The organism is Streptomyces sp. NEAU-YJ-81, assembly GCF_017592595.1.
Taxonomy (GTDB): Bacteria; Actinomycetota; Actinomycetes; order Streptomycetales; family Streptomycetaceae; genus Streptomyces; species Streptomyces hygroscopicus_B.
In genome coordinates, this window is record NZ_JAGFNO010000001.1 from 567,253 (window position 1) to 623,608 (window position 56,356).

Consider the following 56,356-nt stretch of genomic DNA (forward strand, 5'->3'; position numbering starts at 1 on the left):
GCGCCAGGGCCCTCCAGTGCCAGAAGGCCATCTCGATCGCCTCGGGCCAGAAGCGGGTACGTTCGAGCCGACGCAGATCGGCCGCGCAGGAACCCGAGAGACGGTCGATCGGCGGATACCGCCGACGACCCAGGACACGGACTGGGAGTTCGCCCCGCAGGGCTGAGGGGCGCCTACGCGGCATGGCCCTTTCGGTTGCTGGTCATGGCGGTCAACGTACCGCCCACGAAGGGCGTTCGGCCAAGTGGTTTTCGGGCAGTACGCTCCCGGGCCGGGAGGGAACTCCGCCGGGCGATACCTCGTTACGAGCGACGGGCGACACGTCGTCAGTTACGAGCGAACGAAACCCGCCCGCCGACGTTGAGTCGAGTGCGCTCCGCGTCCCGTATGAGTCCGTTGAGTTGCCGAGTTCGCAGACCTGCCGTCACACCCACCGTCACGGAGGCCCGGAACCATGACCCGGAACCACCCGCACCCCTCCCGGCGCACCGTCCTCGGCGGCGGCGCCCTCGCCGCGTTCGCCTTGACCGCCGGCACCGCCCCGACCGCCCAGGCGGCATCGACCGGCCAGACCACCCCGGCCACTCCGACTCACCCGACTGCCTTGACCGGCCCGGCCACCGCGTGGCCGACCGAGTTCCCGCTGCCCGACGGCTTCCTCCCCGAGGGCATCACCATCGGCGCACGGCCGTACGCCTACATGGGCTCGCGCGCCAACGGCGCCGTCCGCCGCACCGACCTGCGCACCGGCGAGGGCGGGACGATCTACGCGGGAGCCGTCGGCACGGCGGCCATCGGCCTGAAGGTGGACCACGACGGGCTGCTCTACATCGCGGGTGGCGCCGGTGGAACCGCCCGCGTGGTCGACGCCCGCACCGGCCGCCTCCTCACCACCCACCAACTGACCGACACCACCGGTCACTTCATCAACGACGTCATCCTGCTCGGCGACCGCGCCTGGTTCACCGACTCACGTGACAGCGTCCTCTACGGGGTGCCGCGTGGCCGCCAAGGCGAGGTCCGCCCCCTGCCGCTGAGCGGCGACTGGGTGCAGACCCCCGATGTGAACAACGCCAACGGCATCGTCGCCACCCCCGACGGCCGTGGGCTGATCGTCGTCAGCAGCCAGCCCGGCAGGCTCTACCACGTGGACCTCGGCACCGGCCATGCCACCGAGGTCACCCTGCACGGCGCGCACGACGTCTCCGACGGAGACGGTCTCGTCCGCATCGGCCGCACGCTGTACGTCGTCCAGAACCGGCAGAACCGCATCAGCGTGTTCGCCCTCGACCGCGCCGCCCGCTCCGCCACCCTGCGCCGCACGATCACCGACCCCCGCTTCGACGTCCCCACCACCGCCGCCCGCTGGCACGACCGCCTGTACCTCGTCAACGCCCGCTTCACCAGCCCCCAGATCCCGGAGACCACCTTCAACGGCGTCGCGGTGCCCCTCTGACGTGCGGCAGCGCGGAGGCGTGGAGCCCTAGCGCACGATCTCCTCCGACACCGCCCACAGCCGGTTCGCGCAGCAGCATCCATGAGCGCTGCCAGTTGCTGCGGGTCCAGGTGCCGAGCCAACGACGTGTCGCCGATGGTGCCCGGCATGAGTGCGTTGGCGGCGATGCCGTCGTCGGCCCATCGCTCGGAGGCACCTACGGCGAACAGGATGTTGGCGGTCTTCGCCTGGTGAGGTGAGCGCGAGCCGGACGGCGCACAGAAGGGCGGGACCCAGCGAGTGGGGACCCGCCCTTCTTCGCCATCGTGGCAGGCGGCTTACTCGGGGTCTTTGATGTCGTCGTCGGGCAGGAGCTCCTGCGTGGCCGACGGGTCAATGCTGCTGGTGGGGTTGGTGCATCCGGGGACGCTGTCTTCGGGGGCGCAGTTGTCCGGGGTGTTGTCGATGACCTTGGTGTTGGTGAGCGTCACCTGACCGCCCGACTGGTTGTCGATGCCGCCGCCGGCGGTGATCGCCGTGTTACGTGTGACCAGGCTGTCGACCAATGTGGCGGTGGCGGCGGCGGTGAAGTTCGAGAGGCCCGCGCCTCTCACGGCGATGTTGTCCCTGAGAGTGGTCGACTTCAGGTTCAGGGTGGAGGCGTTCACGTTGCGGATGCCGCCACCGTTGATGGCGGTGTTGCCCCTGACCGATACGGACTCCAGGGACGCGGTGCCCAAAATGTTTTCCAAACCGCCACCATTGTCGGTGACCGCCCGGTTCTTGAGCAGGGACCCGCGCTTCATCGTCATTGTGCCGTTACCGTCGTTGACGACTCCGCCGCCGAAGCTGGCTGCGCGGTTGCGCTCGACTGTGGTGCGTTCGAGGTTGAGCTGTCCACCGTTGTTGGAGAGGCCACCACCGGTGACTGCGAAATTGTCCTTGATGGCCGTGTCGTTCAGGTTCAGCGTGCCCTGCTCGTTCGCGATGCCGCCGCCAAAGTTGCCGCTGACGCCGCCGCTGACCGTGAGCGACTTCAGGGTGAGCGTGCCACCGGACACCACATGGAAGATACGGAAGCTTTCCGTGGCCTCCGGATCGCGCCGGATGGTGCTGTTGTTGCCGGAGATGGTCACCTCCCCGATAATCTCCGGAAGCCCATCGTCCGGGTTGTCGGGTGCGGTCAGCGTGTAGGTGCAGCGGGGCGCGAGGGTGATGCGACCGCCGTTGGCGTTGGCCTGGTTGATCGCGTCCACCAGGCCGGGGATGTCGTTGCACCCCACTTGAATGTCTTCGGCGGCACTGGCCGACCCGGTCGGCAGGACCGCGAGGGAGAGTCCCGCACCGACCGCGACGGTCACGGCGCCGGACCGCAATACGTACTTCATCGTTACGCCTTCCTCAGGGCTGGAGTGAAGCGGCGCATCACCGGCACGCAGCGGCCATGCTGGGTCAGCCGGGATGGCGAGATGACGTGTCATTTGTAACTGCTCGTGTTCGTGCCCTCACGTGGTGTACCGCCAAACGGTTCCCACCCTTACGGACTGGCGTCCCATACCGCCGGCGGCATCACTTCCGGGCGTGCTTGGCGTGCCTCCGGCACGGCCCACCACGTCCACCGGAGACGGAAGCCCTCGTGAATTGAAGCCGCGGCATCCGGCGCCCTGACGGGGCCGAGATTTCTGTGGTGTCCGCGACGCCGGGGAAACACTCGCCGGTTGCGCGTGTAGTGACGTCCGGTGCCTGAGGCTGAGGCCATGACAGAGCCGGTTCATGCACCAGGCGGACCAGAAGCGTCGACGCCGTTCGGCGCCGGACGCGATCCTGCCCGGGCGTTCAGCGACGGCGTCATCGCCATCGCCATCAAGCTGCTCGTCCTGGAGATCCGTCCGCCCCACGACACCAGCGACCTGTTGCACGGCCTCGCCGCGCTCTGGCCGTCCTACCTGGCCTACGTCGTCACCTTCATGCTGATCGGACAGGTGTGGACCAACCACCACATCATGTTCGACCACATCCGCAGCGCCGACCGGGTGGTGCTGTTCCTCAACACGTGCTGCTGATGGACATCGCGTTCCTGCCGTTCGCCCCCTCCGTACTGGCCGAGGCGCTCCGCGACGGACAACGGCTAGCGCACCGCCGTCGTCCTCCACAGCACCGCCTTCTGGCTCATGGACCTCCTGTTCAACGTCATCTGGTGGTACGCCCGTAATGACCATCGCCTGATCGCCACCACCCTCGACTCGGCCGGCGTCGCAGCCATCAGCCGCCGCTTCCGACTAGCCCTCGCCTGGCTCGCCACCGGAACCCTGCTCGGCCTCCTGCTTCCCCCACTCGGCATGGCCGTGATCGCCGTCTTCATCCCCTACTACTGGCCCCCATCGCAGGCAAGCTCGCCAAGGCGCAGCGCCGACGCGGCCACGGGAATCGGACGTAACGGCCGAGGTCCTCTCGTTCACGAGCACAAAAGAGGAGCGCGGCTCGCCCCACACCGCCCCGATGGACGGAGGCTTGAGGCGCACCGACTCTCCGCCGCCGATCGGGGAGATGCCCGTGCCATCGGGCCCCGGACGCGCCCCGGTGGACAAAACCAGGACAACGAAGGCTGAGCGGCATGACGAAGGGCTCCGCTGGTGACCAGCGGAGCCCTTCGTTCGCCCTGGCGGGCGGAGGCGGAGCATACGAGATTCGAACTCGTGAGGGGTTGCCCTCAACACGCTTTCCAACTGTTCGTCCGGGGGATCGGGGGCTACGGGAACGTCCTGACCCGCGGCAGAGCATCCAACCCAGCCGACTCCGGACAGTGCTGAACGGAAGTGAATGCAACCAGAACTGCAACCTCGGAGAAGGGGGCTATCTCGGTCCAGAGTCGACATCGCACTGCGGTCGACGACCCTCCAGAGCGCCCAAAATCGCCTGACCGAAGGTGCTACGGACGGACGTAGTGAGTTGCCTGGCCGCTCCGCATGGAGGTCGATCGGGTGCGCGGAGCCGATACGTCTCGCCAATCTTCTGCTCACATGGTGCGGTAAGTGATCGTGTCGCTACAGTCTTCGCAGGTTCGGTAGCACTTGGCAGTGGGGCGGTTGAGTGAGTCGGCGATACTTCATAGCGCTGGGGAGCGGTCGGTACCGTCATCTTCCCGAGGACGAACAACTGCGGTCCGTGCCCACCGACGTTCGCGCGATGACAGAGCTCTTTGCTGCCTTCGGGTACGAGTCGGTGCTGTCCGGGCTCGGGGAGTACGACGGGGCTGAGCAGATCCGCCAGAAGCTGTCGCACTGGTCGGAGGACACTGCCCTGACCAGTGATGACGTGGTGGTTGTGTACTTTGCGGGCCACGGTTCGGTGGAGGAGCGCGATCGGCACTATCTGCTTTGCTGGGATTCGCGCGATGAGGACCTCGCGACTACGGCGCTGGCCACCGAGGACTTGGTGCGCATCCTCTGCAGGGGCAACCTGCGGCATCTTCTGCTGATTCTCGACACGTGCGCTGGCAGCGCGGGCGGCGCGGAGGCGTCTGCGGTCGCGCTGCGAACGATCGCGTACCGCAACGCGCACGCCGATTCGACGGGGCTGTGGTTCCTCGCCTCTGCCCGCCGCAAGGACATTGCCGAGGATGGTGCGTTCGTGGCCGCCCTGGGCGAAGCGGTGGAGACGACGACGGGGCGTACCGGCCAGCGGCAGCAGTACCTTGACCTCACCGAATTGGTGAAGGCGGTCAACGAGCGCTTCGAGGGTGACGGACGCGGTCAGCGAGCCGAGTTGGCCAGTGGTCTCGTCACAGGGCTGGCACCCTTCCTGCCGAACATCGGATACGAGGAAGAACTGCCGCCCCTCGGTACCGACCTCGAAGTGCAGCGCCGGGTGGCCGCGCGGGACCTCACCGAGCATTTCGGACCACGCTCGCGCGGTGTGGAGTTCGAGTCGGAGCAGCTACGCAATCTCATCTTCGACCGCCTCACGCCCCGACCTGTCAACGGCCGCGCCCGCTGGCCCGCTCCAGTGAAGCGCTGGACCAATATCGCTGACGCGGGTGACGTGGTCGCGCTGGCAAAAGAGCTGGCCCCATCGTTCGGACACCGTATCCGTGATCTTCGGGTCCACAACGGTGCCGAGGCGCATGACGTACGCCCGTACCTTACGGCTCGTGAGACTGGCCAGGCCATTGCCGAGGCGCTGCGCTCAGGCGCCGCGGACCTCGGCTGAGACGGGCAATGTCGAAGGGCCCCACCGCGAGCGGTGGGGCCCTTCGACATCGTGCCCGGTGAGGCACTGGCGGAGGATACGAGATTCGAACTCGTGAGGGGTTGCCCCCAACACGCTTTCCAACTGTCCGCGTGGCTGTCCGGGGGCGTTCGTGGGGGTTCGCGGGGCAGGTCAGACGGGGTGCGTGTACGGCGGTGAACGGTGGCGGCCGTCGGTGTACTGGACAAAAACCAGGACAACGAACGGTGCCGAACGGAACGGACCGGTGATCACACACTGCGGTGAAACGCCGTGTGGCGACGTCACAGGAGTGCTAAAAACTGGTGGCGCAAGAGACACCTCGGCCCTATAGTCGAAGGTTCTTTCTCGTGAATGGGGATCAAATCGTGCATGCCAGTGACTCTATTTTCCTTCAGAAGGTGGCTGAGCGCATCAATGCGCGCATAAAGGAAGCGAAAGCGCAAGGCGCCGAATTTTCTGTCGAGCTCAGAAATGAAGCCCTCGAAGAAGCTTTTTATGAAACCGCAGATGAAGCGAGAGTGTTACGTCTTGATTTGATTGAGGCGTTTGATTCGGGCGCTCGCGAAAGGAGTATGGAGCGCTATAATCGTGCCAGGCGTATTGAGCGCACCATTAGTGCTCGCTGGCGTCCAGGCTTCAGGGAATTAGAAAACATGTTGGCGGTCACGGATGAATTGTTGCACGAGGTGGGGGAGGTGGTTTTCGACTGGTACTATGCTGATGAATCCCTCATGGCAGAAAGGTTGCTCGACACCGATGCCGTGGGTGGAAAGGGACTCAAGTGTTTCCTCTTCCTCGCCATGCTTTCTCGGGTGTGCGCTATCGCGGCGGAAATCCTCCTATTGGCCAGGCATGGTTACTCAGATGGCATGAGATCGCGGATGCGCAGCTTGCATGAGACCTCGGTAATTATGGGCGCACTGGAGGAGGCGGAGCCTCCCATGGCGACGGAGGTCGCAGAAAGATATAGCGCTTGGTCGATAGTGGAAGACAAGAAAGACCTGGCTGGTGACAGCGTCGATGACGTCGACTTGCAAGCCATGGAGGAAAGTGCCAGACGTCGCTGGGGTGCAGATTTCTTCAAACCGTATGGATGGGCACTTCCGCTCTTCCCGGGCAGGCGAGGCGGGGTTACGTTTGCCGAAATCGACTCCCTAGTTGGCATGAGTGAATTACGTTCTTGGTATCGTCACGCGAACCACTCTGTCCATGCTGGTCCTAGCTCTGTTATGAGGCGTCTTGATTTTGATAAAATGCCCGACCCTTTTATCTCGGGGGCTGAAGATGTGCCGGCTGGTGAACTGGCCGCTGTGATGCATAACACGACCATCATGGTGACAAGATGCGGCGTTGCCGCACTTCGCATTCTTTCCGTAGTCACGGAAAGCTATGATGCGGCTTTCCTGATGCATGCACTGCAGATAGCGGCTAAATCGGCTCAACGCGAGTTCGATAAGTTGCGCGAGCTCTCGAATGGCGAGTGAATAGATAGACGTTTCTCATTTGGCTCGGAAGAGTCAGATTTCCGCGCTGACCCACGCGTGGGATCCTTGGCAGCGAGCGACGGGTGCGTCATGAGAGGAGCCAAAGTGTCGGAGGCCAGTCCGCGCGGAACCTACCTGATCATTGCGGAGACGCTGCGAAACGAGATTCAGGCGGGGCAGGCTGGCGGCATCTTGCCGTCAGAGGCCGACCTGATGGACTCGCACAGCGTCTCCCGGAACACGATCCGCCGCGCGCTCAAGGTTCTCGAAGCTGACGGGGTTGTCGAGTCCGCCCCCGGGATCGGGTGGCGCGTGATCCGGGGAGGTGACCGGCGGTCGCTCGCGGAGCGCATGACAGACGTGATCCAAGAGGACTCACTCTCAGTAGGGGACACGTACCCGTCTGAAGCGAAGCTGTGTGAGCGGTTCGGAGCGTCCCGGACTGCTGTTCGCCGTGTTCTTGCCCAGATGGAGGGAAACGGCTTGCTCGCCACCGTGCACGGCAAGGGGCGGACCGTGCGCGCCCTCCCGGCTTCCACCGCCCGCCCGTAGTCTTGGCCGCCATGGGACTGACTGAGTGGGCGTACACGCTCTCTGAATCGCTGCTTTCCGAGCCGCTTCCGCGACGGTGGTCGCACTCACTCGGGGTCGCCAAGCGCGCTCGCTCCCTGAGCCCGATCCTGGCGGGTGACGCGCAACTGTTGGAAGCGGCGGCGGTGCTGCATGACATCGGCTACTCGCCGGCCATCGCTGCCACAGGTTTCCACCCGTTGGACGGCGCGCGGTTCCTCAGGGATCAGGAAGGTGCGGACGAACGGGTTGTTCGTCTCGTTGCGCATCACTCCTGTGCCTTGCTGGAAGCGGAGGAACGCGGACTTCGTCAGGAACTTGAGAGTGAGTTCGAGCTAGAGCGTCCCGACCTGGTCGACGCCCTTGTTTACTGCGACATGACGACGACACCGGACGGGACGCAGACAACGCCGACTGAGCGGCTGGATGAGATCGTGCAGCGATACGGTCCAGACACGATCGTCGGGCGGTTCATCCAGCGTGCGGCCCCCGAGATCCATGCAGCGTCGAAGCGCGTGGGCGACCGGATGGCGGACGTGTCCGTTGGCGGTCAGCCGATGTAGGGCTCTCGCCGCGTGCCATCGAGGCCGTGCCGGATCCGCAGCATCATCGAAGGGTGGATGTCCAGCCCGTCAAGGTCCGTTGGATCAATCCAGCGGACCTCTTTCGATTCACTGCTTGTGCGCAGGGAACCGCCGACCATATGGGCCCGGAAGCAGATGGAGAACTGTTGCCGGACCTCGCCGTCGTCGTACGCCAACACGTGCTCGGGGTCGGTGTAGAGCCCGACGATGTTGTCCACCTCAACGTCGATACCGGTCTCTTCCCGCACCTCGCGAACGGCCGTGTCCGCGATGCGCTCGCCGATGTCGTGGCCACCACCGGGCAGGGCCCAAAGGTCGTTGTCGGTCTTGTGGATGAGCAACAGTCGCCCCGCGTCGTCCCGGACGACCGCCGTGACCGAGGGGACCACGGAGTTGGCTTTAGGGGCGTTCGGGTCGCGGAAGTGGTCAATCCGGGGCATCAGCGCGCGCCTTCCCAATCGGTAGGTGACGAGATCGGACGGGCCGACTGCCACACCTTTTCAACGCTCTCAGCGTAGGCGTCGAAGAGCTCCCCGCCGGGGACGCGTCGCAGGTGGAGCACGGGAGCCATGTAGGCGCCGACCCCGTAGAGGTGGCCGTTCGCCAGCATCTCGTCATCGGCCCGGTAGATCGAGTTGTAGAGCGTGGTGTCGTGCAAGCGGAACTCGACACCAGGTAGACCGAAGAGCGGGCCGTAGTTGATGAGGGCGTTTCGAATCTTGCCCGCCATCGCGGTACCGATCCCTTCGTCCTCGCCCCTCACGGCCACGGCTGGTGAATCGGGTTCTCCCAGCATGAAGCGGATGGGCACTCCGGCAGCCGCCTTCTCCTTCACGATGCGGTGAAACGTCGCGTCCTCGGTGAGCCAGAACCCCGAGTACACCAGTAGGTCAAACTGTCGGGTCGCCTTGGAGTACAGGTTCGTCCAAAGGGTCTGCATCACGACGGACCGGTGTGGATATAGCCTGACCAGCTCCGCGTTGCCGGTGGCGGTCACTTCGGCCGACGTCTGTTCGTCCGGCCAGAGGTACGAGACTTCGCACTTCAGAAGTGAGGCGGTTGCGTACTGAAAGCGGCGATACGGCTTGCGCTCCGGGTCGTTGATCCAGCGTTCGACCGTCTTGGCCGCGACGCCCAGACGTTCGGCGACCTCATCCAGGGTCAGGCCCAGGTCGACTATCGCGCCGCGCAGTCGCTCGTTCGCCACGGCCAACCTCCCCTCGCTCGGTACGACTTGGTACGACTTCACGCTAGCTAAGAACGACCTGAGTCGTACAGGTGCGAAGTCGAGCGTCGCCGTAGCCGGCGCCACTCTGTAGGTACATCGAGCGCGAGGGGTGCGCGAACTCCAACAGCCGAAGGGCTTGACGGGGCGAACTCCCCTCTGCAAGATGAGGAACACGTAATACATGTGCCTCTTGTTCGGATCGCTTCGGCGATGCGATCGAGCGCACGACAAGGGGCCCGGGACAGAGCGGGCCGAGGGACCCGGATCCCTGGTCAACCGGAGGGCTTAGACCGAAAGGTCACGTCTCCATACGCCTGAAACGGGAGCCCGTGTTCCCGAAGGAGATAGCGCACCACCTCTGATCAACGCCCCGCCGATTGCGGGGCGTTGGCTCTCATCCCCGGCATGGCGGCACTCCCGGACAGGACGGCCCGCCGCGCCTGGTCTCCCATCCCGACGCAGTCAGGAGTTCTTCCATGACCGAGCGCATCATCCCCGTGGACGCCTTCGGCCCGATCGCCTTGGATCTGACGATGAACGCCGGCAGCATCCGCGTCGCCGTCGACTCCACGCTGAAGCAGGCGCGGGTGGTGCTGAAGACCGAGGCCACCTCGGGGCCGTCGGCCGACGCGATCCGCGACACCGCCGCCAGTCTCAACGGGCAGAACCTCCGGGTCCGGGTCCCGGACGTGGCCGGCGGCATGAGCGGCAGCACCACCATTCGCATGGGCGGCAGCACCATGACGTTCTCCGGCGGCAACGGCGTACAGATCGTGGGCGGCAACGTCCACATCACCGGCCACGGCGGCGGCAAGGTCTTCATCAACGGCCGCGAGGTCACCGCCACCGGCCCGGCCGGCGACGCGGTCACGCCGATCACCGCCGAAATCCACCTGCCCGCCGGGTCCGTGGCGCTGATCAGCACGCACACCGCCGACACCGCTGTCACGGGCACGCTGGCGCGGCTGGAGTACGACGGCACCTCTGGCAGCCTGACCGCTGAGGACATCGGCGACTTGGACGCCACGATCACCAGCGGCAGCGTCATCGTCGGCGAGGTGACTGGTCCGCTGGACGCGAACCTCACCTCCGGCAACCTCGACATCGGCGCCTACAGCGGTAGCAACGCGAGGCTGAACCTCACCTCCGGCAACGTCCGGATGGCTGCGACCCCGCAGGCCACCGGCCGTCTCACGGTGAACGCCACGTCCGGCTGCGCGCGCATCACCGGCGCGGCTCACCTGAACGTCCGCCGCCGGGTGACCAGCGGCTACGTCCAGGTCAGCTAGCACCCACCCCGCACCCCTCACTATCTGCCTCCGTTCGCGGGGCGGTCGCACCCCGGACAAGGACAGCCGACCGCCCCGCGCCTTTCCCGACGCTTTCGTAAGAGGAGATCTGTCATGCGCATGCGCACTTTTGTCGCCGGCCAGGAAGCCCACACCGATTCGGAGTTCGCGGAACTGGCGCTCGGCATCGACGTCGACCTGTTCCGTGGCCCGCTGGAGTTCGAGACGGACAGCGAGCGTGCGGCCCGTGAGGACGCGGCCCGTGACGTGCTCGCCGACCTGGTTGCGATGGGCGAGGCCGGTGACGAGATCGCCGGTTGGGACGCGCTCTACGCCGACGCGCTGACCCGTACGGTGCCGTTCCTGCGCGCCGTTCGCGTCCATCGGGCGGGGACGGGGGAAGCGGCATGAGTCACGTCCCGCAGAACCTGACCGCCGCACGCGTTGAGGTGAAGGCGGAGATCTCCCGGACCGACAACAAGACGGGGTTGCTGCTGGCGTTCGTCGGTGCGGTCCTCGCCGGCGCCTGGACGGTGGGCCGCGACCTGCCGATGAACGTCCCCGCCTCCATTGCGGGCGGTCTCGGGGTTGCGCTGCTGGTCGCGGCGGCGGGCCTGCTGCTGCGGTCGGTGCGTCCGAACCTGCGCGGGCGGCACGGCTTCCCGCTGTGGGCCACCCTCACCGCAGATGAGATCACCGCCACGGTCAGCGGTCAGAACCTCGCGGCGGACGTAGCGGGGCTGTCCCGGCTGGCGGTCGCGAAGTTCACCTGTCTGCGTCGCGCGGTCGACCTGACGTTCGCCGGTGGCGCACTGCTCGTCCTGGCGGTCGTGTTCGCCCTGGGAGGTGCGGCATGAACGAGAGCCGCAAGCCCCTGACCAGGATTCAGATCGGTGTGCTGACGGCTGCGTTCGTGCCCATGCTCGCCACGGGCGTGGTCGGCGGTATCGGCACCTACAGCAACATCGGGCATGCCTACGGCACGGGGACCGCGCTCGGTGCGCTCGGTGCCGGTGAGGGCGCCACGGCCGTTCTTGCGCTGGTGCTGCTGGGGCTGACCATGCTGGGTCAGTCCTCGCCGCGCGTTGTGCGGGCGGGACTGTGGGTGCTGCCGGCCGCTGCCGCCGTCATGGGTGCGATGGCCCCGCCGGATCCTGGCCGGACCGTCGTCTATGCCCTGACCCCGATGGGCATGTCCGTCTCGGCAGAGGGTATGGCGTTCCTCGCCCGCCGGATCGTCGTCCACACCGACGGTCGCGACGCGGAGCACGAGCGGCACACCGCCGACATCGTCCAGGCCCTCGCCTACCACCGGGCGCGCGCCGCCCACCACCCGGTTGACCGGGTGCGGAAGCGGTCCGATCGGGCATCGTGGCGACTGGCCCGCAAGGTCGGAGTCGGGGACGCTGCGCTCGGATCGAGGCTGCTGGACGTACAGCGTGACCGGATCACCGACGGCGCGGACGCGGCCCTCGCCTCGATGTTCGGCACCGCACCCCCGATCCCTGCCGCAGTCACGAATGCGGAGGAATCGACTGGAAGCAGTCGAGAACGGTCTACCCCTGACCTGCGCGGATCGAGCACGCCCACGGTCGTCCTGACGCGGCTCGCGGTGCCCAACCCGGCGCCGGTCGATCTCGGCAAGTCGGGCGTCGGCATGAAGCCGATGCCCGCCGCCGTCCCGACGGTGAAGCCCGTCCCGATCGCCCCGAAGCCCACCCGCTCAGTCCCGGCCGCGTCGACCGCGCCGCGTCGGGCGACGGGCCGTGTCCCGGGCGCCGCCAAGTCGACCCGAACCCGCCGCACCCCCGAACAGCTCATGGCGGAAGCACGCAAGGCGACGGCCGGCCTGACGGACGCTGAGGTGACCGGGGAGGGCATCCGCCGGGCCCTGCGCACCTCGCCCGCCAACGCCCGCATGCTGCGTGACGCACTGCTCGCCGAACGCGCCAACGGGGCGGTGACGCCGTGAGCACCCTCACCGCACTCTTACCGGCCGTGCCCGCTCTCGGGTGGGCGGCCCACGCCCGGTGGCTGCACAGCCGGTTGACCACCGCTCGCCGTGACCCGCTCACCGGGCTGTGGACGCGGGACGCGTTCACCCGGCGGGCCCGCCGCCTGCTGCGCGACCCCCGTGCCGTGGTCGTGCTGGCGGATGTCGACCACTTCAAGCAGATCAACGACACCCACGGCCACGCGGCCGGTGACGTGCTGCTCGCCACGGTCGCTGCCCGCCTCGGCCACGGCACCACCCCCGGCGGGGTTGTCGGACGGCTCGGTGGGGACGAATTCGCCGCCGTCGTCATCGACCGAGACGGCATGGCCGCCGACCGGTTGCACACCCTCGCCCGCGTCCTGGCCCGGCCGGTCGATACTGCATCCGAAGTGCACACCACGGTGTCGCTGGGGTGGGTACGGGCCGCCGACCACCCGGGCGAGGACCTGTCCGCGCTGCTGCGCCGTGCTGATGAGGCCATGTACGCGGCCAAGCGGTCCGGCCGGTCGGGTCCTCGCAGGGCCCGTCTCGGGCGCCTGCTCGGGTCGGTGGCCGGTCGTCGTCCCGGACGGCGCGGCGCGGCGTGAGCACGCTGCCGGTCTTCCGGTGGCACCTCGCCCCGGACGGCTACGCCACCCGCCGCCAACTTCGGGCCCGCGACCTGCGCCCCGGCGGTCAGGACGTCGCTGCCCAGCTCGAACGCCCCCGGCGGCGGGGCCGCCCGCCGCTGGTCGCCTACCTGTACCGCGTCGACCTCGCCAAACCGGTCCGGCCGATGACACCGGGCCGGTGGCGAGCCCACGCCGCGATGATGCGCGCCCGCCGCACCTGCCCCGCGTGCCGTCGGGATGCCGGATACGTCATCCCTCCCACGCTCGGAGTGTGCGTGACCTGTGCCTATCCCGAGGAACAGCGCGCTGCCTGAACCACCCCCGAATCCCGGGTCCGGCCGCCCGACCTTCCACAGCAAGCCGGCCGGACCCTTCGACTCCCGCGAAGGAGCAGATACATCGTGACGGAAACCACCGCCTTCCCACCCCCGGACGAGCCCGAGGGCACCGACGAACGGACGGCCGAAGTGCTGCCGTTCCCGCTCAAGAAGAAGACCGACCCGGCACCCGCGCCCGGTGAGGACGAGGTCAAGCCGGGGGAGTGGGAAGCCGAACTTCCCGACAGCGACGACCCCGAGGCCGACGACGTGACCGAGGGCGCCCCGGTCGACCCGCCCCGCGAGGTCTACCCGCCCTCGGTCGCGGAGTGGATGGAGGCCAAGGACAAGGCGCGCATGCCGGTACTGCCGGACTGGGTGAAGCTGCCCGACCAGCGCAAAGCCGTCCGCAAGTGGGCCGTACGCCACTACTCCGCCGTGGTCGGCTACCACGCGGTGCGGCTGCCGCTCGTCTACACCCCGAAGATCGTGGTCTACTCGCCGCGCGGCGCGTGGCGGTGGTCGGCCGCCATCGGCCGGTGGGTGTTCGACGCGGAAGGCAAGTCCCTGCGCCATGCCGCTGTGGCGTCCGAGGACGCGGCCGAGTACCTGAAGCTGTCCCGGCAGCGCAACGACCGCGTGAGGCTGCGGGGCATCGTCGCGACGATCGCCGGGTTCATCGGCCTCGCCGCCGCGCTCACTCTGTACGTCATGGCCCCGTCGTGGCTGCTCCTGCTGTCCGTCGCCGCTCTGACGACGACGCTGGGTGTGGTCGGGGCGCCGGCGGACCGGCCGCTCATCGACATGGCCAAGGTGACCTTCCGCAAGCGGCGGCTGTCCTCGGACATCGTCATCCGCGCCCACGACGCGGCCGGGCTGACCACCAAAGACCAGACCATCGCTTTCCCGCGGCCGATCGGCCGGGACGGTGACGGCTGGCGGGTGGTGGTGGACCTGCCGTACGGCAAGACGTTCGAGGACGCCGTCAAAGCCCACGCGCGGCTTGCCTCCGGTATGGACATCGCGCCGACTCAGCTTTTCCTGGACAAGGACGAGACGAGCGGGCGGCGGGTGTCGATGTGGATCGCCGACCGTGACCCGCTCGCCGTCCCGTCTGGCAAGTCGCCGCTGTTGGGGGCGACGCGGGTGGACTTCTGGAAGCCGTTCCCGTGGGGTGTGGATGAGCGGGGCAACCCGGTCATGGCCACGATGCTGTGGCTGTCGCTGCTGGTCGGGGCTGTGCCCCGGCAGGGCAAGACGTTCTCTGCCCGCACGATCGCGCTCGCCGCCGCGTTGGACCCGTACGTCAGGCTGTACGTGTTCGACGGGAAGGCGTCGCCGGACTGGCGTAAGTTCGCGCTGGTCGCGCACCGGATCGGGTTCGGCATCGTTCCGAAGAACGGGTTCGACCCGGTCCTTCACCTGCTGACTTCGCTGCGTGAGCTGAAGTCGGACGTAGAGGACCGGTACCACCGGCTGTCGGAACTGCCGCTGCACATCTGCCCGGAGGGCAAGCTGACCCCGGAGATCAGCCGGGATCCGAAGCTGAACATGCCGCTGACGCTGTTCGTGGTGGATGAGGTGCAGGAGTACTTGCAGCACCCCGAGCATGGCAAGGAGATCCTGTCTCTCCTGGTCTACCTCGCCCGGGTCGCCCCGGCGGTTGGTGTCTCGGTGATGACCTCGACGCAGAAGCCGGACGACAAGGCGTGCCCCTCGGAGCTGCGTGACCAGCATCAGGCCCGGTTCGCGCTGCGGGTGGGTGCCTACCAGGTCTCGGACACCATCCTTGGCGCCGGGTCCTACAGCGAGGGTCTGGACGCGTCCAAGCTGCTGAAGTCCCACAAGGGCGTCGGCCTGCTCAAGGGCATGTCGGACGACTCCGGCATCGTGCGCACCTACCTCGCCGACGGCCGCGACGCCGAACGCATCCTGACCCGCGCCGCCGCGCTGCGCGAGGCCGAGGGCACCCTGTCCGGCGACGCGGCCGGCGAGGCCCCGGCCCCGGAGACGTCGGCCACGATCCTGGATGACGTCGCGGCGGTGCTCGGGAAGGGTGAGGCCAAGGTGTGGTCCGAGACGATCGTGGATCGCCTCGCCGACCTGCGCCCCGAGGTCTACAGCGCGTGGGAGGAGCTGGAGCCCAAGCCCAAGGCCGAAGCGCTCTCCAACGCGCTCAAGCCGTTCGGCATCGGCACGGTTCAGATCAGCCGCCGCGTCGACGGCGACCAGCTCAACAAGCGCGGCATCAAGCGCGACGACATCGCCGCCGCGATTACGGAGCGCAACAAGAAGAGGGATGCCGGATAGGTCTCACGGACTGCTACCGGTAGCGGCAGGGGTCGCTACCGGTAGCAACCTTGCTAGCGACCCAAACCGCCCCTGATCAGGCTGCTAGCACCTAGCGGCCCACCTGCGGAAACCCACCAAACCCGCCCTGAGAGGCCCCTCATGAGCCTTACTGTCCTCGCTACCGCCTTCCTACTCACCGTCACGCTCAGTTATAGCGTCAAGTGCTGGCTCAGTCCGTTCGGCGACTGCCGCAAGTGCGCCGGCATGGGCCACGGCTTCAAGACCGACCGCAAGGGACGCCTCAAGCGCGGCAAGGACTGCCGCCGCTGCCACGCCACCGGCAAGCGCATACGCGTCGGCCGCTGGATCTACAACCGCGCCGCACGCACCTACCGCGCCGACACCCGCTGACCGTTCGGAGGCTCCATGGTCCTCACCATCCCGCTCGTTCTGCTGCTCGCCGCCGTCGTCGCGCTGCTGCTGCGCTCCAAGGCCATCGGCTTCGGCGCGGCCGTCGCCGTCGCGCTCTTCGGCTTCTACCTCGCCGACACCGGCGCCAGCGACAACGTCAACCAGCTCGTCACGACCATCACCGGCGCCCTCGCCGACATCGGCCGCTAGAAGGGAGACCAGGACGTGAACGCACCCACCACGTACCACCACCCGTTCGTGCACCACCCGGCGGCCGTGGAAGTCCACCACCCCGCCCCGATCTCGCCCGCGCACACGGCGCCGGTCGTGCCCGTGCAGCCGGGCAGCATCCCGGCTGTGGCGAGCGTCGTCCTCCCGGACGGCCGGGTCGTCACCGGCTACGCCATCGAGCCTGCCAAGCCGGAACCGGTCGCGGCCAAGCCGGTTGTCTCCCGCGCGGCGGTCAACATCGCCCTCGGCGGCATCGGGTTCGGCGCCATCTGTGGCGGGCTGTTTCTGCTGACCGCGTTCATCACTGCCCTGACCGCGCTGATCACCCAACTCATCGTCCTCGCCGCCGTCATCTTCGGCGGATGGGTGGCTGTGCAGCTCTTCAGCGCGAGCGGCCGTAGCGGCGGGACCACGGTCAACATCCGCAAGGCCGTCATTAAGCGCAACCACTTCCACAGCTAGCTGCGCCCGAGGGCGGCGGCACTCCCGGACAAGGACAGCCCGCCGCCCTCGGTCTCCCTATCCCGACGAAGCAGAACAGGAGACCTCAAGCATGACACCTGACTGCAAGACCCCACTGCGCACCGCGCTGGAACTGGCTACGGCGGGTATGCCGGTGTTGCCTCTCCGTATGGGCAAGGTGCCGTTCGGGAACTGCCGGGCATGCGCGGCCGGCGCATGTGGCGGGCGGCCGAACATGAAGGAAGCGGGCCCCTGCCGGTGCCCTGCCGTGTGTCACGGCTGGGCTGCCGCCACCACTGACACCCGCATCCTCGCTTCTCCAGCATGGGCCCCCGCGTGGCGGCAGGCTGTAACTGTCGCCTACCACCCCGGCGGGGCCGGTCTGACCGTGGTGGACCTCGACAACGCGGCGGCCGTCGAGTGGGCGCGTGAGACCCTGCCAGCCACGCGGACCGTGCCGACGACGCGTGGTGAGCATTGGATCTACCGGGGCGCCATGACCTCCCGCAACGCCGTGCGTCCCGGCATTGACCTCAAGTCGTCCATGTCCTACGCCCGCTACCTCGGGCCCGGCACCGGCCACATGGTCAACCTGCCGGACGCCGTGCGCGCGCTTGCGGCGAGAAAGCCTTCCCCGGCCCGACCGGCGCCGCACGCCATCACCGCGCCGGCAGGGTCGGGAGTCAGGGAGTGCCCGCACCGCACGTCTGTCTACCTGGATCGTGGCATCGCGATGGCCGAACAGCGCATCACTGAGGCGCGCAGTGCGGTGCACGCGACCGTGTACCGGACGTTCCTCGCGGTGCTGTCCAGGCACGGCCGGTGCGGCTGCCTCACCGACACCCACGTCAACCGCCTGTTCACCGCCGCGCAGACCAAGGGCGAGACCGTCCGGCACTGCATGGACGCGTGGACCAACGCCCGCACCACGTTGGGACTGTGACCATGGCCGACGACGACAAGAACCCCGCACGCGAGATCATCACCGACTACGCCCAAGCCCACTTCCGGTACTTCCGCACCGCCGACGGCACCGTGTACGCGCAGAGGAACGGCCACCCCGTGGCCCGCCCGATCCGCTCCCAAGGCACCACCGGCAGCCACCGGCAGGAACTCATGGTTGGTCTCTTCCGTGACGGAGTGGGCGTGTTCAACGGCACCGCTATGAAAGAGGCGCTCGACCTGATCGAAGCGTTGGCGCTGACCGAGGACGTCCAGCCCGTGCACATCCGTGTCGCCCCCGGATTCGACGGGGCGACGTGGCTGGACCTGGGCCGCAGCGACGGGCAGTCCGTACGCATTCACCCCACCGGCTGGGACATTCGCACCCCTGACCCGCGTGAGGTGTGCTGGCGGCGTACTCAGCTCACGGGGGAGCTGCCCTTGCCGGCGAAGGACACCGACGGCAAGGGCATCGATCTGCTGATGCGGCTTTGCAACTTCGCCAACGCGGAGACCGAGTGCCTGGCCATCGCGTGGCTCATCGGCTGCCTGGGTCCGGCCGTGCCCGTCCCGGCCCCGTTCCTCACCGGACCGCAGGGCGCGGGCAAGTCCACCGGTGGGCGGATGCTCGTGCGGATCATCGAGGGCATGAGCGGGGACCTGCGACGGGCGCCGAAGGATGAGGAAAACCTGATCACGGCGGTGGCAGCCGGTTGGGTCACCGCCCTGGACAACCTCTCCCACATGACCCCGGAGCTATCCGACGCGATGTGCTGCATCGTCACCGGGGCCGAGAACGTCAAACGCGCCCTGTTCACCGACGGGGACGTCTTCCGCATCGGCTACCGCCGCCCCCTGCTCCTGACCGGCATCGACGTGGGCGTCATCCGGCCCGACCTTGCAGAACGACTGTTGCCCCTGCGGCTGGAACGCCCCCGCGTCCGGCGCACCGAGGCGGAACTGTGGTCCGACTTCGCAGAGGTTTTGCCCGTCATCCTCGGCTCTCTCCTCGACCTCACCGTGCAGGTGCGCGCGGCTGAGGTGGACATCCCGACCGACCTGCGCATGGCCGACTTCGCGCACTTGTGCGCGCAACTCGACGCGGCCACCGGTCTGGGAGCGCTCGCCGCCTACCGGGCAAGCCTGGACGACCTCAACGACGACGTCATCGAGGGCGACTTGCTGGCACAGACCGTGCTCAAGCATGCCGCCGGCATCGACCCGGGCACCGAGCAACGGATGACGTCCGCCGAATGGCTGCACAGCCTCACGGGCCTCTACGCAGGCGAGGACTTCCGTCCCCTTCCCAAAGGGTGGCCGACCACCGGCAAGGTGCTCTCAGACCGCCTTAAGCGCCTTCAACCCACCCTCGCGGCCCGGGGCGTCCTCATCGACTGGGGACGTACCAAGACATCCCGCTACATCGAGATCGCGCGGCCGTTCGCCGCACCGCCCCCGCCCGAGCAGGAAGCCGCTTTCTGACGCGCGGCACCACGACCGCCCGCACAAGCAAGAGGAGCACCCGGCGCCACGTGCTCCTCTTGCTGTTCGGCGGCGGCGCCGCCCTGCATGGTCGCGCCGCGAAGCGGCTCCTTCTTCACTCTCTGAGCCGCGCATCACAACAGACAGCACCCCTCTTTGTCCTAAGTAGAGAGATGCTGCGTCACCTGCGTCACCCACACCCCGTAGACGGTGCGTGACCTGGTGAAACAGCGGTGACGCAGACGGCCGATTCCTGCGTCACCCCGTGTCACCTGCGTCACCGGGTGACGCAGGTCTTCGTCACCCGGTGACGCACCCCCAGGGTTCTGCGTCACCCGGAAACAGCAGGTCAGAGGTGCGAATGACGCAGATGACGCAGGTGACGCAGAAATCCGCACCTCGGACAGACAGACGCGGCCACCGAGCACCCCCGGCATCTGCCCACGAACTGAGTCGTAGAGGAGCGAGTCTTGGACGAACACGGCACCGTCACGCCCCCCGCTGACGACGACACGACGCTGGTTCTCCTTACCGTCGAAGAAGCTGCCCGCCGACTCCGCATCGGCCGGACCACCTGCTTCGCCCTCATCCGCAGCGGAGAGCTGGAGTCCATCGACATCGGCCGTCTCCGTCGCGTCCCCGCAGACGCGCCGGCCGCGTACCTCGCCCGCCGACGCGCGACCCGACGCGCGGCTTGACCACGCCCGGGGCGGCGGCACTCCCGGACAGGACAGCCCGCCGCCCCGGTCTCCATCCCGACAGCAAGAAACAGGAGCCTGCCTGTGGCAGAGAAAAAGAAGAAGGGCACCCGCCGCGCCAACGGCGAATCCGCGATCTACTTCGGGAAGGACGGCCGTTGGCATGCCCGTGTGCCGATGGGCTACAAGGACAACGGGGAGCCTTACCGTCGACATCTGACGCGTAAGACGCGCGATGACCTTGTTGAAGAAGTCAAGAAGCTGGAGAAGCAGCGCGACGCGGGTTCGGCACAACGGCCGGGCAAGGCGTGGACGGTTGAGAAGTGGCTTCAGCACTGGGTTGAGAACATCGCCAAGCCGACCGTCAGCGAGAACACGTACGACGGGTACGAGGTCGCCGTTCGCGTGCACCTCGTGCCCGGTGTCGGCAGGCACCGCCTTGACCGTTTGCAGCCCGAGCACCTCGAAAGCCTGTACCGCCGTATGCAGGCGAACGGGGAGCGCAAAGCCGGTACGGCTCACCAGGCCCACCGCACCGCGCGCACCGCACTGGGGGAGGCCGTACGGCGCGGCTACGCGGCGAAGAACGCCGCCGCGCTGGCCAAGCCGCCCCGGATGGAAGAGGACGAAACAGAGGTTGAGCCCTACTCCGTGGAAGAGGTCCAGTGCCTGCTGCTCGAAGCAAACAAGCGCCGGAACAGCGCCCGCTGGATGTTGGCGCTGGCGCTCGGACTGAGGCAGGGCGAGACGCTCGGACTGCGCTGGTCTGACGTCGACCTGGGCAACGAGTACCTCAAGCTGCGCCGGAACCGTCTGCGCCCCAGGTACGAGCACGGGTGCCCGGACGCCTCGCCGTGCGGGCGGAAGGCTGGGTACTGCCCGGGCAAGGTGCAGGTCCGGCGTGAGACCAAGAACACCAAGTCACGTGCGGGCCGGCGTGCCGTGCCTCTGCCGGGCCCGCTGGTCGCCATGCTCCGTGCGCATGCCGAGACGCAAGAGCGCGAGCGCAAAGCGGCCGGTGATCTGTGGGCTGAGTCGGACTACGTCTTCACCAAGCCACTGGGTGGCCCGCTGAGCCCGAACACGGACTACCACGACTGGAAGCGGCTGCTGGAAGACGCGGGGGTTCGGAACGCCCGGCTGCACGACGCCCGGCACACGGCCGCCACGGTGCTCATGCTGCTCGGTGTCCCGGACCGGGTCATCGATCAGATCATGGGGTGGGAGCCAGGCACCTCCGCGAGCATGCGAGCGCGGTACCTGCATGTGCCGGACGCCATGCTCAAGGACGTCGCCCGGAAGATCGCCGAAGCCATCTGGGGACCCCCGGAAACACCCGCTGTGGACAAAAACCAGGACAACGAGGTCTGAGGACAATGTCGAAGGGCCCCACCTTGCGGTGGAGCCCTTCGACGTAGTGCCCGGTGAGAGCACTGGCGGAGGATACGAGATTCGAACTCGTGAGGGGTTGCCCCCAACACGCTTTCCAAGCGTGCGCCCTAGGCCTCTAGGCGAATCCTCCGCGGAACACTCTACCCCACTTGGAGGGGTGCGCTGACACGGTCGGCGGTGCGTACGGCGTGCTCTGTGGGGCACGCCACTTTATCGGTCGGGGGAGGGGGAATGTCCGGCGGAATCGAGATAAACCGGACGGGTTCTGTGGCTGATGGCCGATGGGAGTGGCCTCGGGCTTACGTCCGGTGGTCGTCGCCGGATGTGGGCTCGGAGACGGGTGGATGGTTCGTCGCGGGCGTTCTCGGGGAAAAGTGCGGGTCGTCGGACCGAACCCACCCCGCCGTCCATTCGGGGATATGTCGGGGGATCGGGCCGGTGCGGGTCGGGAAATCCGATGCAGAAGCGGGTGTTCAGGATGTCTGTAAAGCGTGGGCTCTGGTGTATTCACTAGCGTCGTAAGACGCGCCTCTGGTGCATTTACTAGCTTCGGGGATCGGCGCTGTCCTTTTGTTCACCTGCTTGTTAGTGTCCCGTCATGAATGGGCTGTACGCGCTCAAACCGTGGTTCGCCCGCCGATTAACCCTGCTCCGGCGATGGTTGATCCGGAGCGGCGTCTCTCCGAATGCGGTCACCATTGCGGGAATACTCTGTGCAGGCGCTGCTGGGGCATCCTTTGCTGTGCTGCCCGCTCCCTGGGCCGTAGTTCCCGTTGTGGTATTTCTGACGGCTCGGTTGGCCTGCGCGAATCTCGACGGCTCCATTGCCAGGGAAACCGGGAAACAGACCCGCCTGGGTTCGCTGCTGAATGAAATTGGTGATCGAGCGGCGGATCTCCTGGTGATTCTGGGATTTCTGCCGCACACATCGCCTTCGCTCGTGCTCGGTGCGCTGCTGGCCAGTTCGGCGCCGTCATGGATCTCCATCGCCGGGGCCGCGGCCGGGGTGCGGAGAATCAACGGCGGTCCGATGGGGAAGACCGAGCGCTGTCTCGTTATCGCGGTCGCCGCGGCGTCCGGGTGGTATGCGCCCGCCGCGGTGGTGATCGTGGTCGGTTCCGTAGTGACCGCCGGTGTGCGGCTGTTTCAGGTCGTGGCGCTCTGCAACCGCCGTGACGGCGAAGGTGGTCATGACGGCGAAGGCGGTCGTGTCGGCGAGAGCGGTCGGGTCGGCGAGGATCGTGATCACGATCCTCTGAGCGGTCGGCTGTGACCCCCTTCGCGGGTCCGCTTCCGCCGGAGATGGTGCGGGCCGTGCCGCTCCTCGCCGGGACGCTCACGGTGAGCGGCCTCGCCCTTCTCTTCGTCCGCAACGTCGAACTGCGCCGCCGCTGGCGGACCTGGTGCGTCACCGCAGTGATCGTCTGCGGGACGCTGGGCTTCGGCACACCTGGAGCCGCCCTGTTCGCGGCCGGGCTCGCGGTGGTGGGCTCCGCCGAGTACGTGCGCCTGGTGGGCCTGCGCCGCGCCGACGGCGCCGTGCTCCTGTGCGCCGGGGTGCTCCTGCCCCTCATCGCCTGGCTGCGACCCGGGGTGCTCACGCTGCCCATGGCCGGCGTCCTGCTCTGCGCCGCCGCGCTGCCGCCTCTGGTGGGCCAGGACGTGGCCCATGGCGCCGGCCGCGCGGCCAGGACCACCTTCGGCCTGATCTGGCTGCCCGTTGCCCTCACCGGACTGGTGTCCCTGGGGGACCTCGCCATCGCGATCTGCGTCAGCGTGGCCTTCGCGGACGTGGGCGGCTGGTGCGGCGGGCGCGCGCTGGGCCGCTCCGGTCCTCTGGGGCGTCCGCTGTCCGCCCTCTCACCGGCCAAGACCTGGGGCGGAGTTGTGGGCTCCGCCGCCCTGTCCGGTGTGGCGCTGTGGGCCATGGAGGCCTGGACCCCGTTGCGGTGGCTTGCCGTGCTGTGCGGTTGCGCACTGGGCGACCTGCTCGAATCCATGATCAAACGAGGTGCCGGGGTCAAGGACGCGGGCCGTTGGCTGCCCGGGTTCGGGGGGCTGCTGGACCGCATCGACTCCCTTCTCGTGACCCTTCTGCTGTTGGGAGCCATGCCATGACGAAGAACGCGGCAACCGGGTCGTTATCCGCGGTACGGAGCGATACGGAGGGCGATACGCGGCCCGAGCGACGCGTCGTCGGCGGAGCGGAGGAGGCCGCCGAGCGGCGGGACCGGCCCGCGTTCCGACTTCTGGTGGCGGCGTGGCTGCGCCGGCGGTTCTGGCGGACCGTCCTCTTCCTCACCGGTGGTCTCACGGTCAAGGGGAAGCTGCCGAAGGGCGGTTGCGTCGTGGTGGCCAACCACTCCTCGCACGCGGACACGGCAGTACTCCTCGCCGCACTCAGCGTCGCCCGTGCTCCCCGGGTGGCGGCGGCCGCCGACTACTGGTTCCTCAAGCGTGCGCGCCGCCTGGTGTGTTCGGTCCTGGCCGCCGCGTTTCCCGTACGCCGCCACGGTGGCGGTTACTCCGACCTCCAGGACATCGCCGGCCCCATGCTGCGTGCCGGACACGCGGTTGTCGTCTTTCCCGAAGGCACCCGAGGAGAGGGCCGCGTGGGCCCGTTCCGCCGGGGTGCGATCGACCTGGCCGTCTCCCATGGTGTGCCCGTGGTGCCTGTCGCCCTGTCCGGCACCGCGGAACTGCTGCCCAAACGCGGACGGCTGCGTCCGCACGCCGTCCGGGTGCGGATCGGGCGGCCGCTGACGGACCCCGACGCCGACACCGCCCGCACGGCGGTCCTCGAACTCCTCGCCGAGTGCCGGCCCCGCGACAGCCGGGTCCGGCACCGGATCGCCCGGCTGGCGGTGTCCTGGAAGGGCCCGGGCCTGGTCGCCGCCTGGTCCTTCACCGAGGCGCTGAGCTGGCCGCTGCTGCCGGAGCTCGCGCTCGCCGTGCTGTGCGTCGCCGCGCCCAGGGCCGGGCTGCGGCTGACCGCGAGCGCCGCCGGGGCCAGCGTCGCCGGAGGTCTGGTCGCGCTCGCCCTGTACTCCGGGACCTCCGTCGACCTGCCCCAACCGCTGACCACCACACGCATGCACACCACGGCGCAGAAGGAGATCCGGTCGGAGGGTGCCCGCGCGGTACGGCACCAGCCCGCCAGCGGTATCCCCTACAAGGTGTACGCGGCCGAGGCGGGGCGAGCCGGGGTCCCCGCGGGCGAGTGGGTGCTGCGCTCCACGGCCGCCCGGGGGCAGCGCATCGTCGGCGTCGGCCTCGTACTCACGCTGATCGGCGTGCTCACCCAGCGCTGGCGGCGTTTCTTCCCGCAGTACCTGGTCTTCGTGGGGGTGGCCTTCATCGCGTTGTTCGCACTGGTCATCAGCTCGTGGCGGTGACCCGTACCCCCGTCGGACAGTCCCCGCGCCCGCTGCCGTACGTCCTGCCGACGGGGCGTGCGCGGGCCGCCGGACCCGACAGCCGTGTGAGGACGACCCCGACCGCCGTATGAGGAGCCGCGCGCCGATGCCCACCCCGTCCGTTCCGCCGACCCCGTCCGTTCCACCCACCCCGGCAACCCCGGCGACCCCGGCAACCCCGGCGACCCCGGCAACCCCGGCGACCCCGGCAACCCCGGCGACCCCGCAAGCGACGCCCCCGGCCGCATCCGCCCCGTCGGTACCGGACGGAGATGCCCGCCGCATCCTGGCGCTGACCAGCCTCGGCGTGTTCATCGTCTTCCTCGACACCACGATCGTGAATGTCGCCTTCGACACGATCAGCACCAGCTTCGACGCCGGTATCACCCGCCTGGTGTGGGTCCTCAACGCCTACACCCTGGTCTTCGCCGCGTTCCTGATCCCGGCCGGGCAACTGGCCGACGCCTACGGCCGCAAGCGCCTGTTCCAGATCGGTCTCGTGGGCTTCGCGGTCAGCAGTGCCCTGTGCGGTCTCGCCCCCGGGCTCGGCGTCCTCATCGCCGCACGGGCGGCCCAAGGTGTCTTCGGTGCCATCATCGTTCCGGCCTCATTGGCGCTTCTCCTGCCCGCTTTTCCCATGGAGCGCCGGGCCACGGCGATCAGCACCTGGGGTGCCATGGCGGCCGTCGCCACCGCGATCGGCCCGACCCTGGGCGCGCTCCTGATCGAATACACCACCTGGCGCTGGGTCTTCCTGCTCAATGTCCCCGTCTGTCTGCTCACCGCGGTCTGGGGTGCCCGCCTGCTGACCGAGACCCGCGGCTCCCGGAACGGAGGCTTGCCCGACCCCCTGGGCGTCGCCATGAGCGCCGCCGCGCCCGCCCTGCTCAGCTTCGCCGTCATCTACGGCCCGCACCTGGGCTGGGACGACCCGCGTGTCCTGGCGACCGCGGTGGCCGGTGTCGTCCTGATTCCGGTGCTGATCCGCCGGTCCCGGCACGCCGCGCGACCGGCACTCGACCTGAGCCTGTTTCGGATTCGCAACTTCCAGGCATCCAACGTCGCCACACTGGTCTTCTCCGTGGCCTTCTTCGCCGTTCTCCTCTCCAGCCTGCTGTTCCTGCAGAACGTCTGGCACTACTCCGTGCTGAAGTCCGCACTGGCCGTCAGCCCCAGCGCACTCGTCACCGCGCTCGTGGCCCCGCTGGCCGGCCGGCTGGCCGAACGATTCGGCTACCGCCCGGTCTTCGTCACCGGCGCCCTCTTCTACGCCGCGGGCGCCGCCGCTATCGCCCTGCGCACCGGCGCCTCGCCGCACTGGGCCGCGCACTGGCTGCCCACCCTCGTGCTCAACGGCATCGGGGTCGGGCTGGCGCTCTCCACTCTCAACAGCGCCGCGGCGAAGGCACTGCCACCGGAGCGCTTCGGCGTCGGCACGGCCATCAACAACAGCTTCCGGCAGCTGGGCGCCCTGCTCGGCGTCAGCCTGTTCGTGGCCGTCCTGGGGACGCCGACAAGCGCGACGATCCTGGGGGACTACCACCGGGTCTGGTGGGTGCTGGCCGTGATCCCTGTGATCAGCGCCGGGACGTACCTCGCCACCCATCGCGAGCCGGAGGCCGCTGGGTGACGCCGGAAGCTACCGGATGACGCCTGCCGGGGTTGCCCCACTGCCCCACTGGCCCACTGGCCCACTGGCCCACTGGCCCACTGGCCCACTGGCCGTCGGCCGAATCCTGGCCGAAAACGGTCCACGACCGGAAGGGGCACCCGCGGAGTCGTTCGCACCCCGGCCCATCCGCTAAGGTGGGGCGCAGCCCCTCACGTGGCGCTATCTCACCGAACTCCCCCAGGGCCGGAAGGCAGCAAGGGTAAGTGGGCTCTGGTGGGTGCGTGGGGGGCGCCTTGCGTCTGCGGGGGGTGTGGGGATGCGGGCGTGGTCCGGTTGTCGGCGGTCCCCGATATCGTCGTAAGCGTGTCGTCCCTCGCGCTGTACCGCCGCTACCGCCCCGAGACCTTCGCGGAGGTCATCGGGCAGGAGCATGTCACCGGCCCGCTGCAGCAGGCGCTGCGCAACAACCGGGTCAACCACGCGTATCTCTTCAGCGGTCCCCGCGGGTGTGGCAAGACGACCAGTGCGCGCATCCTGGCCCGCTGTCTGAACTGTGAGAAGGGTCCCACCCCGGCGCCGTGCGGCGAGTGCCAGTCGTGCCAGGACCTCGCGCGGAACGGACCGGGCTCGATCGATGTGATCGAGATCGACGCCGCGTCCCACGGTGGTGTGGACGACGCCCGTGAGCTGAGGGAGAAGGCATTCTTCGGGCCCGCGTCGAGTCGTTACAAGATCTACATCATCGATGAGGCCCATATGGTCACCTCGGCGGGGTTCAACGCCCTGCTGAAGGTGGTCGAGGAGCCCCCGGAGCACCTCAAATTCATCTTCGCGACCACCGAGCCGGAGAAGGTCATCGGCACGATCCGGTCGCGTACGCATCACTATCCGTTCCGGCTCGTGCCGCCCGGGACGCTCCGCGAGTATCTGGGCGAGGTCTGCGGGCGCGAGGCGATCCCGGTCGAGGACGGGGTGCTGCCGCTGGTGGTGCGGGCCGGGGCCGGGTCGGTGCGGGATTCGATGTCGGTGATGGACCAGCTCCTCGCGGGCGCGGCCGACGACGGTGTGACCTATGCCATGGCCACCTCGCTGCTCGGTTATACGGACGGCTCGCTGCTCGACTCGATCGTGGACGCCTTCGCGGCGACCGACGGGGCGGCGGCGTTCGAGGTCGTCAACCGCGTGATCGAGGGGGGCAACGACCCCCGGCGCTTCGTCGCCGATCTGCTGGAGCGGCTGCGCGATCTGGTGATCCTCGCCGCCGTGCCGGACGCCGCGGAGAAGGGGCTCATCGACGCCCCGGCCGATGTGGTGGAGCGGATGCAGGCGCAGGCGTCGGTCTTTGGCGGCGCCGAGCTGAGCCGTGCGGCGGACCTGGTCAATGAGGGCCTTACGGAGATGCGCGGCGCCACCTCGCCGCGGCTGCAGCTCGAGCTGATCTGCGCCCGGGTGCTGCTGCCCGCCGCCTTCGACGATGAGCGCTCGGTGCGGTCGCGGCTGGAGCGGCTGGAGCGCGGGGCCCTCGCGGGCGGCCTGGGCGGTGGAGTCGGGGCCGGTGCTGGTGGCGGTGGCGTCGCTGGGGTGGCGGGGCCCGGGCCCGCCATGGGGTACGTACCGGGGCCCGACGCTCACGCTCCGGCCGCGCCCCCCGCCGCCGGTCCGTCCGGTCCGGCCGCCGCGCGTGCGGCGATGGCCGGGGGAGGGGCCGGGCAGGAGCAGTCCCCAGGAGGGCCGGGCGGTGCCGAGGCCCCCGACGGGTGGCCTGCGGGTGCGCGGCCTGCCGCGGACAGCGGTCCGGGCGGCGCCGGAGACGGAGGACAGCAGGCCGGTGCCCCGGCCGCGCCCGTGGAGGGCGGCGGTGGGCAGCGGCCCGGAGCGTGGCCGTCGGGCGCCCAGTCCGCTGCGGTGGAGGGCGGCGGATCGCGGCCCGGAGCCTGGCCCACCGCCTCGGCGCCTGGTTCCGGTGCGGGCGGTGCGGGCGGGTCGTCTGGCGCGTCCGGTGTGGGCGGGCCGTCTGGTGCGGGCGGGCCGTCTGGTGCTTCCGATGCCGGCGGTGCGTCTGGTGGTGGCGGTGCGTCCGGGGGTGCCTCCGGTGGTGGGGCGCCCGCTCGGCAGCCCGGTGGCTGGCCGACGGCCACCGCGCCGGGGCAGGGCGGCGGCCCACCTGCGCAGACGCCCGCGGCGCCCTCCGCGTCGACCGCGTCTTCCGGGCCGGCCTCGCCTGCCGCGTCCGCCGCGCCCTCCGCACCCGCGCAGGGCGGCGCACCGAGCATGGCGCAGGGTGCCGTGCAGGTGCGGCAGATGTGGCCGGACATCCTGGAGGCGGTCAAGAACCGCCGCCGCTTCACCTGGATCCTGCTGAGCCAGAACGCGACGGTGTCCGGCTTCGACGGCACCACCCTCCAGCTCGGCTTCTCCAACGCGGGCGCGCGTGACAGCTTCGTGAGCGGCGGCAGCGAGGACGTCCTGCGGCAGGCGCTTCAGGACGCCATCGGTGTGCAGTGGCGGATCGAGGCCATCGTCGATCCCTCGGGCGGCACCGGACAGCAGGGCGGCGGCCCGGGCGGTCCGGGCGGCCTCGGTGGTCCGGGCGGTTCCGGCGGCTTCGGCGGAGGCGGTGGCGCCACCGGTGGCGGCTTCGGCGGTGGTGGCGGCTTCGGTGGCGGGAGTGGCCCCGGTGGCGGCGGCCCGGGCGGCGGTGGCCAGTCCGCCGCGCCACGGCAGTCCGCGCCCCGGCCCGCGCCCGCCTCCCCGCCCCCGGCCGCCCCCGCCGCGCCGTCCGGAGCCGCGGACGCGGGGCCGCCCCCCGAGGCGGCGGCGTACCGGGAGCCCGAGCCTCCGCGGGTCGCGCTGGAGGACGACATGCCGGCCGAGGACGACCCGGACCTGGACGACACCGCGCTGAGCGGGCACGACCTGATCGTTCGCGAGCTCGGTGCCACGGTGATCGAGGAGATCGTCAACGAGTAGGAGGCGTGGGCCCGGCACCCATGCCCTATGTAGCCGTGTCTCCTCCGTACGGCGTAGAGCAGGGCGCTCTGGGAGCACGTAGGCTCGGGCTATCGAAGAGAACGACTGTCGAGCGCCAGGAGCGAAGCCGTGATCCCCGGTGGTGGCCAGCCGAATATGCAGCAGTTGCTGCAGCAGGCTCAGAAGATGCAGCAGGACCTCGCCGCGGCCCAGGAGGAGCTGGCCCGGACTCATGTCGAGGGTTCCGCGGGCGGTGGCCTGGTGAAGGCGACCGTGACCGGTTCCGGTGAGTTGCAGGGCCTGGTCATCGATCCCAAGGCCGTGGATCCTGAGGACACGGAGACCCTCGCGGATATGGTCGTCGCGGCCGTCCGCGACGCCAACAACGCCGCGCAGGAGCTCCAGCAGCAGAAGCTCGGCCCGCTCGCCCAGGGGCTGGGCGGTATGCCCGGGCTCCCGTTCTGATCCTCGGGTCCTTCGGGTCTGCCGGGTCCCTCGGGTTCCCCGGTCCCCGGGATTCCGGATCCTCGGGTCCTCGGTTCCTTGGGTTTTCGGGTCCCCGGGCTCTCCAATCTCATAGGGTTCCGTAATTCCACCGGGTCCTTCAGGGCTCCCCGGGGCTCCTCGGGGACCACCCGGCTCCCCGGGCCCGGCCGCGGGACCACGGCGGCCCCGGCAGTGAGGGTGCGGCGCAACCGAATATTCATATGCAGTACAGCCACCGCGCGGCGGCGCGAGATTGGATGAAGGCGTGTACGAGGGCGTGGTCCAGGACCTCATCGACGAGTTGGGCAGGCTGCCCGGCGTCGGTCCCAAGAGCGCGCAGCGGATCGCCTTCCACATCCTGCAGTCCGAGCCCACCGACGTCCGCCGCCTCGCGCATGCGTTGACCCAGGTCAAGGAGAAGGTGCGGTTCTGCGCGGTCTGCGGAAACGTCGCCGAGGCCGAGCAGTGCCGCGTCTGCCAGGACCCCCGCCGCGACCCCGCGGTCATCTGCGTGGTCGAGGAACCGAAGGACGTCGTCGCGATCGAGCGGACGCGTGAGTTCCGGGGCCGCTATCACGTGCTCGGCGGGGCGATCAGCCCCATCGAGGGCGTGGGCCCGGACGATCTGCGGATCAGGGAGCTGCTGGGGCGGCTCGCGGACGGGACGGTCACGGAGCTCATCCTGGCCACCGATCCGAATCTGGAGGGCGAAGCCACCGCCACGTACCTCGCGCGCATGATCAAGCCCATGGGTTTGAAGGTCACTCGCCTGGCCAGCGGCCTCCCTGTCGGTGGAGACCTGGAGTACGCCGACGAGGTCACGCTGGGTCGTGCCTTCGAAGGGAGAAGACTTCTTGATGTCTGACGCAACGCTGCACGACGCCCACCCGGACCCGGACGACTTCGCGGTCCAGATCTCCGACCAGATCGAGAGCTTCATCGTCGCGGTCACCGAAGTCGCCAAGGGGGACGAGCCGGACAGCGCTGTGCCGTTTCTGCTCCTCGAGCTGTCCCAGCTGATCCTCGCGGGCGGCCGGCTCGGCGCGCACGAGGACTTCGTTCCGGACGAGCGGTACGAACCGGACGTCGGTCCGGAGCCGGATGTCGACGAGCTGCGTGAGCGCTTCGCCCAGCTGCTGGAGCCGGTGGACATCTACTCGGAGGTCTTCGACCCGTACGTGCCGCGCAGCCAGCCCGTCGCCTGCCGGATCTCCGACGATCTGGCCGGGATCATCACCGATCTGCGGCACGGGATGGCGCACTACCGCGAGGGCCGGATCAGCGAGGCGCTGTGGTGGTGGCAGTTCTCGTACCTCTCCAACTGGGGGACGACCGCCTCGGCGGCCCTGCGCGCGCTGCAGTCGCTGGTCGCGCACGTACGGCTGGACAGCCCGCTGGACGAGCTGGACGGCCTGGACACGGACAGCAACGCGGGCGGTGACGAGGAGCTCGCGGAGGAGGCCGGCCGGGTCATGGCGGAGGAGATCGCGGGACCGCTCGGCCTGCGCTCGGGGCCGCGCTGACGGGTGCCCGGGACGGCCGCTCGGGGCCGCGCCGAGGCGCGGCCGGGACGGCCGACGGGAAGATCTGAAACGGCCCGCGGGGGCGACCCGCGACCCGTCCGAGCCTGTGAGCTGGGTTACGTTCCCGTGTGCTTCGGCGGCGAGCGGGAAGGGTTCGTCGCTGAGCGGGTGGGAGGGATGCGGGGAATCTCGCGGACGCATGGACGTATGCGTCGCGTGATGCCCTCTGTCTCCTTGCCCTCCTTGATCACTTTGTGAGGCATTCGTCTCGCTATGTGATATTGGGAGGGCAAATTCCGGCCGCTCGTTAAACTGAGCCGACCGCATTATTGAGAGCTGCGAGGAGCGCACGTGGGCCTTGTCGTGCAGAAGTACGGAGGCTCCTCCGTTGCCGATGCCGAGGGCATCAAGCGGGTCGCCAAGCGAATCGTGGAAGCCAAGAAGAACGGCCACCAGGTGGTCGTCGTGGTCTCCGCGATGGGCGACACGACGGACGAGCTGATCGATCTCGCCGAGCAGGTATCGCCGATTCCTACTGGGCGCGAGTTCGACATGCTGCTGACCGCGGGAGAGCGGATCTCCATGGCCTTGCTGGCGATGGCGATCAAAAACCTCGGTCACGAGGCGCTGTCGTTCACCGGCAGCCAGGCGGGAGTCATCACCGACGCGGTTCACAACAAAGCACGGATCATCGACGTCACGCCGGGCCGCATCCGTGACGCGCTCGAGCTCGGCGCGGTCGCGATCGTCGCGGGCTTCCAGGGCGTGTCCCAGAAGAGCAAGGACATCACCACCCTCGGCCGGGGCGGTTCGGACACCACCGCGGTCGCGCTGGCCGCGGCCCTGGACGCCGAGGTGTGCGAGATCTACACCGATGTGGACGGCGTGTTCACCGCCGATCCGCGCGTGGTGAAGAAGGCTCGCAAGATCAACGAGATTCCGTACGAGGACATGCTGGAGCTCGCCGCGAGCGGTTCCAAGGTGTTGCACCTGCGCTGCGTGGAGTACGCGCGCCGGTACAACATCCCCATCCACGTACGGTCGTCTTTCTCCGGCCACCAGGGCACCTGGGTGCGCAACCGGCCGGAAGCGGGAGAAGGAGAAGAAGGCATGGAGCAGGCGATCATCTCCGGGGTCGCGCACGACACGTCCGAGGCCAAGGTCACGGTCGTCGGGGTGCCGGACAAGCCGGGTGAGGCCGCGGCCATCTTCCGCACCATCTCCGACGCCGAGATCAACATCGACATGGTGGTGCAGAACGTTTCCGCCGCGTCGACCGGGCTGACCGACATCTCCTTCACGCTGCCGAAGACGGACGGCCACCGGGCGATGGAGGCGCTGACCAAGGCGAAGTCGCTGATCGGCTTCGACTCGCTGCGCTACGACGACCAGATCGCCAAGATCTCCCTGATCGGTGCCGGAATGCGCACCAACCCGGGGGTCACCGCGACCTTCTTCGAGGCGCTGTCGAACTCCGGGGTCAACATCGAGCTGATCTCGACCTCCGAGATCCGCATCTCGGTCGTCACCCGCGCCGACGATGTGAAGGACGCGGTGGTGGCCGTGCACAGCGCCTTCGGCCTGGACAGCGACAGCGACGAAGCGGTGGTTTACGGAGGGACTGGGCGATGATCGGTCATGGCGGTGCCGCCGGGGGCGACAAGCCCACCCTCGCGGTCGTCGGTGCCACCGGCGCCGTTGGCACCGTCATGCTCTCGATCCTCTCGGAGCGCGCCGACATCTGGGGCGAGATCCGACTGATCGCCTCGCCCCGCTCGGCCGGCCGGAAGCTGACCGTCCGGGGTGAGCAGGTCGAGGTCATCGCGCTGAGCGAGGAGGCGTTCGAGGGCGTCGACGTCGCGATGTTCGACGTACCGGACGAGATCTCGGCGCGGTGGGCGCCCATCGCGGCGAGCAAGGGCGCGGTGGCCGTCGACAACTCCGGCGCGTTCCGGATGGACCCCGATGTCCCCCTGGTGGTGCCGGAGGTGAACGCGCACGCGGCCCGTGTCCGCCCGCGCGGCATCATCGCCAACCCCAACTGCACCACCCTGTCGATGATCGTGGCGATGGGCGCGCTGCACGCCGAGTTCGGGCTGAGCGAGCTGATCGTCTCCTCGTACCAGGCGGTCTCCGGTGCGGGCAAGGAAGGCATCGACGCCCTGCGCGAGCAGCTCGCGCTGGTCGCCGGTACGGAGTTGGGCACTCACCCCGGGGACGTACGGCGGGCGGTGGGCGACACCGGGCCGTTCCCGGCGCCGATGGCGCTCAATGTGGTGCCGTTCGCCGGTTCGCTCAAGGAGGACGGCTGGTCCTCCGAGGAGCTCAAGGTGCGCAACGAGTCCCGCAAGATCCTGGGGCTGCCGGAGCTGAGGGTCACCGCGACCTGTGTCCGGGTGCCCGTGATCACCACGCATTCGCTGGCCGTGCACGCGCGGTTCGAGAACGAGGTGACGGTCGAGGCGGCGCACGAGATCCTGGCGGGCGCCCCCGGTGTGGTGCTGTGCGACAACCCGGCGGAGGGCGAATTCCCCACCCCCGCCGACGCCGTGGGCACCGACCCCACCTGGGTGGGCCGGGTGCGGCGGTCGATGGACGACCCGAGGGCGCTGGAGCTCTTCGTCTGCGGCGACAACCTGCGCAAGGGCGCGGCGCTGAACACCGCGCAGATCGCGGAGGTCGTCGCGGCGGAGCTGGCGGGCGGGGCCGCCGCGAGGTGAGAGGGCCGCAGGGCCGTCACGTCACCACCAAGTAGGCCCATCACCAAGTAGGACCCATCACCAAGTAGGAGCCACCACGAAGTAGGCCCCGCTGCCGGGTGACGATCCGTGATCAAGTGAGGGGCCCGGACCGCCCTAAGGTGAGCGGCCGTCTTAAAGTGACGTTTCACCAGTGCGTCGACCGGCAGATGTGAATATCCTGTGTGCATGTCACTGGCCTGGACCAGCTGAGCTGGGCCGTTGATCTGATCGACGTATTCGCTCCCCGCCCGCTGCAACCGGCAGCGGGCGGGGAGCGTCTTTCCAGCCGCCCCGTAGTGGGCGCAGGGACAACTGGGGCATTGGGGAAGAATTGATGCGCATGGGGGCATTGAACGCATCGTCAAAAGCGGTGCCTCGCGCGTACAACCCTGACAGGGGGCGGCGTGTCCAACAGGCGTGGCAGAGGTATTCGGCATCGCAACGGTTCCAGGGCGCGGCGGCGCGGCGGTACGCCCCCCGCGTACGCCAGGTGGCATGCCGGTGATCGCGCCATGGCCGACGGCCCGCCCCGCGCACATCACAACAGGGCGCGAGGACACTGACGACGCGATGGCAGCGGGCACCACAGTCGATCACCTCACCGAGACCTACCGCGCCCATTACCGGTCGCTGCTCGGTCTCGCCGCGCTCCTTCTCGACGACACCGCGTCCTGCGAGGACGTCGTGCAGGAAGCGTTCATCCGTGTGCACTCGGCGCGCAAGAGAGTCCGGGATCCCGAGAAGACCCTTGCCTATCTGCGGCAGACGGTCGTCAATCTCTCCCGCTCCGCGCTGCGCCGGCGCATCCTCGGGCTGAAGCTGCTCTCCAAGCCGATGCCCGATATGGCCAGTGCCGAGGAGGGGGCGTACGAACAGCTTGAACGCGATCAACTGATCAAGGCGATGAGGGGACTTCAGCGCCGTCAGCGCGAGGTTCTCGTGCTGCGCTACTTCGCCGATATGACCGAGGCCCAGGTGGCCGAGACGCTGGGCATATCGCTCGGCTCGGTCAAGGCGTACGGCTCGCGCGGCATCGCGGCGCTCCGCGTCGCCATGGAGGCTCCGGCATGAACCACATCACACATACGCCGGACCCGGAGGACCCCGGGCGGCGGACGGGCCATGAGCCCGAATCCCGAGAACCAGTGGAGTCCACGGAGCCGATGGAATCGGTAGAGCCGACGGAGTCCACGGAGGCTGGTGAGTCCGCGGGGTCTGCGGGGTCTGCGGATTCCACGGGAGCCGAGGAGTCCGGCGGGTCCGCGGAGGCCGGTGAGTCCGGCGGGTCCGCGGGGTCTGCGGAGGCCGGGGAGTCCGCAGGGGCTGCGGGAGCCGGGGAGTCCGCAGGGACCCGTGAGTCCACCAGGCCCGCAGGGGCCAGGAAGTCCGCTGCGTCCGGGCAGGGGCGGGTGACGCCCCTCCGTATTCAGCTCGACGACGACGGGCCCGGCGGTGAGGACGAGGAAGCTATGCGGCGGCTGCTGCACCGCGCCGTCGACGATCTCGAACCGTCCTCCGACTCCCTCGACCATCTGCGGCGTGCCGTGCCCGCCCGCCGTGCGCGGCGGCGCCAGGCCCTGGTCGGGGCCGCGGCCGCGGTCGTGCTCGGCTGCGCGGCCGTACCGGCGCTGGTGCACGTCGCGACCACCAGCAACGGCGCGGACGACCGCCCGGCCAATGCCGCCAGCAGCCACCGCACCCCTGAGACCAGCGGCGGCCGGCACGGCGAGGGCAGTGGTGGCAAGGGCTCCGACGGGCCCGCCGACTCGGTCGAGCAGGACAAGGGCGACAAGGACAAGGACAAGGGGAAGGACAAGCCGCCGAAGGGCGAGGAGGAGGGCGGCCCCGGCGGTACGGCCCCCGACCCCTCCAACACGCTGAACGCCACCTCCCCCACCTGCAGCCGCGCCCAGCTCACCAGCGGTGGCGCCGGATCGGTCGGAGCGGCCGACGCCGAGGGGCGGGTCTACGGCTCGTTCCGCGTCGCGAACGTCTCGGACAGCGCCTGCATGGTCGAGGGCAGCGGCTCGGTGGGCGCGAGCGCCCAGGGCGGTGCGGACGCCTCGCGGATCCTCGTCGTCGACCATACGGCGGGGGACGCGGCGGCAGGGCTGCCCGACCCCTCCCTCCAGCCGGGCACGCTCATCCTCAAGCCCGGCCAGGCGTACGAGGTCAAGTTCGCCTGGATCCCGACGGCGGGCGGCGGCACCAGCGGCTGCTCCACCACCGGCACACCGACCCCCGATCCGTCCACGGACCCGGCCCAGGACGGGCCGCAGGACAACCCCAGCACGGGCGAGCCGGGCGGCGGTGGCGGCGGCGGTGAGCCGCAGGACGCGAGCGTCCTGGTCAGCCACACACCGGAGGCGGGCGACCCGGCCGCGGCGAGTGTGACGATCGGCGGAGCCTGCGCCGGAACGATCTACCGCACCGGTCTGCTGGCGTCCCTCTAGATCTGCTGGCGTCCCTCTGGAGCAGCGGGGCAGCGGCCGCCTGGGGAGCCTCCCCAGGGAGGCCGCTGCGGCGCTCCTGACGCGCCGCGGCGGGATCCCGGGGCCGGCGCGCGGGGGCCTGCGGGACGGCCCCGCCGCCGGGACCCCGACGCGAAGCCCGTACCGTGGTGGTGTGTATCGGTTTCTGCTGACACCCCGCTGGTGGGTGATCAACGTGTTCACCCTGCTGGCGATCCCGGTCTGCCTCTTCATGGGCAGCTGGCAGCTAAGCCGCTTCGAGACGCGCGTCGACACGCATAACCAGCAGCAGGACGACGCGTCCCGCGAGCGGAAGGCCGCGGCCCGGCCGCTGAGCGACCTGCTGCCGGTCACCGCGAAGACCTCCGGGGAGCGGGCGACCGCCACCGGCCGATACGACACCACACATCAACTCCTCGTGCCCGACAGGCGGCTGGACGGCCGCGACGGCTTCTATGTGCTGACTCTGCTCCGCGTGGACGCGGAAGGGGACGTCGGCGGAGGCAAGGGCGTGGCCGACGGCAAGGACGGAGCCGGGGCCAAGGACGGAGCCGGGGTCAGGGACGGAGCCGGGGCCAAGGCGCTGCCCGTCGTCCGCGGCTGGCTCCCCGGCGACGCCGACGATCCGGCGGCCGCCGCCAAGGTGCCCGCACCCCCCTCCGGTGAGGTGACCGTCACAGGGGCCCTCCAGGCGTCCGAGCACCAGGGCGGCGACGGGGTGAGCGTGGCCGGGGGCCTCCCCCGCGGTCAGCTGGGCATGATCAGCGCCGCCTCCCTGGTCAACCTGGTGCCGTATCAGGTGTACGACGCCTGGGTGACCTCCTCCCAGGCTCCCGGGGCCCTGAAGCCGGTGCCCCCCACGGCGGCGGAGGGCACCGGGCTCGACATCAAGGCGTTCCAGAACCTGGGCTACACCGGTGAGTGGTTCGTCTTCGCGGGCTTCGTGATCTTCATGTGGTTCCGGCTGTTCCGCCGCGAGGCCGAGACCGCCCGCGATCTGGCCCTCGGCATCACACCGCCCGAGCCGACGGCTCCGACGGCGCCGGGTGCGGACCGGACCCCAGATGACGCCGAGCGAACTCGATCTCCAAGCGCAACTGCTTGATCCGCTCCTCGACGACCAGCGAGCCGTGCCCCGCGTCATAGCGGTAGACCTCATGCGGGGTGCCGCGCTGCTCGAGCCGCTCCACATAGTTGTCGATCTGCCGTATGGGGCAGCGGGGGTCGTTCAGCCCCGCCGAGATGTAGACCGGCGCCCGCACCTGATCCACATAGGTCAGCGGGGACGACGCCTCGAACCGCTCCGGCACCTCCTCCGGGGTGCCGCCCAGCAGGGTGCGGTCCATCGCCTTCAGGGCCTCCATCTCGTCGTGGTAGGCCGTCACATAGTCCGCGACCGGGACCGCGGCCAGCCCCAGCGCCCAGGAGTCCGGCTGCGTCCCGATCCCCAGCAGCGTCAGATAGCCGCCCCAGGAACCGCCGGCCAGCACCAGCCGCTCGGGGTCGGCGAGCCCAGAGGCCACCGCCCACTCCCGCACGGCCGCGATGTCCTCCAGCTCGATCAGCCCGACCCGGTGCTTGAGCGCGTCGGTCCACGCCCGGCCGTAGCCGGTCGAGCCGCGGTAGTTGACCCGCACCACGGCGAAGCCGTGGTCCACCCAGGCCGCGGGGCCCGCCGCGAAGGCGTCGCTGTCATGCCAGGTCGGCCCGCCGTGGATGTCGAAGACCGTCGGGAAGGGGCCCTCGCCCGCGGGCTTCTGCACCAGCGCGTGCACCCGCCCGCCGGGGCCGTCCACCCACGCGTCGGTGACCCGCACCGACTCCGGGGCCGCGAAACCGGGCGGGTCCAGCACCGTCCGTCCGCTCGTCGACCGCACCTGGGGCGGCTTCTCGGCCGACGACCACAGGAACTCCACCGTGCCGTCCGGCCGCGCCGTGGCGCCCGAGATCGTCCCCGCCGGGGTCTCCAGGCGGGTCAGCTCGCCGGAGCCGAGGTCGTACCGGAGCAGCTCGCTGCGCGCCTGATGGCTGTGCTCGACCAGCAGCGCCGATCCGTCCGGAAACCAGTCCGCCCCGACGTCGCCGGGCAGATCGATCGCCAGCGCGGTCTCCACACCGGTCACCGGATCCCACACCATGGGCTCCCACCGGCCGCGCCGCTGGTGCCCGACCAGCAGCCGGGTGTCTCCCTCGACGGGCGCGAAGCCCATCACGGACAGGCCCAGCTCCTCGGTGCCGCCCTTGGTGTCGTCCAGCTCCGCGACGGCCGTCCCGTCCAGCCGCAGGACCCGGATCGCCGAGTGCATCGCGTCGCCGTGCTCGGTGTGCTCGATCGCGATCAGCGTCACGTCATGGGAGAGATCGCCCACTCCGGCGGACTCGCGATGCCGGTAGATCTCCTCGGGCTCGCCGCCCGGCCGCACCACATGGATGGTCGAGCCGTCCTCGTCGGTGGACCGCCCCACGACCGCCGTGCCGTCACGGCCCAGCGCGAGCCCCGCCGGATAGGAGGGGTCCAGCCCGGGGGTCGCGGGCTCGTCGGCCGGGCGCTCGTCCCCCTCGCCGCCGCTGAACGGCTGACGCAGCCACACCCCGAACTCATCGCCATCGGTGTCCGAGAACCACCAGATCCACCGGCCGTCCGGCGACAGCACCCCGTCGGTCGTCCCGTTCGGCCGGTCCGTGACCTGCCGCTGCGCACCGGTCGCCCGATCCCATGCGTACAGCTCGTATGTGCCCGTGGCGTTCGAGACGAACAGTGAGTGGTCCGGGGCTTCTTCCGCCCAGTCGGGCAGCCCCACTCGCGGCGCCCGGAAGCGCTTTTCCCAGTCCGGCATGGACTCCGTGCTCTCAGTCATGCTCACCATTCTGCGCCGCATCCCGACATGCGCGCTGGCGTCGCCCCGCGCCTGTGGATAACGTTCCCGGCGGGATGGACGGGGGCCGTACACCGAGGGGGAGCTGATGGCCGACATAGCCGCGACAGTGGAGACATACTGGGCAACGGCCCAGGCCAGGGACTGGCGGGCGTTCGGTGCCACGCTCGCCGACGACGTCCGCTACGAACTGCCGCAGACCCGCGAGCGGGTGCTCGGCCGGGACGGTGTGGTCCGCTTCAACGCCGAGTACCTGGGCGAGTGGAGTCTGGAGGTCGAGCGCGTCATCGCCGACGGCGAACAGGCGGTCTCCTGGGTGCGCTTCAGCGAGGACGAGGAGGAGACACAGGCGATCAGCTTCTTCACCGCCTCGGCGGACGGCCGGATCCAGACCATCACCGACTTCTGGCCGGCGCCGTACGAGCCTCCGCGTGAGCGCGAGCAAATGGTCGAGCGCTTCTGAGCGCTTCTGGACGCTTCTGGCTGCTCGCGGGTGATACCGGGCAGCAGCTTGAACTCTTCCGTCCAGCGCCTGTCCGTAGCTCCTCCGTGCGCGATTCCGCCCCTTCCCCCGGGTTACACCCCTCCGGTCCCCACCTCTCCGGCCCCAGCCCCTGCCCCTCCCGTTCACCCCGCCCCCTCCCCGGGCTCCGCTACCTCAGCAGCACCGGCAGCTCGTCCACGCCATAGACGATGGAGAGCTTCCGGAAGGAGAGCTTCTCCGCCGGTACGGCGAGTCGCATCTCCGGGAACCGCCGTATGAGCGCGGGATAGGCGGCCCGGAGTTCCATCTTGGCCAGCTCGGCGCCGATGCAGCGGTGGATGCCGTATCCGAAGGCCAGATGCGAGGGGGCCTGCCGGTGCGGATCGACCCGCTCCATGTCCGGGCCCAGCTTCTCGTCGCGGTTGGCCCCGCTCAGTGAGCACAGCACCAGGTCGCCGGCGGAAATCCGCGTGCCCGCGATCTCCATGTCCTCGCGGGCGAACCGCGGGAAGGCCACCTGTACCACCGTGAGATAGCGCAGCAGCTCCTCCACGAACGGGTCCACGACATCGTCGTGATCACGTATGGCGGCGAAGTGCTCGGGGGCCTGGAGCAGCACCAGCGTGCCCAGCGCCAGCATGCTCGCGGTCGTCTCCAGACCGCCGGTCAGCACCCCGTCGGCGAGCCCGGCCAGCTCCTGGTCGTCGAGTTCATCGCCGTGCTCCTTCACCAGCATGCCGAGCAGCCCGTCGCCGGGCGTCTCACGCTGCTTCCGGACGATCCCGTGCAGATAGGAAAGGGAGTCCGACATCGCGCCGAGGGAGGCGTTCGCCCCGCTGAAGAGATCGAACCGCGCGGTGCTGTGGCGCTGGAAGTCATCGCGGTCCTCGTACGGCACCCCGAGCAGCTCGCAGATGACCAGCGCGGGAATGGGGAGGGCGAACGCCTCCACGAGATCCACCGGGCCCTCGGCCGCCGCCATCTCGTCGAGGCGCTCTTCCACGATGGAGTGGATGAGCGGGGTGAGCCTGCTGAGCCGCCGCATGGTGAATTCGGGCGTCAGCAGGCGTCGCAGTCTCGTATGCGTCGGTGGATCGCTGAAGCCGAGACCTCCCGGATTCTGCTGCGGGGCGACGCCGATGTTCCGTTCCGCGAGGTTGGTGAAATCGGAGCTGAACCCCTTCGCCTTTCCGAGCACTGCCTTGGTCTCGTCATATCCGGTGACAAGCCAGGCATTGATTCCGAAAGGTAGCCATATCTTACTGATGGGTTCTTTTGCCCTGGTTCGGGACAGATCGGCAATGGGGTCGAGTCCATCGCGCCTCAGCGGCGCCAGCGTGGCGTCCGGGAGGAACGACATCTTGGACAAGTCGAAGCCATTCTTCTGGATTCTCGAAAAGTACTTGCGGCCCAGCCAGGAGACGATGTTTGAGCGGAGATTCGACATGGGCGCAATACTGCCCTGCCATGGCCGGCCGGCCATGCTCCGGTGCCGGACGTGCCCCGGTGTGATGCGCCACAGCGCAGGTGCTCCCTGCTCGGGTGGGCGCGCCGGTGGGCATCAAGGTGGCGCCGACCGCGAAATCGGAGGAAAGTGGAGATATCGGGCAGGAAGCGCGAGCGATGACGGCTGCCTGCGGGACGCCTGTGGCGCCCCCAGGGACATGAGTGAGGTGAGCGGCCTTGCGGGAGAGGTTCCGTGCTGTCCAGGGCGCACCGTGCTGGGTGAGTCTCATGGCAGCGGATCTGGACCGCGCGCACACCTTCTACGGAGAGCTCTTCGGCTGGGGCTTCCGTCCCACCCGGCAGGGGCACGGCCGTTACACCATCGCGTACACCGAGGGCGGCGTACCGACCGTCGGCATCGGCGCCTCGTCCCCGTCGGCGGGGGTGACCCTCCCGGTCACCTGGACCACGTACTTCGCGGCGGACAGCGCGGACGAGGTGGCCTCGCGCGTCCAGGAGCGCGGTGGCACGGTCGCGGTCGGGCCGCTGGAGTTCGGCAGCGGCCGGGTGGCCTGGGCGGCCGACCCGGACGGGGCCAACTTCGGCATCTGGGAGGGCGATCTGACCTCCGCCTGGTGGGGCGAGCGCAGACCGGGCGCGCCCGTATGGCTGGAGCTGCGCACCCGCGACGCCTTCGAGGCGGCGCTCTTCTATGGGCAGGTTTTCGGCTGGGACAGCCAGGAGCGCGGGCGCTGCGACGTCCGCTTCGAACATGACCGGGTGGTCCTTCATATCGACGGTAAGGCGGTCGCGGGGCTGCGCGGCGGCGCCATCGAGGCGGCCCCGGACCCGAACGTCCGGCCCCGCTGGCGGGTCTACTTCTGCGTGAAGGACGTCGACGAGGTCGCCGAACGCGCCGCGGAGCTCGGCGGCGGCATCCTCTCCCTGCCGGCCGACACCCCCTATGGGCGCGTCGCGGCGCTGCGCGACCCGGAGGGCGGGATCTTCAACGTGGCGGCGGTCAGGAAAGAACCCGCCGACGGGGATTCCGCCTCCGTGGCGTACGGCTGAGGAACCGGGCCTCGACGGTCGGAGGTGGTGCCGCCTACGATCGGAGATACGGCATCGCGTGTCGGTCACCGGCTGGGTGAGGCATGGAGGTGCCCGTGAGATTGCCTTACGGAGGCATTCCACAGTGTCTGTCGAGTTGAATCACACGATCGTCCATTCTCTGGACAACCGCGAATCCGCAGAATTCCTGGCGAACATCCTTGGCCTCGAGGTGGGCGAAGAGTGGGGCCCGTTCGTTCCGCTGGAGACGAGTAACGGCGTCACCCTGGACTTCGCCACCATTCCCGGTGAGTCGATCGTCATGCAGCATTACGCGTTCCTCATCTCGGACGAGGAGTTCGACGCGGCTTTCGAGCGGATCCGGCAGCAGGGGGTCACGTACTACGCCGATCCCCATCTGAAGCAGCCGGGCGAGATCAACCACCACCACGGCGGGCGCGGGCTGTACTTCATGGACCCGGCCGGTCATGGCATGGAGATCATCACTCGCCCGTACGGCAACGAGGAGTAGCCCGGGGCGGCCCTGGAACATGGGCCCTGAACTGGGCAGACCCTGAACCACGAGCGGGCCGGGGCGCACGCGCCCCGGCCCGCCTTCGTCGCGGTCAGCCGGGCTGATCCTCGTCGTGTTCCATCCGGTCCCGGCGCTCTTGCCACTCCCGGACGACCTCGTCGATGTCGAAGGGCGTGAGATGGAGCGGCGGGCCGGGCGGGGGCCGCCGGATCGCCTCCCGGATCTTGTCATTGACCTCCGAGAGGATCTCCCGCACCACCCGTTCCGAGGGCGCCTTCTCCACGGCGGCGAGCGCGTCCTCCGCCTCTTTGCGCAGCACGAGTGTTGGCGGCAGGAATGACAGATTCTCGCGGGCCATCTTCTCCTTGACCCACCACAGATCGTCGTAGGGCTTGTCGAGGTTCGGGAGAGGTTTTCCCTTTCCCGGGAGGTTCGCGAACGCGCCGCGTTCCTCCGCCTCGCGGATCTGTCGGTCGGCCCATGTCTCGAAGCTGATGCCCGGTGGCTTTCGCTCGGTCACCCTGAGATTCTCCCTCGGACGGCACGAAACGCGCCACAGGCCGTTTCAGCCCGCTTGTCAGATGCGGGGAGGACCTTGCTTGTCAGGTCAGAGGTGGGAGGACTTGTCAGGTCAGAGGTGGGAGGAGAGGACCGGCAGCAGATCCTGGAACGTCCGGCCGGTGGCGGGCGCGCCGATCGCCGACATCTGCCAGGCCCCGCCCGTCCCGCCCTCGCGGTGCACCTTGGCCATGATCTGGGCCGTGTAGGGGCCGCCGCCGCTCAGGGTGTAGCGGGCCAGCTCCTGTCCGTTGGTCTCGTCGATCAGACGGCAGAAGGCGTTCTGCACCTCGGCGAAGGTCTGCCCGGTGAAGGAGTTCACCGTGAACAGGATCTGATCGACATGGGCCGGAACGCGCTGCAGATCGATCAGGATCGATTCATCGTCGCCGCCCTGACCGGTGCCACCGACGAGGTTGTCGCCGGTGTGCCGTACGGATCCGTCGTCGCTCGTCAGATGCTGGAAGAACACGACGTCGACGGCTTCCCGCCCGGCGAAGAGCACGGCCGAGGCGTCCAGGTCGATCTCCTTGGCGGTCAACCGGGCGAGTAGCCCCTTGCGCGGCGCGGCCTGCCAGCCCAGGCCCATGCGCACCGCGCTGAGCTCGCCCCCGTCGGACTTGCTCAGGTTGATCCGCTGGCCCTTGGCCAGATTTACGGTCATGTGCTTCCTTTCCCGCTCTTCTGATTGGTCCGAGACGGTTTTTGCGACATCTTCAGCCGGTCGCGCAGAAACGGCAGGATGCCGCGGTGAAGAAGGGCCCTCAGCCAGGCGTCGCGGGCCGTGGCCACGGCCGCGTCATCCCGGCGCCCGACGTGGGGCGGGTGCGTGTACGGATGCCGTTGGGAGCGCGGGTGCTGGTCGGGGGCCGAGGTGCGGTGGCGTACGGCGGTGGCGAGCAGGCAGGCCACTCCCGCCGCCAGAGTGACCGCCGCGATCGTCGCGCTGGTCAGCCCGGCGGTCAACAGTGCCTCGGCCAGCTCGCGTTGAGAGTGAAAGAGCTTCAGCAGTCCGCCGAGGAGCAGAAAGGCCGCGGCCGAGACACCGGCCAGAGCCGGTGCGAGGACGGCGAGCGCCGGCAGCAGCCCACGGACGCCTGCCGTGGGGGAGGGGACGCCCACAGGAGACGAGGGGACGCCCACAGGAGGAGACGAGGGGACGCCCACAGGAGACGGGGCAGCCGAGGCAGAAAGGGCAGGCGTAACGGGCGCGGTGGACGGGCTCATCGCCGCGGCGGTGCGTTGCCGGAGGTACGCGGCGTATTCGGGCGCGGCGGCCGTCGCGATCGCCTCGCTCTCCACCAGCGCCTGGGAGCGCAGCCGTTGGACGTCCGCGTCCCCGGTGGCCCCCTTGCGCCGCAGGGCCTCACGGATCTCCGCCGTACGCAGTGCCTGGTGGAGCGCCCGCTCGAAGTCGGGCCTGTCCTCGGCCTGTAACCCGGGTGGGGCGGTCATGTCCGCTTCCTCGATGTGTCCGAACCGTGTGAGCTGCGCGAGCCATCTGGCGGGGCGAGCCACCTAGCTGGGCGAACCGGCCGTCGGGCCCGCCTCAGGAGGGAAGGGCGGGCCCGACGGCCGCGGGGGAGGGCGTCAGAGATTGACGCCGAAGTCGGCGGCGCTGCCCCCCAGCCCCGAGGCGGACCCCTGGCCGACCGCGCGGAACTTCCACTCCGCGCCATTGCGGTAGAGCTCGCCGAAGACCATCGCCGTCTCGGTCGCGGCGTCCTCGCTCAGGTCGTAGCGGGCGAGTTCGGCGTTGTCGGCCTGGTTGACCACCCTGATGAAGGCATTGCGGACCTGGCCGAAGTTCTGGTCGCGGCCGTCCGCGGCGTGGATGGAGACCGGGAAGACGATCCTGACGATCTCGGCCGGCACGGCGGCCAGATTGACCTTGATGGCCTCGTCGTCGCCCTCGCCCTCACCGGTCAGATTGTCGCCGGTGTGCTCCACGGAGCCGTCGGGGCTGGTGAGGTTGTTGTAGAAGACGAAGTGCCGGTCGGACGCGACCTTCCCGGCCTCGTCGCACAGCAGGGCGCTCGCGTCGAGGTCGTAGGCGGCGCCCGTCGTCGTCCGCACGTCCCAGCCCAGGCCGACGACGACCGCGCTCAGGCCCGGCGCCTCCTTGCTCAGCGAGACGTTGCCGCCTTTGGACAGGGAAACTCCCACGTTCTCCTCCAGGTGCTCGGTGGACCGGAGTTAAAATCTACAGCACTGTAGAAGTAGACGGTGTGGGGGCGCAGAGGTTGGCGCGATCTGGCGGACCGGGACCGAGGAGGGGACGTCAGGCAACCGGCCCATCGACCGACCACCACCGACCACCACCGACCAGCACCGACGCATCGGCCTACGCGGTGGCGAGCGACACCTCGGTCGACTTGATCAGCGCGGTGACGCGGCTGCCCTCGGTGAGCCCCAGCTCCACCGCGGCGTCCTGAGTGATGGCGGCTGTGAGCTCCTGGTCACCGCCGATGGCGATGACAACGGTGGCCATGGCGGCCCCGAGGGTGAGGCGGGTGACGGTGCCCGGGAAGCGATTGCGGATGCTCAGCCCCGAGACCTCCCCGGTGGCCAGAGCCACCTCAGTGGCCTTGGCCAGCGCCGTCACCTCCGATCCCTCCCCGATGCCGAGCTCCTTCACGGCGCTCATGGTCACGGCGGCCGTCACCATCTGACCCCCGGACAGCCGTCCCTGGACCGTGGCCATGGCCTCGCCCGGGGTCACGGACACGACGGTGGCGGGGAGCTGATTGCGGATGCTGAGACTCATGGGTGCACCACCCCGGAGGCGGAGGTCAACGGCCTGATACGCCTCACCCTAGGCACCCGCCCAAGGATCCGCGCGCCGACGCACGACGCTTCCCCACCACGCACGCCGCCACCACGCACGCCGCCACCACGACCACCCTGCCCCTACGACGCCCGACCGCCCACCCCCGCACCGGCCGCCCAGGCGCACCCGGCCGCCCACCCCCACGTACGATCGGACGGATGCGCCCCTCTCCCGCCGACCTCGTCCGTGAATTCCACCTGGCCTTCGGCCTCGACGCCCGTACGACCCCCACCGAGGTCTCACCGGAACTCGCCGCCCACCGCCAAGACCTACTGGCCGAGGAGTGCGCCGAAGTAGCCGAGGCGAGCGCCCACGGCACCGTCGACCACCTGGCCCATGAACTGGCCGACGTCGTCTACGTCGCCTACGGCACCGCCCTGGTCCACGGCATCGACCTCGACGAGGTGATCGCCGAGATCCACCGGGCCAATATGACCAAACTCGGCCCCGACGGCCGCCCCACCCTGCGCGCCGACGGCAAGGTCCTCAAGGGCGCCCACTACCAGGCCCCCGACATCCCGGCTGTCCTACGCCGCCAGGGCTGGACCGACGCGTCCGCATAGCAACACATCGCCGTACGGGGCGGCCGCAGAGATCCTGCAGTGGGCGGAGGGCGCACACCGGGTGGCACCCGAGCGGTATGCGGAAGACAACGCGGAAGCCGTGCCGCGCCTGACCGAGAGCTGTCCAGGACGCACCGCCCCGACGCCATCTTTGGTGCAGCAGCCACGAGTTGACTGATCGCTAGTTCATGCCCCGTGGCTGTACGCCCTACGAGTGCTGATCCGCCTAGGCGGGGGCGATATGGGGCCGACCGATCGGCGCCGCGGTGTGCGCAGGCCGCGACCAGGTACTGCGCGCCAACTCATGGCTCCCAAGGTGGCCCCCGGAACGCATCAGGGGCCCGACCCGCTTTCGCGGATTGGGCCCCTGACCTGGTGTTCCTTCAGTCGGGGTGGCGGGATTTGAACCCACGACCTCTTCGTCCCGAATGAGGTTCGGGTGTGGTCGACACCGGTCGGTTTGCTGTTTTGCCTGGTCAGGGCATCGGGTTGAGGTGGTCTCGGGTGGTCTTGAAGGGGCTTGAGGAGCGGGTTGGCTCCCATATGGCTCCCAGCAGATCCGCCAAGGGGCACCGAGTCCTCACGCTCCGCCAACGTGAGTCGGCGCCGGATCGTTTTCACCTGTGCCGATTCGTTGTATGCCGGCCGAAAGTAGTCAGCGTGTGTCGTCGAGCTTGCGCATCAGCTCGGTGACCAGCGCGTGGTCGTGTGCGGCGTCGACGCGCCCGGGTGGATCCTGCTGGATCCGGTGCTTCTCGAGGCGCTTGTTCCGCTCCGCTTCCTGGGCTGCGGACAGGCGCTCAACTCTGCCGTACAGGATGGCGAACTCTTCCGGTAGTTCGTCCTCGGCTCCCTGCTCCACGAGGAAGTCCACCAGCTCCTCCAACGGTTCCAGGTTCTCGATACGCGGTTCGCGCTCTGGCTCCGCGGCGAGTCGGCGCAGTTCCTCCAGGGCGTTCCGGATCATGCCCTCGGTCACCAGTGCACGCGACGCTCCGGACGGGGTCCCGCGTAGCCAGCCATACAGCGCGATGGATCGGTACCAGTCGCCGGTCTCGAGGTTCTCCAGCAGCTCGCAGTAGATGGCGTCAGCCACCTTCTCCCAGAATTGTTCGGCGTACTCCTGCGGCACCAATGGGCTGGCTTCGAGCGAGTGGGCCAGGCTCTCCAAGTGGGAGAAGTGTTCGTAGAAGGTGAAGGGGGGACGTGTCTCTTGCATCACATACGCGGCCAGCGTCGTGGAGTTCAGCAAGTTGGCCGTCTCTAGTACCCACTGCAGATGGCTCGACTCGCTTTCATCCTCGTCCGACAGTCCAGTTTCGACGTCATCCCCCATTGCCTGGACGATAGGGGCCACGGTCGGCTCATACTCCCGCAGCCGTGCCAGGATGCCCGCTCCGTCGGCCATACGGGCGGCAGCAACGAGCCGGTACACCTGATTCCCGTGGATGAGCGCTTTGAGCAGTTCCGGCAGGTGGGCGCGACCGGCGCCGAGATGGAAGCGGACGTAGTCCTCGATCGACGGGTTATGGAACGCCACCTGCCCTCGCTCGTCCGAGACCATTGTGCCGTCGAGCACCTGAATAGCCTTGCGGAAGGTCCGGCCGCCCACCGCCTGGTCCATCTCCATGCGGTACCGGCGCCAGGACTCCTCGAGATCCTCCAGGCTGACGGACCTGAAGGTGAACAGTACCTCCAGCATGTGGACTGCCTCGTCCGTTAGCTCGTTCTCCACGATGCGGTCCCAGACGCGGCGCGGGTCGTCCAGATTCTCCAACATCGCCGTGGCGACGTCCTGGCTCCGGCGCGCAGACAGCCGGAGGGTTTCCTCGACCAGACGCGGGTTGAAGTTCCTGTGCCTGACCACCGGATGCCAAATCTCCGGGTCGGCGAACCGGCGCTTGTCGTCCGGCGTCAGAGGGGAGCGGTGAACGTGGTTGTAGAGGATCTGGCCTCGCACTTGCAGATCCAGGTCGGTCAGCCGGATCACACTGATCGCGTCCGACACGTCCGGCGACGCCAGCCGGTCGTGTCGGAGGCGGGCGTGCTCCAGCAGGTAGTCGCGGGTCGTCATCACCAGCGCCTTGCCGGGCGTCTCCTGGATCTCCCGGAATACAGACAGCAGGCGGTTGTCCTCGTTCTTGTTCAAAGGCGCATCCAGGGTCGTGCGCCCTAGGAAGTCGTCGTAGAGGAACATCTGCCGGGTGCCGTCGCGCCACAGAGCGCCGATCTCATCGACGTCCTGGGAGACCTCGTAGACCTCGTAGCCGTTGCCTATCAGCCAGGCTGCGAGCATCAACGCCACCGTAGTCTTGCCGACCCCGGGGAGGCCGGCGATGACACAGACCTGCTGGGCGTCCAGAAGCTGCTTGGCCCGTTTGAAACCCTCGTGCGGGACGAACGTGTCGGCGACGCCCTGCAGTTGCCTCTGAAGCCACGACGAGCGCAGGTACCGGTCCTGATTCAGTACGGTCTGTAGGACTGTGGTGCTGCTTAGCCAGAGCCGGAAGTGCCGTCGGACCAGTTCCGGGCGGTGCACCAGCTCGGCGACGATCTCGTCCAGGCCGTACAGGTCGCCGGTTTCGTGCACGTACGGGGCGAAGGCGTCGCGGAGCTGTTCCTTGCCGTTGACGGTCAGGCCGACCGTCGTGGCGACGATATAGCGGTCGGGTGCCAGCGCGCGGACCTTGGGCAATTCATCCTTGATCAGGCGTCCGATCAGCGTCTTCTGGGTTCCGCGGGGCCAGTGCTTGCACTGCACGATGGTCGTCCCGGCGGGGCCGGTGTGCCGCAGGTCGATGCCACGGTCCCGGCCGCGCGGAAAGATTTCCAGCGGTATACCGAGGACATCGCTGAACAGATCACGGCAGACCACCTCGAAGTCATGGTCCGTCAACCGCCCCAACTCGAAAGAACCCATGTCGTGTTCGCCCCGTGAGTGTCGCTACCGGCCTCCATGCTCCCTGCACCGACACGGTAGAAGGCCAAGGAACGCAGCTGCCCCTATTAGGCACGACTACGTGCGCGGCAGCGAGTCACCCGCAACATCGCTCACAGCAGACGCCCGCGACTGGAGACATCGCTCGAGGGCATGTCAACGTACAGGTGCCGGTAAAACACCAGGTCAGCAAGGTGATCCTCATTCATAAGGGGAGCGCGCCCCCGGTCCCTTGCTGCCTCCGCTTCCGGACGTTTCGCCTCACCTGCGAACGGCCGTCCTGCATCTGGAAGGGAACAATATGACGAGCGATTCCCGCGGCGCCGCTGCCGTACGGGCCATCGATCAGGCCAAGGCGCTCAAGGTCTCCCCTGTCTATCTGGCGGGTGAGGACCGCAGCGGTGCTGCCCGTGTCGTCTATCCGCTCCGCGACGATTTCGGGTGGTCGGTAAGCTCCACCGGTGTCGCGAACGTGGTGCTGGACAGCCCGTGCCGGCGCGCGCGGATCGGCTATCTGCCCACGCACCCCGTCTACAACTCGCTGTGGGTCGTGGGTGTCGCCGTTGCCCCCCTCCACCCCTTTGCATGGACGGCAGGGTTCTCGCATGGCACTCCGAGTGAGATCGTTGCCGCGTTCGCCGAAGCTCTCACGTACGACCTCGCCGGAGGCGGACGAGACGCTTTGCTGGATGACCGCGACCTCGATCTCGTGATCGCCCCGCTCGTCCAGGCGGACTGGCAGAGGACTCACTCGTATAGGGGTCCGGAGGACATCGGCGAGGGCGAGGCCACCGAACTGGGGATTCGGTATGTTTCGCCAGATGGCCTTGCCCGCGCACGATGGTTTGACCCCAAAGCAGACGATGACGCAGACCCGGGTGTCAACCGCCGAGAGGGCTGGGACCTGGGTGCTGGCCTGCCAGGGGTGGGCTGGGGGACTGCCTTCTCCGCAGAGGTTCCGGATCACCTTGTCGCTGCTGTCACTCGGCGGTTGGGGGGCGTGCGACCGGTCTTTCGCGACGAGCGTGAACTCGTCCCCGAATTGCGGGAGCGCCTGATCGTTAGTCCCAGTTTCTCCGATGACGCCCCGGAGGCGCAGCGGGGGGAGGCCGGGGGGCGGCGCAAGCCTCGGCGGTCGCAGAGCTGACAAGGGCTCGGTGGGGGGGAAGATACGGGCGTGTCTTCCCCCCCCACCCACCGGGAGTCGTCAAGAAGGTCGTGTGCGGCAGCAACGCTGTGACCCTGCCGAGGCAGGGTACGGGTGACTTACCAGTCGAGTTCTCCGGTGGAGAGGATCTCGGTGGTTACGTCGCGTTCGTCGTCAGGTGGGGCAGTGAGAGCCTCCATGACGAGGGCGCTGAGCACGGCCGTTAGGTCCCGTCCGCCACTCGCGTTGAGCTCGCCTTGAATGTAGTTCAGGCCCCCGTTCGCGTACTCCTCGAAAATCTGAACGCGTTCCTTGAGCCGGTTGTCTGCAAGGATCTTGGCCTCCTCCGGCTTTTCGGCGGCGGCAAGCAGATCGAGGAGCACGTCTCCGAACGACCGGTTCTCCACTCGGGAGAGGTTGATGGCTTCTCCCGACTTCTCGAAGGGTTCCCGCCGGCCTTTGCTCTTGCCGAGCGCGGCGGCGAACATGATCGCTTCGTACATGGCCGAGAAGGGGCCGCTCTTACCCGCCAGGGCGGCCAAGAGCTCTTCGTGATCAGCCGGGCGCCGGAAGCGCTCTTCGGCCATCAGACGGTCACCTCTTCCAGGATGGTGTGCTCGAAGTCGCCTCGGGTGACGTAGGGCACCGCGCGGTTGTTGATCGTGATGGTTTGCTCCTTGGCGTCTTCCTTAGAGGTGACTGACCGCAGGACGTATATACGGGATGCGGCTGACTGCAGGTGCTGCAGAACTTGACCGCGCGCTTGGGACTGCGACAGCAGTGTCACGATCTGTGAGGTGAGCTGAGGCAGGGACTCGGCGACCTGGTCCTGGTATTCGATATCGAGGTTGCCGAAGGGAGCGTCCATGACGACGGGGTAGACCCCGCCTGCGTCAAGGCTTCCTCCGTCCGTCTTCTGCTTGCGTTCGTGGATCTCCTTGGCCATTTCGGAGACGGCGCCGACGAAGGACAAGCCCAGGATCTGGTTCTCGCCGGTGCTGCGGATCGCGGCGGGGCCTGCGGCGTTCGCGTGTAGCTTCAGCTCGAACCCAGGGGTCAGTTGCGGCGTGAACGGCTTGATGCAGATCCGTGAGAAGACGTTCTTGACCTTCGTGTCGAGCTCTTGGCGTACTTCCGCGGTGCGTACTTCGAGGATCCGGCGGAACGCCTCTAGGACCTCGTCCACGAGCGCCATCTGCCGCTGGAGGCGGCGGGCTTCGTCATCTTCGACCTTGGCGGCGCGGATCTGGCGGCGTGAGCGCGTAAGGTCCTCCTCCAGGCGTTCGATGTCTTTTTCAGCGTCGCGGTGGGCGCCGAGTGCCTCGATGCGCTTCTCATCGAATTCCGTACGCCTGTCCTCCAGCTTTTGGACGTCGATGACATCCACGCCCTTCAGTTGGCGGGCGATGTCGCTCTCTTCGGCGTCGATTTCGTCGATCTTGGCGCCGGCAGTCTGGAGGTCAGTGCTGATGCCTCGCAGTTCACCCAGGAGTGCATTGCGGGTGTCGATGAGCCGTGCCGCGTTGCCGCGGAGGTTCATCCAGCGCGCCTGGACGTCGGCCAGCCCTGCGTTGTCCAAACGCTCGGTGAGCGCAGCATGCGCTGGCGAGCCGGGGGGCACCGCTGCACCGCACATGCAGTAGCCGTCATCTAGTAGCCCGTTGATGTAGTCGCGCTGGATGCCCGCGGGGAGTTCCTGTCGTCTGCGCATGCCCTCCGCGAGATCTATCACGGTCTGGTCGATGCCGGCAGTGAAGGCGATGAACCCGCGCTCAGCCAGTGCCGTTCGCTGGCGTTCCTGGAGCTCCAGGCAGCGGAGCCTCTCTTGCTCCCGGTCCTTGGCCAGCCTTGCCCTGCGCCTCTGGAGCGGGGCAGCTTCGCGGTTGTCGAGCAGCGCTTTATTGGTGGCCTCGACTTCGGACTGATAGCTGGAGATATCGGCGGACAGCTTCAGCAGCCGCTCTCGGGCTGTCGCTTTCTGACGTTCAAGCTCTTCCTGCGCTTCGGCGAGGGCCTGCAGACGCCCGCCGCCGAGCTTCTTGGCAACAGTTGTGAGTTTGCGGGACGCCGAGGGAAGGTGATCGCCAATCGCGCGTTCGATCATCTCCAAACCCATGAGCGTCTTGATCGCGCTCTGGACCTCCCCGCTGCCGTCCCCGGTGAACATTCGCTCCATACGCTCACCGTTGAAGAAGAAGAACCGGCGCAGACCCTCCGGGAGGATCTTCTCGATGCGATCCTGACCGTTGGTCACCGTATCGCTCTCGCCGCGGCGAGTCTCGGTCACCACCAGCTGCGGCGCGGGCAGGCTCTGTGCCTCGGTGTCCTTGGTTGCTCGGACCTCGCGGAGGACCGCGAAGAGCGCACCTTCGTGCTCAAACTCCAGCTTCACTGCGGCATGCACCGGGGTACCGAAGGAGGCTTCCTGCCATACACGGTCGTTGATGACCCGCTCCTGGTGTTCCACATCGTTAGTGAAGGTCCCGTAGAGCGCCCAGGTGAACGCGTTGAGCAGCGTGGTCTTCCCAGCGCCATTCATACCGAAGATCAAAACAGCGGGTTTGTCCTCGGTGACGTCGAGCTTCAGGACGTGCCGCCCCTGGAAGACACGGAAGTTGTCGACGGTCAGCTTGAGCAGCTTCACTTGGCGAGCTCCTTGGCCGCGTCGATGATCCGGTCGGTGAGCCTGGTCGGGTTCTGCACGTGCAGGTACTCGCGCTCCAGCTCCAGTACGCGTTTCGCCAGTTCCCGGGCTTCCGGTGACAGGCTGTTCAAGATCTCCTTGGCGGTCTCCTGAGCGTTCATCGCCCCTCCTTGCTCGCTCGTTCGTCGGCTCGTGTCAATCATTAGATCTCCAACAGCCCGTAGCGCTGGCGCAGCGGACGCAGGATGTCCAGCGTGGCAGCCTCGTTCTCCGCGAGTCGCGCGAACTCCGCGACCCGGCTCAACTCACGAGCAACCATCCGGCGTTCGGTCTCCCGATGCAGATCCTCGGCGCCTTCCGGAGGGACGACGATGAAGTCGATGATGTCTGCGAAGTCTTTGCCCGGAGCGCGGCGTAGCACCCGGCCGCGCCGTTGGATGAACTGGCGTGGGTTGGAGGAACTTGCTACGAGGTAAGCGGTGCGTGCTGCTGGCACGTCCACGCCTTCATCCAGGCATCGCATCGAGAGGAGGACCTGGAGGTCCTCTCCCGTGCTGAAGCGCCGCAGGATCTCGCGGCGCTGCTCGCGGGACGTCTCGGAGACGTATTTCGCGGCGGGCATGCGCAGCTCCTGACCGACCATATGCAGCGCTTGATCGAGCTGAGTAGGCTCGTCCAGATCACCGTTGATGCCGTCGGCAAGGGGATGCCGGCCTTCAGCGCAATAGAGCAGCTGAAACCAGTCATGATCGCGCTTGCTGATCTCACGGCGCAGCGCTGGGAGTTTGGCCCGTGCGTGTCCCAGGATATTGGCGCGCTTGCGCAGTAGCCTCCCGAGGGGGCTCTCGTCCTCGGCGTCATCAGTGAACTGCTGCATGGCGAGCGCCCTGGCGATCTTCTCAGTGACCTGGCCGTACAGCTCAGATTCCTCTGCGTCGAGTTCGACGAGCACTGGGGTGTAGGTGTAGCGGCATAGCGCGCCGCCCTTGATGGCGTCGCCGATGCCCATTTCGAAGACTACGTCGCCGAAGTACTCCTGCAGCGCGGCGGAGCCGACGTCGTCGAACCAGCGTTCAGGCGTCGCCGACAGCCCCAGGCGATAGGTCACGGAATCCGGCAGGTGGCCGCGGAGCTGGCGGGCGCCCAGGTTGTGAACCTCGTCACCGATGAGCATCAGGTGACCGCGATGCCGTGCGAGCAGCGGTTGCAGGACATCCCTGCCGAACGTTGCGTTGGTGGTCACGATCACACCGCCACGCGCAGTACCGAGTGCGAGAGCGTCCAGCAGGTAGGACGCTCTTCGGTACCACGAGTCCGTGGACTCGTAAGCGCGGATGGCTATGATGCCGAACCGTTCCACATCTTGCGCCCACTGGTCCACCAGGTGCTGGTAGGGGACCACGATCACGGTCAGCAGCGGTAGATCAGCCTCCTGTTTGATCCGCTTCGCCAGCTGAGCCGCCGCTGACAGGGAAGTGAGGGTCTTGCCCGTCCCGGTCGCCATGCGCAGGATCCCGCGGAAGCCATGAGCGAACCAGCGTTGTACGGCCTGCTTCTGGTAGTCACGCACTTGCAGATCCGCCGGGATAGTCAACATCCCGTCGGTGTCGGGGCGTGGCAGCGTGATCACGGTGCCGTCTATGGGCGGCACCTGAGGTACATCCGTGGTTCCGGTCCGTCGTGCGCACTCTTCGATGAGCGGCCGCGCGACGTCAGTGAAGGCGAAGACGCGTAGCAGGGGGGTCCGGTCAGCCCATAGTTCCTCGAAGTCCTGGTTGATACGGACAGCTCGCTCGCTGTCCGCGGGATGCCAGCTGCGGAAGACCTCAATGGATTCGAAGTTACCTACGAGGCCGGGCAAGGTCTCGTTGGCGCTGCCCTTGAATGCAACCATGTCGTATTCGTCGCGGAATACCCCGATCTTTTCGTGGTACATGCCGATGCGGTTGTCGGCGCAGATGTAGGCGAGTTTTATGTCCAGGCGCCCATCGGCGACGAGCAAGCCGAGTTTTCCGAGGCCGCGCGCAGCCCGGGGATCTTGGCATGCCTCTTCGAGGTCGCGCAGAGCGGCTCGCTCCAACACGGCGCGCCGCGCGTACCCGGCTTGGATCTGGGCCACGTCCTCCTGGTTGAGCTGAGGGGAGGCGACCACGCGAAGCTGCCCGCCTCGGGTGGCGAAGTCGTCCAGCCCGTGGCCTAGGACTGCCAGGACCGAGGCGCTGAAATAGCCGACCGCGCGGTCGTAGTGGGTAGACGCCGCCAGGGCGGGGACGTAGAAGCCCTCCACGAGGTCGGACCGGTCGCTACGGTAGTCGCTGTCCAGGTTGGTCGCCCGCAGGGCACGGCGTGTGGCCATCACAACAGTCCCATCAGATCAATCAGTTCCTCCGCCGACGGGCCGGTCCCTGGCGT

At 68.4% G+C, this 56,356-nt stretch carries 55 protein-coding genes, 1 tRNA gene and 1 other RNA gene (1 of these 57 cut by a window edge); 40 read left to right on the forward strand and 17 right to left on the reverse strand.

Annotated elements, in window-relative coordinates:
- The first annotated feature begins 454 nt into the window (after positions 1-454).
- Complete coding sequence (locus J5X86_RS02550) at positions 455-1,456, forward strand: SMP-30/gluconolactonase/LRE family protein (protein ID WP_208515163.1); 1,002 nt, start codon at positions 455-457, stop codon at positions 1,454-1,456.
- 317 nt (positions 1,457-1,773) lie between these two features.
- Here the strand turns inward: J5X86_RS02550 and J5X86_RS02555 are convergent, their stop codons facing one another.
- Positions 1,774-2,823, reverse strand: a complete 1,050-nt coding sequence (locus tag J5X86_RS02555) for a hypothetical protein (protein WP_208515164.1) — start codon at positions 2,821-2,823, stop codon at positions 1,774-1,776.
- A 369-nt stretch (positions 2,824-3,192) separates the two neighbouring features.
- Between J5X86_RS02555 and J5X86_RS02560 the strand changes: the two genes are divergently transcribed.
- The 6 genes from J5X86_RS02560 (at position 3,193) to J5X86_RS02585 (ending at position 8,282) form a co-directional block, all read left to right on the forward strand.
- On the forward strand, positions 3,193-3,498 hold the full coding sequence (locus J5X86_RS02560) for a TMEM175 family protein (protein ID WP_243979212.1): 306 nt from the start codon (positions 3,193-3,195) through the stop codon (positions 3,496-3,498).
- A gap of 108 nt (positions 3,499-3,606) precedes the next feature.
- Positions 3,607-4,044, forward strand: coding sequence for a hypothetical protein (locus tag J5X86_RS02565; RefSeq protein ID WP_208515689.1), 438 nt, complete (start codon positions 3,607-3,609; stop codon positions 4,042-4,044).
- Between the two features lie 481 nt (positions 4,045-4,525).
- Positions 4,526-5,644: a caspase domain-containing protein gene (locus J5X86_RS02570; RefSeq protein WP_208515165.1), complete on the forward strand. Its 1,119-nt coding sequence runs from the start codon at positions 4,526-4,528 to the stop codon at positions 5,642-5,644.
- 419 nt (positions 5,645-6,063) lie between these two features.
- On the forward strand, positions 6,064-7,149 hold the full coding sequence (locus J5X86_RS52385) for a DUF5677 domain-containing protein (protein ID WP_208515166.1): 1,086 nt from the start codon (positions 6,064-6,066) through the stop codon (positions 7,147-7,149).
- A 105-nt stretch (positions 7,150-7,254) separates the two neighbouring features.
- Positions 7,255-7,701 carry a GntR family transcriptional regulator gene (locus tag J5X86_RS02580; RefSeq protein WP_208515167.1) on the forward strand — a complete coding sequence of 149 codons (447 nt, stop codon included), beginning with the start codon at positions 7,255-7,257 and terminating at the stop codon, positions 7,699-7,701.
- Positions 7,702-7,712: 11 nt separating this feature from the next.
- Positions 7,713-8,282 (forward strand): HD domain-containing protein, encoded by a 570-nt coding sequence (locus J5X86_RS02585; RefSeq protein ID WP_208515168.1) that lies wholly within the window; start codon positions 7,713-7,715, stop codon positions 8,280-8,282.
- Here J5X86_RS02585 and J5X86_RS02590 read toward each other — a convergent pair.
- Both J5X86_RS02590 and J5X86_RS02595 read right to left on the reverse strand, forming a co-directional pair.
- Positions 8,270-8,743: an NUDIX domain-containing protein gene (locus tag J5X86_RS02590; protein WP_208515169.1), complete on the reverse strand. Its 474-nt coding sequence runs from the start codon at positions 8,741-8,743 to the stop codon at positions 8,270-8,272. The two genes, J5X86_RS02585 and J5X86_RS02590, sit on opposite strands and share 13 nt — an antisense overlap.
- Entirely contained in the window at positions 8,743-9,510 is a 768-nt protein-coding gene (locus J5X86_RS02595) for a helix-turn-helix domain-containing protein (RefSeq protein WP_208515170.1), read from the reverse strand. Before J5X86_RS02595 ends, J5X86_RS02590 begins: the two co-directional genes overlap by 1 nt.
- A gap of 497 nt (positions 9,511-10,007) precedes the next feature.
- Between J5X86_RS02595 and J5X86_RS02600 the strand changes: the two genes are divergently transcribed.
- The 14 genes from J5X86_RS02600 to J5X86_RS02665 all read left to right on the forward strand — a co-directional run bounded on the left by J5X86_RS02600 (position 10,008) and on the right by J5X86_RS02665 (position 21,633).
- Positions 10,008-10,820 (forward strand): DUF4097 family beta strand repeat-containing protein, encoded by an 813-nt coding sequence (locus tag J5X86_RS02600; RefSeq protein ID WP_208515171.1) that lies wholly within the window; start codon positions 10,008-10,010, stop codon positions 10,818-10,820.
- 120 nt (positions 10,821-10,940) lie between these two features.
- A complete protein-coding gene (locus tag J5X86_RS02605) occupies positions 10,941-11,231 on the forward strand; it encodes a hypothetical protein (protein WP_208515639.1) in 291 nt (96 codons plus the stop codon).
- Positions 11,228-11,677, forward strand: coding sequence for a Pycsar system effector family protein (locus J5X86_RS02610; RefSeq protein ID WP_208515172.1), 450 nt, complete (start codon positions 11,228-11,230; stop codon positions 11,675-11,677). The genes J5X86_RS02605 and J5X86_RS02610 overlap by 4 nt, the downstream gene beginning before the upstream one ends.
- Positions 11,674-12,792, forward strand: a complete 1,119-nt coding sequence (locus J5X86_RS02615) for a conjugal transfer protein (protein WP_208515173.1) — start codon at positions 11,674-11,676, stop codon at positions 12,790-12,792. The genes J5X86_RS02610 and J5X86_RS02615 overlap by 4 nt, the downstream gene beginning before the upstream one ends.
- Positions 12,789-13,403: a GGDEF domain-containing protein gene (locus J5X86_RS02620; RefSeq protein WP_208515174.1), complete on the forward strand. Its 615-nt coding sequence runs from the start codon at positions 12,789-12,791 to the stop codon at positions 13,401-13,403. Before J5X86_RS02615 ends, J5X86_RS02620 begins: the two co-directional genes overlap by 4 nt.
- Positions 13,400-13,741, forward strand: coding sequence for an RRQRL motif-containing zinc-binding protein (locus J5X86_RS02625; protein WP_208515175.1), 342 nt, complete (start codon positions 13,400-13,402; stop codon positions 13,739-13,741). The genes J5X86_RS02620 and J5X86_RS02625 overlap by 4 nt, the downstream gene beginning before the upstream one ends.
- Positions 13,742-13,828: 87 nt before the next feature.
- Positions 13,829-16,054: a cell division protein FtsK gene (locus J5X86_RS02630; protein ID WP_208515176.1), complete on the forward strand. Its 2,226-nt coding sequence runs from the start codon at positions 13,829-13,831 to the stop codon at positions 16,052-16,054.
- 141 nt (positions 16,055-16,195) lie between these two features.
- A complete protein-coding gene (locus tag J5X86_RS02635; RefSeq protein ID WP_208515177.1) occupies positions 16,196-16,447 on the forward strand; it encodes a hypothetical protein in 252 nt (83 codons plus the stop codon).
- A 15-nt stretch (positions 16,448-16,462) separates the two neighbouring features.
- Complete coding sequence (locus J5X86_RS02640) at positions 16,463-16,657, forward strand: hypothetical protein (protein WP_208515178.1); 195 nt, start codon at positions 16,463-16,465, stop codon at positions 16,655-16,657.
- Positions 16,658-16,672: 15 nt separating this feature from the next.
- Positions 16,673-17,140 carry a hypothetical protein gene (locus J5X86_RS02645; RefSeq protein WP_208515179.1) on the forward strand — a complete coding sequence of 156 codons (468 nt, stop codon included), beginning with the start codon at positions 16,673-16,675 and terminating at the stop codon, positions 17,138-17,140.
- Between the two features lie 91 nt (positions 17,141-17,231).
- On the forward strand, positions 17,232-18,083 hold the full coding sequence (locus tag J5X86_RS02650; RefSeq protein ID WP_208515180.1) for a bifunctional DNA primase/polymerase: 852 nt from the start codon (positions 17,232-17,234) through the stop codon (positions 18,081-18,083).
- A 2-nt stretch (positions 18,084-18,085) separates the two neighbouring features.
- A complete protein-coding gene (locus tag J5X86_RS02655) occupies positions 18,086-19,564 on the forward strand; it encodes an ATP-binding protein (RefSeq protein WP_208515640.1) in 1,479 nt (492 codons plus the stop codon).
- A 470-nt stretch (positions 19,565-20,034) separates the two neighbouring features.
- On the forward strand, positions 20,035-20,262 hold the full coding sequence (locus J5X86_RS02660; RefSeq protein ID WP_208515181.1) for a helix-turn-helix domain-containing protein: 228 nt from the start codon (positions 20,035-20,037) through the stop codon (positions 20,260-20,262).
- An 84-nt stretch (positions 20,263-20,346) separates the two neighbouring features.
- Positions 20,347-21,633, forward strand: coding sequence for a site-specific integrase (locus tag J5X86_RS02665; RefSeq protein WP_208515182.1), 1,287 nt, complete (start codon positions 20,347-20,349; stop codon positions 21,631-21,633).
- A gap of 63 nt (positions 21,634-21,696) precedes the next feature.
- Here J5X86_RS02665 and J5X86_RS02670 read toward each other — a convergent pair.
- A tRNA-Ser gene (locus tag J5X86_RS02670) sits at positions 21,697-21,784 on the reverse strand.
- 468 nt (positions 21,785-22,252) lie between these two features.
- On the opposite strand from J5X86_RS02670, the gene J5X86_RS02675 reads away from it, so the two are divergent.
- The 14 genes from J5X86_RS02675 (at position 22,253) to J5X86_RS02740 (ending at position 37,978) form a co-directional block, all read left to right on the forward strand.
- On the forward strand, positions 22,253-22,927 hold the full coding sequence (locus tag J5X86_RS02675; RefSeq protein ID WP_208515183.1) for a CDP-alcohol phosphatidyltransferase family protein: 675 nt from the start codon (positions 22,253-22,255) through the stop codon (positions 22,925-22,927).
- The gene (locus J5X86_RS02680; protein ID WP_308124424.1) at positions 22,924-23,772 is read left to right on the forward strand and encodes a phosphatidate cytidylyltransferase; all 849 of its coding nucleotides are present in this window, start codon (positions 22,924-22,926) and stop codon (positions 23,770-23,772) included. Before J5X86_RS02675 ends, J5X86_RS02680 begins: the two co-directional genes overlap by 4 nt.
- Entirely contained in the window at positions 23,769-25,049 is a 1,281-nt protein-coding gene (locus tag J5X86_RS02685; RefSeq protein ID WP_208515184.1) for a lysophospholipid acyltransferase family protein, read from the forward strand. Before J5X86_RS02680 ends, J5X86_RS02685 begins: the two co-directional genes overlap by 4 nt.
- Positions 25,050-25,176: 127 nt before the next feature.
- A complete protein-coding gene (locus J5X86_RS02690) occupies positions 25,177-26,700 on the forward strand; it encodes an MFS transporter (protein WP_208515185.1) in 1,524 nt (507 codons plus the stop codon).
- A gap of 183 nt (positions 26,701-26,883) precedes the next feature.
- An RNA gene (gene ffs, locus J5X86_RS02695) (signal recognition particle sRNA small type) lies at positions 26,884-26,978 on the forward strand.
- Positions 26,979-27,045: 67 nt separating this feature from the next.
- Positions 27,046-29,652: a DNA polymerase III subunit gamma and tau gene (locus J5X86_RS02700; RefSeq protein ID WP_208515186.1), complete on the forward strand. Its 2,607-nt coding sequence runs from the start codon at positions 27,046-27,048 to the stop codon at positions 29,650-29,652.
- Positions 29,653-29,781: 129 nt separating this feature from the next.
- A complete protein-coding gene (locus J5X86_RS02705) occupies positions 29,782-30,117 on the forward strand; it encodes a YbaB/EbfC family nucleoid-associated protein (RefSeq protein WP_208515187.1) in 336 nt (111 codons plus the stop codon).
- A gap of 286 nt (positions 30,118-30,403) precedes the next feature.
- Complete coding sequence (gene recR / locus J5X86_RS02710; protein WP_208515188.1) at positions 30,404-31,003, forward strand: recombination mediator RecR; 600 nt, start codon at positions 30,404-30,406, stop codon at positions 31,001-31,003.
- The gene (locus J5X86_RS02715) at positions 30,996-31,661 is read left to right on the forward strand and encodes a DUF5063 domain-containing protein (RefSeq protein WP_208515189.1); all 666 of its coding nucleotides are present in this window, start codon (positions 30,996-30,998) and stop codon (positions 31,659-31,661) included. The genes recR and J5X86_RS02715 overlap by 8 nt, the downstream gene beginning before the upstream one ends.
- 351 nt (positions 31,662-32,012) lie before the next feature.
- Complete coding sequence (locus J5X86_RS02720; protein WP_078642287.1) at positions 32,013-33,293, forward strand: aspartate kinase; 1,281 nt, start codon at positions 32,013-32,015, stop codon at positions 33,291-33,293.
- Positions 33,290-34,381: an aspartate-semialdehyde dehydrogenase gene (locus J5X86_RS02725; RefSeq protein WP_208515190.1), complete on the forward strand. Its 1,092-nt coding sequence runs from the start codon at positions 33,290-33,292 to the stop codon at positions 34,379-34,381. The genes J5X86_RS02720 and J5X86_RS02725 overlap by 4 nt, the downstream gene beginning before the upstream one ends.
- Positions 34,382-34,897: 516 nt before the next feature.
- Complete coding sequence (locus J5X86_RS02730) at positions 34,898-35,473, forward strand: SigE family RNA polymerase sigma factor (RefSeq protein WP_030829843.1); 576 nt, start codon at positions 34,898-34,900, stop codon at positions 35,471-35,473.
- A gap of 338 nt (positions 35,474-35,811) precedes the next feature.
- On the forward strand, positions 35,812-36,855 hold the full coding sequence (locus J5X86_RS02735) for a hypothetical protein (protein WP_243979217.1): 1,044 nt from the start codon (positions 35,812-35,814) through the stop codon (positions 36,853-36,855).
- Between the two features lie 172 nt (positions 36,856-37,027).
- The gene (locus J5X86_RS02740; protein WP_208515192.1) at positions 37,028-37,978 is read left to right on the forward strand and encodes an SURF1 family protein; all 951 of its coding nucleotides are present in this window, start codon (positions 37,028-37,030) and stop codon (positions 37,976-37,978) included.
- Here the strand turns inward: J5X86_RS02740 and J5X86_RS02745 are convergent.
- The gene (locus J5X86_RS02745; protein WP_374229214.1) at positions 37,884-39,731 is read right to left on the reverse strand and encodes a prolyl oligopeptidase family serine peptidase; all 1,848 of its coding nucleotides are present in this window, start codon (positions 39,729-39,731) and stop codon (positions 37,884-37,886) included. The two genes, J5X86_RS02740 and J5X86_RS02745, sit on opposite strands and share 95 nt — an antisense overlap.
- Before the next feature lie 106 nt (positions 39,732-39,837).
- On the opposite strand from J5X86_RS02745, the gene J5X86_RS02750 reads away from it, so the two are divergent.
- Positions 39,838-40,212, forward strand: coding sequence for a nuclear transport factor 2 family protein (locus J5X86_RS02750; protein ID WP_093462959.1), 375 nt, complete (start codon positions 39,838-39,840; stop codon positions 40,210-40,212).
- Between the two features lie 190 nt (positions 40,213-40,402).
- Here the strand turns inward: J5X86_RS02750 and J5X86_RS02755 are convergent, their stop codons facing one another.
- Positions 40,403-41,680 (reverse strand): cytochrome P450, encoded by a 1,278-nt coding sequence (locus J5X86_RS02755; protein WP_208515193.1) that lies wholly within the window; start codon positions 41,678-41,680, stop codon positions 40,403-40,405.
- A 287-nt stretch (positions 41,681-41,967) separates the two neighbouring features.
- Between J5X86_RS02755 and J5X86_RS02760 the strand changes: the two genes are divergently transcribed.
- Positions 41,968-42,750, forward strand: coding sequence for a VOC family protein (locus J5X86_RS02760; protein WP_208515194.1), 783 nt, complete (start codon positions 41,968-41,970; stop codon positions 42,748-42,750).
- Positions 42,751-42,874: 124 nt separating this feature from the next.
- Positions 42,875-43,261, forward strand: coding sequence for a VOC family protein (locus J5X86_RS02765; protein ID WP_093462954.1), 387 nt, complete (start codon positions 42,875-42,877; stop codon positions 43,259-43,261).
- A gap of 94 nt (positions 43,262-43,355) precedes the next feature.
- Here J5X86_RS02765 and J5X86_RS02770 read toward each other — a convergent pair whose 3' ends face one another.
- From J5X86_RS02770 to J5X86_RS02790, 5 genes are all read right to left on the reverse strand, one after another.
- Positions 43,356-43,784, reverse strand: coding sequence for a DUF1992 domain-containing protein (locus J5X86_RS02770; RefSeq protein WP_208515195.1), 429 nt, complete (start codon positions 43,782-43,784; stop codon positions 43,356-43,358).
- 111 nt (positions 43,785-43,895) lie between these two features.
- A complete protein-coding gene (locus J5X86_RS02775; RefSeq protein WP_078642278.1) occupies positions 43,896-44,486 on the reverse strand; it encodes a TerD family protein in 591 nt (196 codons plus the stop codon).
- The gene (locus J5X86_RS02780; protein WP_208515196.1) at positions 44,483-45,277 is read right to left on the reverse strand and encodes a hypothetical protein; all 795 of its coding nucleotides are present in this window, start codon (positions 45,275-45,277) and stop codon (positions 44,483-44,485) included. Before J5X86_RS02780 ends, J5X86_RS02775 begins: the two co-directional genes overlap by 4 nt.
- A 135-nt stretch (positions 45,278-45,412) precedes the next feature.
- Positions 45,413-45,988, reverse strand: coding sequence for a TerD family protein (locus J5X86_RS02785; protein WP_208515197.1), 576 nt, complete (start codon positions 45,986-45,988; stop codon positions 45,413-45,415).
- Between the two features lie 178 nt (positions 45,989-46,166).
- A complete protein-coding gene (locus tag J5X86_RS02790; protein ID WP_208515198.1) occupies positions 46,167-46,589 on the reverse strand; it encodes a molybdopterin-binding protein in 423 nt (140 codons plus the stop codon).
- Between the two features lie 221 nt (positions 46,590-46,810).
- Between J5X86_RS02790 and J5X86_RS02795 the strand changes: the two genes are divergently transcribed.
- On the forward strand, positions 46,811-47,215 hold the full coding sequence (locus tag J5X86_RS02795) for a MazG nucleotide pyrophosphohydrolase domain-containing protein (RefSeq protein WP_078642275.1): 405 nt from the start codon (positions 46,811-46,813) through the stop codon (positions 47,213-47,215).
- Between the two features lie 655 nt (positions 47,216-47,870).
- Here J5X86_RS02795 and J5X86_RS02800 read toward each other — a convergent pair.
- Positions 47,871-50,135 carry a restriction endonuclease gene (locus J5X86_RS02800; RefSeq protein WP_243979218.1) on the reverse strand — a complete coding sequence of 755 codons (2,265 nt, stop codon included), beginning with the start codon at positions 50,133-50,135 and terminating at the stop codon, positions 47,871-47,873.
- A gap of 319 nt (positions 50,136-50,454) precedes the next feature.
- Between J5X86_RS02800 and J5X86_RS02805 the strand changes: the two genes are divergently transcribed.
- Complete coding sequence (locus tag J5X86_RS02805; RefSeq protein WP_208515199.1) at positions 50,455-51,300, forward strand: DUF317 domain-containing protein; 846 nt, start codon at positions 50,455-50,457, stop codon at positions 51,298-51,300.
- A gap of 119 nt (positions 51,301-51,419) precedes the next feature.
- Here J5X86_RS02805 and J5X86_RS02810 read toward each other — a convergent pair whose 3' ends face one another.
- The 5 genes in view from J5X86_RS02810 to J5X86_RS02830 are tightly spaced (at most 41 nt apart) and all read right to left on the reverse strand, a layout consistent with a single transcriptional unit that may run on beyond the window.
- On the reverse strand, positions 51,420-51,887 hold the full coding sequence (locus J5X86_RS02810; RefSeq protein ID WP_208515200.1) for a DNA phosphorothioation-associated protein 4: 468 nt from the start codon (positions 51,885-51,887) through the stop codon (positions 51,420-51,422).
- Positions 51,887-53,944: an AAA family ATPase gene (locus J5X86_RS02815; RefSeq protein ID WP_208515201.1), complete on the reverse strand. Its 2,058-nt coding sequence runs from the start codon at positions 53,942-53,944 to the stop codon at positions 51,887-51,889. The genes J5X86_RS02810 and J5X86_RS02815 overlap by 1 nt, the downstream gene beginning before the upstream one ends.
- Positions 53,941-54,105: a hypothetical protein gene (locus tag J5X86_RS02820; RefSeq protein WP_208515202.1), complete on the reverse strand. Its 165-nt coding sequence runs from the start codon at positions 54,103-54,105 to the stop codon at positions 53,941-53,943. The genes J5X86_RS02815 and J5X86_RS02820 overlap by 4 nt, the downstream gene beginning before the upstream one ends.
- A 41-nt stretch (positions 54,106-54,146) precedes the next feature.
- Complete coding sequence (locus J5X86_RS02825; RefSeq protein ID WP_208515203.1) at positions 54,147-56,300, reverse strand: DEAD/DEAH box helicase family protein; 2,154 nt, start codon at positions 56,298-56,300, stop codon at positions 54,147-54,149.
- A protein-coding gene (locus J5X86_RS02830) for a hypothetical protein (protein ID WP_208515204.1) crosses the window boundary here: on the reverse strand, positions 56,300-56,356 show its end. Its footprint extends 303 nt past the window's final position; the window shows 57 of its 360 coding nt (coding positions 304-360); the start codon falls outside the window, past its right edge — the gene reads right to left on this strand; its stop codon occupies positions 56,300-56,302. Before J5X86_RS02830 ends, J5X86_RS02825 begins: the two co-directional genes overlap by 1 nt.

Coding starts and splice junctions, on each gene's coding strand:
- J5X86_RS02550 (WP_208515163.1), top strand. CDS start 455: ATGACCCGGAACCACCCGCACCCCTCCCGGCGCACCGTCCTCGGCGGC.
- J5X86_RS02555 (WP_208515164.1), bottom strand. CDS start 2,823: ATGAAGTACGTATTGCGGTCCGGCGCCGTGACCGTCGCGGTCGGTGCG.
- J5X86_RS02560 (WP_243979212.1), top strand. CDS start 3,193: ATGACAGAGCCGGTTCATGCACCAGGCGGACCAGAAGCGTCGACGCCG.
- J5X86_RS02565 (WP_208515689.1), top strand. CDS start 3,607: ATGGACCTCCTGTTCAACGTCATCTGGTGGTACGCCCGTAATGACCAT.
- J5X86_RS02585 (WP_208515168.1), top strand. CDS start 7,713: ATGGGACTGACTGAGTGGGCGTACACGCTCTCTGAATCGCTGCTTTCC.
- J5X86_RS02590 (WP_208515169.1), bottom strand. CDS start 8,743: ATGCCCCGGATTGACCACTTCCGCGACCCGAACGCCCCTAAAGCCAAC.
- J5X86_RS02600 (WP_208515171.1), top strand. CDS start 10,008: ATGACCGAGCGCATCATCCCCGTGGACGCCTTCGGCCCGATCGCCTTG.
- J5X86_RS02605 (WP_208515639.1), top strand. CDS start 10,941: ATGCGCACTTTTGTCGCCGGCCAGGAAGCCCACACCGATTCGGAGTTC.
- J5X86_RS02610 (WP_208515172.1), top strand. CDS start 11,228: ATGAGTCACGTCCCGCAGAACCTGACCGCCGCACGCGTTGAGGTGAAG.
- J5X86_RS02615 (WP_208515173.1), top strand. CDS start 11,674: ATGAACGAGAGCCGCAAGCCCCTGACCAGGATTCAGATCGGTGTGCTG.
- J5X86_RS02635 (WP_208515177.1), top strand. CDS start 16,196: ATGAGCCTTACTGTCCTCGCTACCGCCTTCCTACTCACCGTCACGCTC.
- J5X86_RS02640 (WP_208515178.1), top strand. CDS start 16,463: ATGGTCCTCACCATCCCGCTCGTTCTGCTGCTCGCCGCCGTCGTCGCG.
- J5X86_RS02650 (WP_208515180.1), top strand. CDS start 17,232: ATGACACCTGACTGCAAGACCCCACTGCGCACCGCGCTGGAACTGGCT.
- J5X86_RS02655 (WP_208515640.1), top strand. CDS start 18,086: ATGGCCGACGACGACAAGAACCCCGCACGCGAGATCATCACCGACTAC.
- J5X86_RS02675 (WP_208515183.1), top strand. CDS start 22,253: ATGAATGGGCTGTACGCGCTCAAACCGTGGTTCGCCCGCCGATTAACC.
- J5X86_RS02685 (WP_208515184.1), top strand. CDS start 23,769: ATGACGAAGAACGCGGCAACCGGGTCGTTATCCGCGGTACGGAGCGAT.
- J5X86_RS02690 (WP_208515185.1), top strand. CDS start 25,177: ATGCCCACCCCGTCCGTTCCGCCGACCCCGTCCGTTCCACCCACCCCG.
- J5X86_RS02715 (WP_208515189.1), top strand. CDS start 30,996: ATGTCTGACGCAACGCTGCACGACGCCCACCCGGACCCGGACGACTTC.
- J5X86_RS02725 (WP_208515190.1), top strand. CDS start 33,290: ATGATCGGTCATGGCGGTGCCGCCGGGGGCGACAAGCCCACCCTCGCG.
- J5X86_RS02730 (WP_030829843.1), top strand. CDS start 34,898: ATGCCGGTGATCGCGCCATGGCCGACGGCCCGCCCCGCGCACATCACA.
- J5X86_RS02745 (WP_374229214.1), bottom strand. CDS start 39,731: ATGACTGAGAGCACGGAGTCCATGCCGGACTGGGAAAAGCGCTTCCGG.
- J5X86_RS02750 (WP_093462959.1), top strand. CDS start 39,838: ATGGCCGACATAGCCGCGACAGTGGAGACATACTGGGCAACGGCCCAG.
- J5X86_RS02755 (WP_208515193.1), bottom strand. CDS start 41,680: ATGTCGAATCTCCGCTCAAACATCGTCTCCTGGCTGGGCCGCAAGTAC.
- J5X86_RS02760 (WP_208515194.1), top strand. CDS start 41,968: ATGGCAGCGGATCTGGACCGCGCGCACACCTTCTACGGAGAGCTCTTC.
- J5X86_RS02775 (WP_078642278.1), bottom strand. CDS start 44,486: ATGACCGTAAATCTGGCCAAGGGCCAGCGGATCAACCTGAGCAAGTCC.
- J5X86_RS02780 (WP_208515196.1), bottom strand. CDS start 45,277: ATGACCGCCCCACCCGGGTTACAGGCCGAGGACAGGCCCGACTTCGAG.
- J5X86_RS02790 (WP_208515198.1), bottom strand. CDS start 46,589: ATGAGTCTCAGCATCCGCAATCAGCTCCCCGCCACCGTCGTGTCCGTG.
- J5X86_RS02795 (WP_078642275.1), top strand. CDS start 46,811: ATGCGCCCCTCTCCCGCCGACCTCGTCCGTGAATTCCACCTGGCCTTC.
- J5X86_RS02800 (WP_243979218.1), bottom strand. CDS start 50,135: ATGGGTTCTTTCGAGTTGGGGCGGTTGACGGACCATGACTTCGAGGTG.
- J5X86_RS02805 (WP_208515199.1), top strand. CDS start 50,455: ATGACGAGCGATTCCCGCGGCGCCGCTGCCGTACGGGCCATCGATCAG.
- J5X86_RS02810 (WP_208515200.1), bottom strand. CDS start 51,887: ATGGCCGAAGAGCGCTTCCGGCGCCCGGCTGATCACGAAGAGCTCTTG.
- J5X86_RS02820 (WP_208515202.1), bottom strand. CDS start 54,105: ATGAACGCTCAGGAGACCGCCAAGGAGATCTTGAACAGCCTGTCACCG.
- J5X86_RS02825 (WP_208515203.1), bottom strand. CDS start 56,300: ATGGCCACACGCCGTGCCCTGCGGGCGACCAACCTGGACAGCGACTAC.